At 41.7% G+C, this 57,671-nt stretch carries 53 protein-coding genes (2 of these 53 cut by a window edge); 31 read left to right on the top strand and 22 right to left on the bottom strand.

All coding sequences use genetic code 11. The annotated features are described in order from the left end of the window. On the bottom strand, window positions 1–1,107 hold the 5' portion of the coding sequence (locus tag FLL45_RS12155) for a helix-turn-helix domain-containing protein (protein ID WP_142942328.1). Its footprint begins 132 nt before the window's first position; only the first 1,107 of its 1,239 coding nucleotides appear in the window; the start codon lies at window positions 1,105–1,107; its stop codon lies beyond the left edge, outside the window. 342 nt (window positions 1,108–1,449) lie between these two features. On the opposite strand from FLL45_RS12155, the gene FLL45_RS12160 reads away from it, so the two are divergent. From FLL45_RS12160 to FLL45_RS12170, 3 genes are all read left to right on the top strand, one after another. Beyond that, window positions 1,450–2,631 carry a hypothetical protein gene (locus tag FLL45_RS12160; RefSeq protein ID WP_142942329.1) on the top strand — a complete coding sequence of 394 codons (1,182 nt, stop codon included), beginning with the start codon at window positions 1,450–1,452 and terminating at the stop codon, window positions 2,629–2,631. Between the two features lie 116 nt (window positions 2,632–2,747). Continuing rightward, window positions 2,748–3,362 (top strand): hypothetical protein, encoded by a 615-nt coding sequence (locus FLL45_RS12165; RefSeq protein WP_142942330.1) that lies wholly within the window; start codon window positions 2,748–2,750, stop codon window positions 3,360–3,362. A gap of 37 nt (window positions 3,363–3,399) precedes the next feature. After that, window positions 3,400–4,137, top strand: coding sequence for a trypsin-like peptidase domain-containing protein (locus FLL45_RS12170; RefSeq protein WP_185964435.1), 738 nt, complete (start codon window positions 3,400–3,402; stop codon window positions 4,135–4,137). Window positions 4,138–4,516: 379 nt separating this feature from the next. Here the strand turns inward: FLL45_RS12170 and FLL45_RS12175 are convergent, their stop codons facing one another. The 5 genes from FLL45_RS12175 to yihA form a co-directional block, all read right to left on the bottom strand. Further along, window positions 4,517–4,921, bottom strand: a complete 405-nt coding sequence (locus FLL45_RS12175) for an SMI1/KNR4 family protein (protein ID WP_142942332.1) — start codon at window positions 4,919–4,921, stop codon at window positions 4,517–4,519. A gap of 39 nt (window positions 4,922–4,960) precedes the next feature. Next, complete coding sequence (arsJ, locus tag FLL45_RS12180; RefSeq protein WP_142942333.1) at window positions 4,961–6,142, bottom strand: organoarsenical effux MFS transporter ArsJ; 1,182 nt, start codon at window positions 6,140–6,142, stop codon at window positions 4,961–4,963. 19 nt (window positions 6,143–6,161) lie between these two features. Next, entirely contained in the window at window positions 6,162–7,169 is a 1,008-nt protein-coding gene (locus FLL45_RS12185) for an ArsJ-associated glyceraldehyde-3-phosphate dehydrogenase (RefSeq protein ID WP_142942334.1), read from the bottom strand. Window positions 7,170–7,208: 39 nt separating this feature from the next. After that, window positions 7,209–7,553, bottom strand: coding sequence for a metalloregulator ArsR/SmtB family transcription factor (locus FLL45_RS12190; RefSeq protein WP_142942335.1), 345 nt, complete (start codon window positions 7,551–7,553; stop codon window positions 7,209–7,211). 190 nt (window positions 7,554–7,743) lie between these two features. Beyond that, the gene (gene yihA / locus FLL45_RS12195) at window positions 7,744–8,433 is read right to left on the bottom strand and encodes a ribosome biogenesis GTP-binding protein YihA/YsxC (RefSeq protein WP_142942336.1); all 690 of its coding nucleotides are present in this window, start codon (window positions 8,431–8,433) and stop codon (window positions 7,744–7,746) included. A 178-nt stretch (window positions 8,434–8,611) separates the two neighbouring features. Between yihA and FLL45_RS12200 the strand changes: the two genes are divergently transcribed. From FLL45_RS12200 to FLL45_RS12235, 8 genes are all read left to right on the top strand, one after another. Beyond that, window positions 8,612–9,208 carry a c-type cytochrome gene (locus tag FLL45_RS12200; RefSeq protein ID WP_142942337.1) on the top strand — a complete coding sequence of 199 codons (597 nt, stop codon included), beginning with the start codon at window positions 8,612–8,614 and terminating at the stop codon, window positions 9,206–9,208. 138 nt (window positions 9,209–9,346) lie between these two features. Further along, a complete protein-coding gene (locus FLL45_RS12205) occupies window positions 9,347–10,003 on the top strand; it encodes a thioredoxin domain-containing protein (RefSeq protein ID WP_142942338.1) in 657 nt (218 codons plus the stop codon). A 10-nt stretch (window positions 10,004–10,013) separates the two neighbouring features. After that, the gene (locus tag FLL45_RS12210) at window positions 10,014–10,850 is read left to right on the top strand and encodes an endonuclease/exonuclease/phosphatase family protein (RefSeq protein ID WP_142942339.1); all 837 of its coding nucleotides are present in this window, start codon (window positions 10,014–10,016) and stop codon (window positions 10,848–10,850) included. Between the two features lie 164 nt (window positions 10,851–11,014). Continuing rightward, window positions 11,015–12,625, top strand: a complete 1,611-nt coding sequence (locus FLL45_RS12215; protein ID WP_142942340.1) for a GGDEF domain-containing protein — start codon at window positions 11,015–11,017, stop codon at window positions 12,623–12,625. Further along, a complete protein-coding gene (locus tag FLL45_RS12220; RefSeq protein ID WP_142942341.1) occupies window positions 12,595–13,779 on the top strand; it encodes a hypothetical protein in 1,185 nt (394 codons plus the stop codon). Before FLL45_RS12215 ends, FLL45_RS12220 begins: the two co-directional genes overlap by 31 nt. A gap of 148 nt (window positions 13,780–13,927) precedes the next feature. Continuing rightward, window positions 13,928–15,481, top strand: a complete 1,554-nt coding sequence (locus FLL45_RS12225; RefSeq protein ID WP_142942342.1) for a class I adenylate-forming enzyme family protein — start codon at window positions 13,928–13,930, stop codon at window positions 15,479–15,481. Window positions 15,482–15,567: 86 nt separating this feature from the next. Continuing rightward, a complete protein-coding gene (locus FLL45_RS12230; RefSeq protein ID WP_142942343.1) occupies window positions 15,568–16,755 on the top strand; it encodes a thiolase C-terminal domain-containing protein in 1,188 nt (395 codons plus the stop codon). 137 nt (window positions 16,756–16,892) lie between these two features. Continuing rightward, a complete protein-coding gene (locus FLL45_RS12235) occupies window positions 16,893–17,558 on the top strand; it encodes a response regulator (RefSeq protein ID WP_142942344.1) in 666 nt (221 codons plus the stop codon). A 37-nt stretch (window positions 17,559–17,595) separates the two neighbouring features. Here FLL45_RS12235 and FLL45_RS12240 read toward each other — a convergent pair whose 3' ends face one another. Beyond that, the gene (locus FLL45_RS12240; protein WP_185964436.1) at window positions 17,596–19,722 is read right to left on the bottom strand and encodes an acetyl-CoA hydrolase/transferase C-terminal domain-containing protein; all 2,127 of its coding nucleotides are present in this window, start codon (window positions 19,720–19,722) and stop codon (window positions 17,596–17,598) included. Between the two features lie 375 nt (window positions 19,723–20,097). Between FLL45_RS12240 and FLL45_RS12245 the strand changes: the two genes are divergently transcribed. After that, complete coding sequence (locus tag FLL45_RS12245) at window positions 20,098–22,251, top strand: pre-peptidase C-terminal domain-containing protein (protein WP_142942346.1); 2,154 nt, start codon at window positions 20,098–20,100, stop codon at window positions 22,249–22,251. Window positions 22,252–22,425: 174 nt separating this feature from the next. Here FLL45_RS12245 and FLL45_RS12250 read toward each other — a convergent pair whose 3' ends face one another. Beyond that, window positions 22,426–24,651: an EAL domain-containing protein gene (locus FLL45_RS12250; protein ID WP_142942347.1), complete on the bottom strand. Its 2,226-nt coding sequence runs from the start codon at window positions 24,649–24,651 to the stop codon at window positions 22,426–22,428. Window positions 24,652–24,968: 317 nt separating this feature from the next. Between FLL45_RS12250 and FLL45_RS12255 the strand changes: the two genes are divergently transcribed. From FLL45_RS12255 to FLL45_RS12270, 4 genes are all read left to right on the top strand, one after another. Beyond that, window positions 24,969–25,856, top strand: coding sequence for a glycoside hydrolase family 17 protein (locus tag FLL45_RS12255; protein ID WP_142942348.1), 888 nt, complete (start codon window positions 24,969–24,971; stop codon window positions 25,854–25,856). 157 nt (window positions 25,857–26,013) lie between these two features. Continuing rightward, complete coding sequence (locus FLL45_RS12260) at window positions 26,014–26,643, top strand: putative glycoside hydrolase (protein WP_142942349.1); 630 nt, start codon at window positions 26,014–26,016, stop codon at window positions 26,641–26,643. Between the two features lie 147 nt (window positions 26,644–26,790). Next, complete coding sequence (locus FLL45_RS12265) at window positions 26,791–27,756, top strand: glycosyl hydrolase family 17 protein (protein ID WP_185964437.1); 966 nt, start codon at window positions 26,791–26,793, stop codon at window positions 27,754–27,756. A 32-nt stretch (window positions 27,757–27,788) separates the two neighbouring features. Beyond that, entirely contained in the window at window positions 27,789–28,208 is a 420-nt protein-coding gene (locus tag FLL45_RS12270; RefSeq protein ID WP_142942351.1) for a GFA family protein, read from the top strand. An 18-nt stretch (window positions 28,209–28,226) separates the two neighbouring features. Here FLL45_RS12270 and FLL45_RS12275 read toward each other — a convergent pair whose 3' ends face one another. The 3 genes from FLL45_RS12275 to FLL45_RS12285 are packed head-to-tail and all read right to left on the bottom strand — an operon-like array spanning window position 28,227 to window position 33,089. Further along, window positions 28,227–29,930 (bottom strand): hybrid sensor histidine kinase/response regulator, encoded by a 1,704-nt coding sequence (locus FLL45_RS12275; RefSeq protein ID WP_142942352.1) that lies wholly within the window; start codon window positions 29,928–29,930, stop codon window positions 28,227–28,229. A 3-nt stretch (window positions 29,931–29,933) separates the two neighbouring features. Further along, complete coding sequence (locus tag FLL45_RS12280) at window positions 29,934–31,730, bottom strand: sodium:solute symporter family protein (RefSeq protein WP_142942353.1); 1,797 nt, start codon at window positions 31,728–31,730, stop codon at window positions 29,934–29,936. A 51-nt stretch (window positions 31,731–31,781) separates the two neighbouring features. Next, the gene (locus FLL45_RS12285; protein WP_210247185.1) at window positions 31,782–33,089 is read right to left on the bottom strand and encodes a GntP family permease; all 1,308 of its coding nucleotides are present in this window, start codon (window positions 33,087–33,089) and stop codon (window positions 31,782–31,784) included. Between the two features lie 156 nt (window positions 33,090–33,245). On the opposite strand from FLL45_RS12285, the gene FLL45_RS12290 reads away from it, so the two are divergent. Further along, window positions 33,246–35,507: a TonB-dependent receptor gene (locus FLL45_RS12290; protein ID WP_142942354.1), complete on the top strand. Its 2,262-nt coding sequence runs from the start codon at window positions 33,246–33,248 to the stop codon at window positions 35,505–35,507. 90 nt (window positions 35,508–35,597) lie between these two features. Then, entirely contained in the window at window positions 35,598–36,581 is a 984-nt protein-coding gene (locus FLL45_RS12295; RefSeq protein ID WP_142942355.1) for an extracellular catalytic domain type 2 short-chain-length polyhydroxyalkanoate depolymerase, read from the top strand. A 60-nt stretch (window positions 36,582–36,641) separates the two neighbouring features. Here FLL45_RS12295 and FLL45_RS12300 read toward each other — a convergent pair whose 3' ends face one another. Further along, a complete protein-coding gene (locus tag FLL45_RS12300) occupies window positions 36,642–37,241 on the bottom strand; it encodes a hypothetical protein (protein WP_142942356.1) in 600 nt (199 codons plus the stop codon). A gap of 184 nt (window positions 37,242–37,425) precedes the next feature. Between FLL45_RS12300 and FLL45_RS12305 the strand changes: the two genes are divergently transcribed. After that, on the top strand, window positions 37,426–37,896 hold the full coding sequence (locus FLL45_RS12305) for an Lrp/AsnC family transcriptional regulator (RefSeq protein ID WP_142942357.1): 471 nt from the start codon (window positions 37,426–37,428) through the stop codon (window positions 37,894–37,896). A 35-nt stretch (window positions 37,897–37,931) separates the two neighbouring features. Here the strand turns inward: FLL45_RS12305 and FLL45_RS12310 are convergent, their stop codons facing one another. Continuing rightward, on the bottom strand, window positions 37,932–39,911 hold the full coding sequence (locus FLL45_RS12310) for a 3-hydroxybutyrate oligomer hydrolase family protein (RefSeq protein WP_185964438.1): 1,980 nt from the start codon (window positions 39,909–39,911) through the stop codon (window positions 37,932–37,934). Between the two features lie 158 nt (window positions 39,912–40,069). Between FLL45_RS12310 and FLL45_RS12315 the strand changes: the two genes are divergently transcribed. Beyond that, on the top strand, window positions 40,070–40,825 hold the full coding sequence (locus tag FLL45_RS12315; protein ID WP_185964439.1) for a 3-hydroxybutyrate dehydrogenase: 756 nt from the start codon (window positions 40,070–40,072) through the stop codon (window positions 40,823–40,825). Between the two features lie 54 nt (window positions 40,826–40,879). Here the strand turns inward: FLL45_RS12315 and FLL45_RS12320 are convergent, their stop codons facing one another. Then, complete coding sequence (locus FLL45_RS12320) at window positions 40,880–41,434, bottom strand: GNAT family N-acetyltransferase (RefSeq protein WP_142942360.1); 555 nt, start codon at window positions 41,432–41,434, stop codon at window positions 40,880–40,882. 102 nt (window positions 41,435–41,536) lie between these two features. On the opposite strand from FLL45_RS12320, the gene FLL45_RS12325 reads away from it, so the two are divergent. Together FLL45_RS12325 and FLL45_RS12330 are read left to right on the top strand one after the other, a co-directional pair. Further along, window positions 41,537–42,856, top strand: a complete 1,320-nt coding sequence (locus FLL45_RS12325; RefSeq protein WP_185964440.1) for an amidohydrolase — start codon at window positions 41,537–41,539, stop codon at window positions 42,854–42,856. 87 nt (window positions 42,857–42,943) lie between these two features. Continuing rightward, complete coding sequence (locus FLL45_RS12330; RefSeq protein ID WP_142942361.1) at window positions 42,944–43,486, top strand: TIGR02444 family protein; 543 nt, start codon at window positions 42,944–42,946, stop codon at window positions 43,484–43,486. On the opposite strand, the gene FLL45_RS12335 is transcribed toward FLL45_RS12330, so the two are convergent. After that, on the bottom strand, window positions 43,483–43,896 hold the full coding sequence (locus FLL45_RS12335) for an ACT domain-containing protein (protein ID WP_142942362.1): 414 nt from the start codon (window positions 43,894–43,896) through the stop codon (window positions 43,483–43,485). The genes FLL45_RS12330 and FLL45_RS12335 overlap by 4 nt on opposite strands. Window positions 43,897–44,046: 150 nt before the next feature. Here FLL45_RS12335 and zntR point away from each other — a divergent pair, with 150 nt between their 5' ends. The 5 genes from zntR (at window position 44,047) to accC (ending at window position 48,303) form a co-directional block, all read left to right on the top strand. Then, the gene (gene zntR / locus FLL45_RS12340) at window positions 44,047–44,496 is read left to right on the top strand and encodes a Zn(2+)-responsive transcriptional regulator (RefSeq protein ID WP_142942363.1); all 450 of its coding nucleotides are present in this window, start codon (window positions 44,047–44,049) and stop codon (window positions 44,494–44,496) included. Then, on the top strand, window positions 44,493–45,578 hold the full coding sequence (locus FLL45_RS12345) for an SO_0444 family Cu/Zn efflux transporter (protein WP_142942364.1): 1,086 nt from the start codon (window positions 44,493–44,495) through the stop codon (window positions 45,576–45,578). The genes zntR and FLL45_RS12345 overlap by 4 nt, the downstream gene beginning before the upstream one ends. Before the next feature lie 273 nt (window positions 45,579–45,851). Then, a complete protein-coding gene (gene aroQ / locus FLL45_RS12350; RefSeq protein WP_142942365.1) occupies window positions 45,852–46,289 on the top strand; it encodes a type II 3-dehydroquinate dehydratase in 438 nt (145 codons plus the stop codon). Window positions 46,290–46,404: 115 nt separating this feature from the next. Next, window positions 46,405–46,866 (top strand): acetyl-CoA carboxylase biotin carboxyl carrier protein, encoded by a 462-nt coding sequence (gene accB, locus FLL45_RS12355; protein WP_142942366.1) that lies wholly within the window; start codon window positions 46,405–46,407, stop codon window positions 46,864–46,866. A gap of 96 nt (window positions 46,867–46,962) precedes the next feature. Next, complete coding sequence (gene accC / locus FLL45_RS12360) at window positions 46,963–48,303, top strand: acetyl-CoA carboxylase biotin carboxylase subunit (protein ID WP_142942367.1); 1,341 nt, start codon at window positions 46,963–46,965, stop codon at window positions 48,301–48,303. A gap of 269 nt (window positions 48,304–48,572) precedes the next feature. Here accC and FLL45_RS12365 read toward each other — a convergent pair whose 3' ends face one another. After that, window positions 48,573–49,145, bottom strand: coding sequence for a DUF4124 domain-containing protein (locus FLL45_RS12365; RefSeq protein ID WP_142942368.1), 573 nt, complete (start codon window positions 49,143–49,145; stop codon window positions 48,573–48,575). A gap of 540 nt (window positions 49,146–49,685) precedes the next feature. On the opposite strand from FLL45_RS12365, the gene FLL45_RS12370 reads away from it, so the two are divergent. Continuing rightward, the gene (locus FLL45_RS12370) at window positions 49,686–50,180 is read left to right on the top strand and encodes a porin family protein (protein ID WP_142942369.1); all 495 of its coding nucleotides are present in this window, start codon (window positions 49,686–49,688) and stop codon (window positions 50,178–50,180) included. Between the two features lie 51 nt (window positions 50,181–50,231). Here the strand turns inward: FLL45_RS12370 and FLL45_RS12375 are convergent, their stop codons facing one another. From FLL45_RS12375 to glnA, 4 genes are all read right to left on the bottom strand, one after another. Continuing rightward, window positions 50,232–50,930, bottom strand: a complete 699-nt coding sequence (locus FLL45_RS12375) for a DNA alkylation repair protein (RefSeq protein ID WP_142942370.1) — start codon at window positions 50,928–50,930, stop codon at window positions 50,232–50,234. Window positions 50,931–50,984: 54 nt separating this feature from the next. Next, window positions 50,985–51,374 (bottom strand): hypothetical protein, encoded by a 390-nt coding sequence (locus tag FLL45_RS12380; RefSeq protein ID WP_142942371.1) that lies wholly within the window; start codon window positions 51,372–51,374, stop codon window positions 50,985–50,987. Window positions 51,375–51,458: 84 nt separating this feature from the next. Further along, complete coding sequence (locus FLL45_RS12385) at window positions 51,459–51,974, bottom strand: hypothetical protein (protein ID WP_142942372.1); 516 nt, start codon at window positions 51,972–51,974, stop codon at window positions 51,459–51,461. Between the two features lie 170 nt (window positions 51,975–52,144). Then, window positions 52,145–53,554, bottom strand: coding sequence for a glutamate--ammonia ligase (gene glnA / locus FLL45_RS12390; protein ID WP_142942373.1), 1,410 nt, complete (start codon window positions 53,552–53,554; stop codon window positions 52,145–52,147). 350 nt (window positions 53,555–53,904) lie between these two features. Between glnA and FLL45_RS12395 the strand changes: the two genes are divergently transcribed. Further along, window positions 53,905–54,912, top strand: coding sequence for a DMT family transporter (locus FLL45_RS12395; protein ID WP_142942374.1), 1,008 nt, complete (start codon window positions 53,905–53,907; stop codon window positions 54,910–54,912). Window positions 54,913–54,917: 5 nt separating this feature from the next. Here the strand turns inward: FLL45_RS12395 and FLL45_RS12400 are convergent, their stop codons facing one another. Both FLL45_RS12400 and FLL45_RS12405 read right to left on the bottom strand, forming a co-directional pair. Continuing rightward, the gene (locus FLL45_RS12400; protein ID WP_142942375.1) at window positions 54,918–55,247 is read right to left on the bottom strand and encodes an Mpo1-like protein; all 330 of its coding nucleotides are present in this window, start codon (window positions 55,245–55,247) and stop codon (window positions 54,918–54,920) included. Window positions 55,248–55,298: 51 nt separating this feature from the next. Further along, complete coding sequence (locus tag FLL45_RS12405; RefSeq protein WP_142942376.1) at window positions 55,299–56,078, bottom strand: FKBP-type peptidyl-prolyl cis-trans isomerase; 780 nt, start codon at window positions 56,076–56,078, stop codon at window positions 55,299–55,301. Between the two features lie 136 nt (window positions 56,079–56,214). Here FLL45_RS12405 and FLL45_RS12410 point away from each other — a divergent pair, with 136 nt between their 5' ends. Further along, window positions 56,215–57,210, top strand: coding sequence for a WD40 repeat domain-containing protein (locus FLL45_RS12410; RefSeq protein ID WP_142942377.1), 996 nt, complete (start codon window positions 56,215–56,217; stop codon window positions 57,208–57,210). Window positions 57,211–57,453: 243 nt separating this feature from the next. Beyond that, window positions 57,454–57,671: the 5' end (the start) of an RNA polymerase sigma factor gene (locus tag FLL45_RS12415; protein WP_246075823.1), read on the top strand. 385 nt of this gene lie beyond the right edge of the window; only the first 218 of its 603 coding nucleotides appear in the window; its start codon is at window positions 57,454–57,456; its stop codon lies beyond the right edge, outside the window.

The following is a 57,671-nucleotide window of genomic DNA, read 5'->3' on the forward strand; positions in this document are numbered from 1 at the left end:
CGAGGTATCTGAGAGTAGTTTGATGGCGTGATTAACGCGGTAGGTATTCACCAACTGATAGAAGTTGGTTTGCATATATTGGTTGATCACTTGGGACAACAAGTGTGGTTTAAGCGAGAGTTTGTCAGCTAACGAGGTTAGCGAGAGTTTATCATCAAGATAAAGGTGTTGTTCTTTGAGCGATTTTTCAATCAGGGATTTAACTTCTTCGGCTGTCGAATCAGGCACGATCGATTGTGCGTATTTTTTAGCATTATCCTCCTCAGCTGGATTCACTAAGTTTGAAGTCGTTACTGACTCTTCTGGGGGCGTGTCGCTTTCCGCTTTAACACTCGACTGTTGCTCAATGAGTGAACGCTCAATATCACTAAATATAATACTTGGCTGTTTGAGGCCATAGTAGCCCATAGAAAGCACGATAACCGCCATGAACAATAGCCAAACTTTGCTCACATAGTCGAGCGCAATAATTGGTGTCGTTTGTTGCAGTAAAAACAAGATAACCCAAACTGATTCTAAAGCAATAAAAGCTAAACAAAGTTGCTTGTGTCGAGTGAACAATTCATGACTGAAGTCCGCTCGCAAGCTATCGACTTGATCTTCATAGCGTTTCAGCATTTTCCAGGCATAACCTAAGTAAGTCGCCAAATGAACTTTCAAAATCACCAACAATATGATGATTCTCCAGGGTAATAAAACTGTGGCTTCATACGCGTTAAATTGAGCATAAGTGTTTACTTTGACTTCGCCAGAGACAAATACTTGTGGGCTATTGATTGCGATAAGTAAAATTGCGGGAGAAAGATGGAGTAACCAATCTTTCAGATGGAATTGACCTTTGCCGACGACTCGATGGATATAGGCATAAAAAACAGGTCCCATAACTAATACTGCACCTGGCAGCAGATCTAAGGTATGGGGGATGATTCGGTACAGATTGGAGTAAGTCACACCACCTTCAAACAGCTTATAGGCCATTACTAGTAAAAGTGCAGCCAGTATTCTGCCTGACTGGCCAGGTTCTGTTTGTCTCCACAAGGCTATTGCCATAATTAAGGCATGGCTGAAAGCGATCAAGTAAACAAGACTGACAAATGAGAGTTGCATAAATGAGGTTAAGTCCTTAAACCAGTTGTATTGTGACAATTGATAATTGGAGAAGTTTAGCAAATTGATTATCGGTTCGATTGTCCATCTGTAACCTCATATTAATAAAAACCCGTGAGCGGTGAGTTAACCGATTATAGCCGATTCAATTGCTTCGAGAATTTCTGTTGAGTATCTGATTGTTTGCCCAGTTTTCCCAATTGATTAAAGAGATGGCTTGGCAAACAGGTTTATTTAACCAATTTATCGCGCAATCGTTGTAAACCTCAATCGATCTTATCAACTCAAGGGGACGTTTTAAGCATTATCAATCGGTCATTTAAGTTTCGAGGGTAATGGAAAATGCAAATTATTGGATTAAGGCTTTTAACGCTGAGCGTTTTGATATTGGCTGAATTGATGTTCATCCAAAGGGGAGCTATCGCTGCCGAGTCTAGTGTCAATCAAAGTCAACACCACGCAAAGCAGGCGCATTTTAGACACATAATGTTCCGTGAAACGCCCTTTTCAAAATATAAAGGTATCCATCCAATTGAAAACGAACTAGCTGCGCAGGTTGCTCATTATCTATTCACCTACGATAAGCTGGGTCGCGTCACCAGTATTGAGCACAAAATTGGCGATCAAATTATTGGCAATAACGGTAATTGGGACTCATTCATATGGTTTGCTCCTAAGGTCACTATCAGTTATTCGGCGAGTGGGGAAGTCCACCGGTACTTTGACGAAGATAATCGGCAAATTTCCGCGCATGGAAAAGTCTACGAAGCGAGATATCAATATGACGAAGACGGCAAGCGCAAGGCACTTCACTTCTTTGACGACCAAGGTAAAGCAACCGAGAGTGAGTGGGCAATCACTCGTTATCAATGGGCAGAAGATGAAAAGGGGCGAGTTATCGAGAAGCGTTTTAATCTAGCGGGTGAATTGCAGGGGGTTAGACCTTGGTTCAGGTTTTATGAAACTCGGATGACTTTTGATAAAGATGGTGTGCTGGAATTTATGTATAACTATGGACATGAGGGTAAGCCAGCCAACAATGATTCGGGCGCTGGGATTGATCGAATTGTTTATGATAGAGATGGTAACTTCGTGCGTTGGCAGGTTTACGACAAAGATCACCAGCCTGTTGAAGGTAATCGACCAGGCGTCCATATCGGTGAGCACCTTTACGATAATTTTGGCAATAAGGTGGGGATTCGTGGTTTCGATCGGTATGGAAAGCAAGTCGATTTTGCTTGGGGAAACTATGAATCAGTGAATACTTACGATTCGTTTGGCAATCTTGTGACGGCCCAAAGTCTTGATGGACAAGGACAACAACTCAATCGTGTAGAGACGGTTTTTTCTGACGATGGGACTTTACGTTTATTGGTTAAATTTGTTGATACCAAAGGTAATCCATTGGTTAACCAACATTGGAATGGTGCTGCTGGATTTAAATTTGAATATGCGAAAGGTAGCCGTCGGGCATCTAATCGCATTGCTCTAGATACAAATCTCGAACCTAAAGACGCATCCTAAGAAGATTTCAGGCTCTGATGTTTTTAAGTAAAAGGCGCAGGAAATGACAGGTCGATAGGTTAAGTCATTTTCTGAGCCGGGTTAATGGTTTAGAAAGCGCTTAGGAAGCTTGTTGCATGAAGCAAAAATATTTTTTAATCCCGCTTGCTTTGGGGATAATTTTAGGACCTGTTTATATTCTAGTAGTTGGTCATTTTAGTGGTGAAAAAATCGTTGAGCAGCGTATCTGGGGAGATAGTCGCTTCGCAGTCGGCAATCACTCGCTCGCTGCCTCGCGCAAGCAATCCCAGAGTTCTAGTATGCGAATATTTTTATCACCCGAGATGAATCCGATTCGATTTTCATTCCCTGCGCAATACATCAGTCGTGCGGTTATCAAGCGAGAAAAGTATTCTCGATTTTTGGCTGAGTTGACATTTGATAGCCAAGTTATCTGGCAAAAGACTTTATCAATTAATGAAAAACCGAGAAAAAAAGAGAGTTCATCGAGTTTCGGTCAAGCCCGGAATAATCGAGCCGCGGCTGGCGATACTACTTTTCATGTCGAGAAAGCGGGCGACTATCAACTCGCCATAACGCCGTCTAGCTTGCAGCAAGTCAACATAAGTGATTTAAGCGTGTCAGTTCGAAGAAATGTCACTCATCCTAATATGTTTATTTGGCTGCCAGGGGTTTTATTGGTGCTTGTGGGTGTTGCTGGCTTTTACTATTTCGGTAGAAAACAAAGTTAATCATGGAAATCAATCTAGAATTCACAAAGAGATAAATATGAATTCATTTAAATTTTTAGTATTCTCATTCGTTTTTTTATCATCACTCGTTACTAAAGCAACCGTTTTTTCTGGCGTTAATCGAATTGAGTTTAATGATCCTCAATATAACAAAGCATTTGTCGGTAACGGCTTTTTAATTGAGTTTGAAAATAAAACATATGCAGTAACGGTTAAGCATACGCTTCTCGAAGCCAAAACACCCAAGTTGACGCATATTGACTTTTCTCATCTTATATCAGCTTGGTACATTCATCCACTTAGAGAACCTCAACGGTTTGTGAAATTAGGACGCTTAATTAATCGAGATCCTAAAGAACCCATAGATATGAAAATTCTTCAGAAGGACTGGTTAGTTTTTGAAGTTGAAGAAAATAATTCTGACTTAAGTATACTTAAATTAAGAACTTCACAGATACAGCCGGGAGAAACTTTAACTGCCTATGGTTGCTCTTATGCGAAACAGCGAGAATGTTATCTAGATGATTATCAATTTAATTTTATAGAAAATGATCAGCACAATCTCCGGCTTACTATGGGGGATCGAAAAATGGGAGCACTGAGGGGATTGAGTGGTAGTCCAGTTCTTGATAAAGATAACCAGGTCGTTGGAATCGTATCCAATATTCTCAAGAAAAAATCAGCAGAAGGATTCGATTTCGCACCCGCAAATTTGAACTATTTACTGAGTGTCTTGAAAGCAAACTCAAAAGCGATCAAACAAGGTCCAAAATAGTGCGTTATTGCACTATTTTGATTAGTTGGTTTCGAGTGGGCGTTAATTGGTGAATTTAACCAGCTGTTTTTCAATCACTTTATCATCATTGCATAACTGGCATACTTTTTTCATCATTAGTATCAACCTTTTTGTCGGAGATATGAGATGAAAAAGTTTTATTCGGTTATTGCCAGCTTTTATCAAAAATATCTATTTATGATGAACATTAGCTTTACCCAACATTTCGACTGTCAATCAATCAGTAATTAATTGATGAATTTTATGGTTGTTATAGTTAGATACGAGATGCTTGTTATTCTCGTATTTTTATCGAATGAGCCAGTAAGCGGTGTTTGCCCATAGTGAGTTTTTCCATTGGGAGTTGGCCCACATCAAATTAGCTGGTGAGCCATATATCTTTGGCCCATTGCCAAATATCTTCCCATTGCTCATCATCAATTATTTCACCACTTTGCCATAGCATGACCTCGCCTTCTGGGTTAATACAATAACACCCGGTTCCAATTGAACACACGGCAATTAAATCACGTGGCATTCCATCGGCCCAAGCCTGTGCGGTCACTTCTGGAAGATGTGTGTGTGCTTGTGGATCAGTGACTGTAACTGGCTCTAAAGAACCGATGACCAAGTTGGATACACTTGTAAGAAATTGCTTAAAATCACTCGGAATTGGTAGCAGAATTTCTTCTTCTATTTCAACTAAGTCATCTTCATCGGGCAAGTCAATTTGAAATGCTTGAGGAATTGCAGCAGATTGTAAAACTTCGATAAGCTCTTCCACAGTATTTTTCCTTGGTTCAATTAAGCATAAGAAGCGGATTTATTTTAAACGGGTAGAGATAATAGCACAAAGCCCGATCATTAATGCGGAGCCGATAATACAGGCAATAAAGCCAAACCATTGATAGACTAAGCCGGATAATAAAGTACCGATGAGTCGACCAGCAGCGTTTGACATGTAGTAAAAGCCAACGTCAAGCGTCACTGCATCTTTAGTTGAGTAGGCTAGTATGAGATAGGAATGGATGGCTGAATTTATTGCAAAAATAATGGCAAAACTTAGCAGACCGCCGATAACAATAACCATCGGGCTAATTGAGTAATAATGTGCGAAAATCATCAAAACTGGTGCAATGAAAAGTACACTGGCTGCCAGCGTTGCGGTGCGTCCGGATGGCGCATGATCGGGTCGCTTGAATCCAAAAATTCTTGGGGTCGAAGATTGGATAAACCCATACAAGATAATCCATGCTGCCATCAGTGTACCAACTTGGGTGTGTTGCCAACCTAGCGTTGATTGGAGAAAGACTGGTAGTGCAACAACAAACCAAATATCGCGCGCACCAAACAGGAAAAATCGAGCAGCAGATAAAAGATTGATTTGGCGACTTTTAGAAAATAATTGTTTGAATTTTACGGTGTATTTTTTGGCTTGTAAGTCAGCGGGAAGAAGCACGAAGCAGACAACGGTGATGATCAACAAACCGATCGCCAAAACGTAGAGCGCGTCTTGATAGCCAACGAGAGCCAGCAACAACCCACCTAAGAAAAAACCAATTCCTTTGAGCGTATTTTTTGAGCCCGTTAAAATCGATACCCATTTGAACAACTGCCCCCGGGATTCTTTAGGCACAAGTAGTTTAAGACTACTCTTTGCGCTCATTTTATTGAGATCTTTTGCAATACCGCTTATAGCCTGTACTGCCATAACAAAAGGCACAGAAAGTAGATTCTCCATGCTAAGTAAATAGAGTGCTAGAATTTGCAAGGCTAGCCCGGAGAAAAGTGTTTTATTGAGTCCGAACCTCGCTGCTAGCCAGCCGCCAAACAAGTTAGTAACTACACCGAAGAATTCATAAAATAAAAACAGGAAAGCAATATCGATCGCACTGTAGCCCAACTGATGGAAATACAGAACCACCAGCATCCTTAGTGCGCCGTCGGTTAGGGTAAACCCCCAGTAAGCGCCTGTCACGGTTGCGTAACTTTTTAAAGAAGTCATGTGTGATGCAGACAATTAATTAAAAGTTTTTAGCAATCATTAACGCAATATCTTTCATTCGTTCCGCATAGTTGATTTCATTGTCATACCAAACGATTAGCTTAACCATGTCGCCGTCGGTTACTTGGGTAGATAATGCGTCAACTATTCCCGATCGTTTATCGTCTTTGTAATCGATCGATACTAAGGGGCGAGTTTCATAGCCTAGGATACCCTTTAACTCCCCATTGGCGGCAATTTCAAAGGCATCATTGATCGTTTCAATATCGACTGCGCGGCTGGTTTTAACCACTAAGTCAACAATTGAAGCATTGACAACCGGTACCCTTACTGCCAATCCATTGAGTTTTCCTTCAAGTTCGGGGAAAATTTTCATGATTGCGGTGGTTGAACCAGAAGTCGTTGGAATCAAGGAGTCATAACAAGAGCGCGCGCGTCGCAAGTCTTTGTGGGCGCTATCGATGATGCGTTGCGTATTTGTCACATCATGGATAGTTGTCATGGCGCCTTTCTCGATGCCAAAATTATCCAGTAAGACTTTAATTACAGGCGCCAAACAATTAGTCGTGCAGGAGGCGGCTGTTACCAAGTGATTTTCTTTCGGATTATACAGATGATGGTTAACACCATAGGCAATATTCAATGTGTCGCTATCTTTTACAGGACAAGCAACTAAGACTTTTTTAACACCTTGTTCAAACACCGGCTCAAATAGTGCCGTTTTACGATAGCACCCGCTTGCTTCGATAAGTAAGTCTACCCCGCCCCAGTTCGTTTTCGCCATGTCGCTGTATTGCGTATGTTTGATGGGAGTGCCTTCGATAAGAATGGTGTTATCTTTGACCGCAATCTTATTGTGTTTGAATTTTCCGTGAACCGAATCGAATTCTAATAGGTGGGCACTACACTCGGCGTCTCCGCTTGGTTCATTAATATGGACAATATCAAACTCTGGATTATCCCATATGGCTCTCAAGAAAAGGCGGCCCATTCTTCCGAAACCATTGATTGCGACGGTTAAAGGCATAGTATTTCTCCTGTTGAAATAAAATAGAATCGATTACAGCTAGCAACAAGCGCGAACGCGTTCGGGCCTGTCACCCATCTTTTGTAACTTGGTTAGGTTGTTCGCCAAGAACGACTGGCTGCTATCCGCTGTCTCTTTAATCACTTGTTTAGCCCACTTGGGGAGGTTTGGATTGATTCGGTAAAAAACCCATTGTCCCTGGCGTCGGTCAACTAAAAGTCCATTTTTTTTTAGCTGTGCCAGATGTCGAGATATTTTGGGCTGAATTTCACCGAGTGCGTGGGTTAACTCGCACACACAAAGTTCAGCTTCGGTCTCAATTAATAAAAGACTGCGAAGCCTCGTATCATCAGCTAACGACTTATAGAATACGACTGGATTCATTAGAGCATCCAAGGCTGGTTGACTGATTAGGTTTAATGATTATATGCGAAATATTACATATACGAAACATCATATATACGAAATTGCATATATATAAAATTGCGTATATGGTAAGGACGATTCGTTTTAATGTAAATAAGTTTAGCCCGTCAACGATAACAAATTGGTGACAGGCGAATGAAAAAATTGACTACTCGGGCTGTTTTTCTATTTCAGTCTGCTTATTGGATTGGCTGTCCTCGTTGCCTTGTTCTTGGTCATTTTGCACCTCGTTTAGGCCATACCAAGTTTTTAACAGGTCAACCATTTGCTCGAGTCCTATTTTGTGAGTTGCAGAAAAAATTTGACTGGTAATTTCAGTGGATATTCGAGCTAAATGCTTGTTCACTGAGCTTAGCGCTGTTTTACGCGCCCCAGACTTTAATTTATCGGCTTTATTGAGAACAACATGAACGGGGATATCAGCGGACACAGCCCATGTGATCATCTGTTTATCGGTTTCTTTTAAAGGGTGTCGAATATCCATTATGACCACTAATCCTTGCAAACAGAGTCGTTCTTGCAGGTATTTGCTCAAGGTATGCTGCCACTGTTCTTTCACATCCTTAGAGACTCGGGCAAAACCATACCCAGGCAAATCGGTTAGGCGACTATGGTCATCTAAGCGGAAAAGATTAATCAATTGAGTTCGGCCCGGCGTTTTACTGGTTTTGGCCAGATTTTTTTGATCAGTAATTGCATTTAGCGCGGTCGACTTGCCAGCGTTGGAGCGACCGGCAAAGGCTACCTCAATCCCCTCGTCTGGTGGGAGCTGGGATAATTTGGCCGCACCCATTAAGTAGCGTGCGTTTCTAAACGGATTGTTCTGCTGATTAGTCATGAGCTGTGGCTTTTTTAATTGGCTTTGCCTATAATTCACGTCATTCTGACGCGGAAGCCCTTAAGTATATGTTTTGCGCCTGACAACTCGCAAGGCCTAGATTTAAGAAAGAGTTAATAAAATACAGTTGGCTGTCGCCGTTATTTCATAAAATCTCAATACGAGTGAAGGTATTACAATGAAAAGAACCATCGGTTTATTGCTATCACTTATGTTCGCTGCAACGGTATCAGCGGGTGATGCGACAAAGGGGAAAGAGAAGTCAGTTCAATGTGTTGCTTGTCACGCAGTTGACGGTAATAGTCCACTAGCAATGAATCCTAAACTAGCGGGTCAAAGTGCAAAGTACTTAGTGAAGCAGCTTCAAGAGTTCAAATCCGGTGTTCGTGAAAATGCGATTATGGCGCCTATGGCGGCGGCATTGAGTGACCAAGATATGGCCGACATCGCGGCGTTTTATGCGTCTCAAAAGATTCAATTTGCCGCAGTACCAGACGAGTATATCGAGTTAGGCCAGCGTTTATACCGAGCTGGTGATGCTGACAGAGACATACCAGCATGTATGGCCTGTCATGGCCCATCAGGAAAAGGCATGGCGGCTGCCGGTTTCCCGGCCCTTGGTGGACAACACCCCGAATATACCAAAGCGCAATTAATGGCTTTTAGAAGCGGTGAGCGAAACAATGACGAAAATAATGTAATGCGTGACATTGTGGCGAAAATGAGTGATGAGCAAATCGAAGCGTTGTCCTACTATATGGTTGGATTACACTAAACGCTTCACAGACGAGTTCATAAATTCTATAAAAAGCGACTTTTTAGTCGCTTTTTTGTTTTTTGTTCACTTTATTCATCCATGCTTACGCGTATAATCGAGCAAAAAACGGCTTGTAATATTTTTAGGGTAGTATCAATGGCTAAGCTTAAACTAACTGAGTTTGTGCTGCTTTTAGCGATTTTTAGTTGGGGGCTGTTGCCTTCCAAATCGTATGGGCAAGAGTCCAGCGCCACCTTTGTTGAAGGAATTGATTATTTCGCGGTGCAGTCGAGTCAGGCTGATGTCGAGGTTGATTTGACGGCGTTAGAAGCGGTTGCAGATATCGAAGTATTTTATTGGTATGGTTGTTATGCTTGCTGGCAAGTTGAGCGAAAGCTCTCCGATTACTTGGCCACGCGAACTCAACTGCGAGTTGTACGAACACCCTTGGTAGCGCATACCCATTGGCGAGAGCAAGCTTATCTGCAGCCACTAATGGAGCAACTCGCCGATACCGTTGAGTTGCCGACGACATTGGATATTTACCAAGCTTGTCTTGAGGATTGCAGTGTTTTTAACTCTTATGAGTCGGGCAGAGATTGGTTGTTTGCTCAAGCTAATGTGACAGAGCAGCCGTTAATTGACGAAGCCGCAATCTGGGCGGCTGAAAAAAGTTACCGAAATCGTGCAGAATCTTTTTCGATTTCCCAAGTTCCGACTATTATTATTAATGAAGCCTTTGTTGTCACTGCCAATTCGGCGAAAAGTGCCGACAGAATGTTACAAATCATTGATTATTTATTGACCAGGTGATGTTTGTTCTATGTTCAGTCACTACAGCGAGAAACAAGAGATGCATAACCATAAAGAATCTCCGAAAAATCGCTTAAGACTGCTTAGTTACAATGTTCAAGTCGGAATCGGCAGTCACAGTTATCGCGATTACGTCACCCAAAGCTGGCGTCACATTCTTCCAGATTCAAGTCGTCAATCGAACTTAATGGAAGTGGCGCATTGGTTGTCTGGCTACGATATCGTTGCCTTACAAGAAGTTGATGCAGGTAGTATACGCACTCAATTTGTAAATCAAGTAGCCTTTCTCGCCCAAAAAGGCGGCTTTCCTCATTGGCATCATCAACAAAATCGGTTTATTGGTAAGTTCGCAGCCCACTCCAATGGTCTTTTGGCTAAACATCCAGTCACTCATATTGTGCACCATCAACTACCAGGAAGAATCAAAGGTCGGGGAGCTTTGCAAGCAACGTTTGGACAAGGTGACCATCAGTTAATGGTCCTCTCGGTTCATCTCGCTTTAAGTCCGCAGGCGCGAAAAAAGCAGTTGCGCTATATTAGCGAGCTGTTAATTGATCACCCTTATTTCATCATCATGGGGGATATGAACTGCTCACAATCAACTGCAGCTGAAGAGTTTGCCAAGCATGGCCTGGATGTGAAAGTCGGCAATAGCCTACACCCAACGTTTCCTCGCTGGAAACCTAAACATCATTTTGATCAAATTTGGGTCAGTGATAAGCTCAATATTGTGAAATGCCAAGTGATGGATTTAGGGGTCTCGGATCACCTGCCTATCGCGATTGAGATTGAAATTCCCGAGGATCTTCATGGCATAAAATCGATACCGCCTCGATTCATCAATTAATATAACGTGTAAAAACAGCGCTTGAAATATTTTGCTTTGCCGATTATTTTAAACGCTATAATTAAGAAAATGCGTAGTTAAATTAAGTCATTTGCTTTTCATCAATTGCCATTGCCGTAAGATACTGAATGAAAAGCCAATCTGTATAGGTAACTCTGAATTTTATGGCCGACCCCAATGTACAAGAAATCGAGAATATGCAAGCGGAGCTTAAACGCTGTATTTCTCGTGTTAGTTTTGTGGGGATGGGGCTATCCGATGAATTAGATTCAGCGCTTTCAGCGCTGAGGGTCGCGATTAAAAAAGATGAGGACACTGAGGTAATCAAAAGCCAAATTGACACCATCAGTAATGTGTTGGTTTCCATGGAGGATAAGCAAGAAGCTTCAAAAGTTGAAGTTGCCGGTATTACACAAGATATTAATGCGCTGATAGAAAATCGAAAATTACCGTTACCACTGAAGTCGGCTTTGCGAAAAAACGACCAGCCAAGTAGTGCTGATCAGGCGATAACTATTGCTCGCTCAATGATTGAAGTCATTTTTGATTATCTTGAGAAGCAGAGCGAGCGTAGCCAAAAAGATCAGGGTAATCAGGCTGAAGAAAATGCATCGTCAGAAGATAAACCGGGGCTATTGTCTCGTTTGTTTGGTCGTAAAAAAGAATCATCGGAGGTTACTGAGCCGCCAGTAGAGAAGTTAACATCTGCTCAGAATTTTCAGTTACCAGATGAACTTCGCGAGTCGCTGCAACTGTTAGTCGATCAGCTTTCAGCTTTGGAAATTTATACCGAAGTTGCTTCCAAACTTACTGACCAAATCGGCGCGTTGTACTCCGTAGAACAACTGATAGAAATGCTTGAGCTTATTACTAATGCGTTTGTTGAAATTTCGACACGAGAGCATCAACAGCTCGAAAATTTTCTTAAATCGTTGAATAAGCGACTCGATCGCATGAGTGGCTTTGTCAGTCGCACCATTGAATTTGGTAAACAAGTTTCCAGTGAAACTAAAGCATTAGACGAAAAACTTCAGGGAAATGTGTCAGAAATTAAGCAAAGCGTTGAGGCGTCTAATTCGCTAGGTAATGCAAAAGACGTATTAATCCAGAAAATTGATCAAATTGTCGAAACTGTAGGTCATTTCAGAGCAAACCAAGAGGCGAATCAAGAAAAGCTCACTAAAGATATCGAAACGCTTCAAGAACAATTAATCGCAACGCAAGACGAATCAACTCGTTTACGAGATGAGCTAGCTGAGCAAAAAGCGAGAGCACAAACTGACCCACTAACAAATTTACCGAACCGATATTATTATAATGAGCGGTTGACGCAAGAGTACAATCGTTGGCGGCGATATCGCGGGGCACTCACCATGGTCATTGGTGATATTGATTATTTTAAAAAGATCAATGATGAATTTGGTCATGATGCTGGCGATCAAGTTTTAAAATCGGTTGCCCAGTATTTCATGTCAACACTGAGAGAATCAGATTTTGTCGCAAGATTTGGTGGCGAAGAGTTTATTATTTTACTTCCGGAAACCTCCCTGGTTGATGCGACTAAAGCGATGAATAAGATTCGTTTAGGGATAAAAGGTCTTGCGATTGAATATCGGGGAGATAAGATTCCTGTCGCTATGTCATTCGGTATCGCCGAATTTGAAAATCATGATACCGCTAAATCAGTATTTGACCGAGCAGACACAGCGCTGTATCGTGCGAAAGAAAAAGGACGAGATCAAGTTTGTTGTCAACGAGCCAAGACAAACAATTAATAGCACTTCCTCAAGATTCACATGACCAACAGTTATGGATCGAAATTAATCGCCTCGAGTCAAGACTTCGTCAAATTGCTCGCCAACCGATCACCGAGAACATTCAGTCAAGCGATGAATTAAAAGCGCTAGCTTTCGAATTCGTGTATCAACAGTGGTTTGATGGTATTCACGGTGGTTTCTATCATTTGATACATGAAGTCTGTCAGTTTAGCTGTTATCAAAATGCATTGATAGCGAGAGCTTTACTCAATGTCGATCGAGTTGTGTTAGATGGTCAACTTCGATTTGTCGGACTTAATATCCTTAACAACTTAGTTATTCATCATTTTGATCCGAGTCGAGGACTATTTTTTGGTGATAGCATCTGTGGACTAAAAGATTCTCCCATATGCTATGCGGAAGAAGAAATTATAAAGATACTTGACGCAAATGAAATTAGGCTTTTTGGTGAGCTAACGGGAAATTTTTCTACTTTAATTGACGAAGAACGCTATTATATTTCTCGCTTTACACAACCACTTAAAGTTGCAGCCAGTCGTGCGCAAATTGAGTATAAGCATGCGCAAATTCTAGAGTCAGTAATACGTAATAAACTCAACAACTATTCAATTACGCAACAGAAATTTTCTGAGTTACCAGTGAGTTTAATTGAACAAGCAGAGATATTGGTTGTTCTCACGCAAGCAATTATTTTTAGCGATCTTGCACAGTTTCAAGAAACAGTCGATAAGTTAACTCATTATATTCAAGCGAAGGTTAAAACAAATAATGAGATAGAAACTAAAATTGCTTCGCTTTATTCACTGACTTACACCAACCAAATAAAGATAGACTATGCGCTTCTAAATAAAATCGCGAACGATCTAATGATCCTATTGGACAGCGTTGAATTACAAAATAATATTCTCACCTTGAGCGAGCAATCAAAATATTACCTGCGCTGCTTGCGAGTAATATTCGCTACAATTTTTAATAAAAAAGACGATTACCAATTGCTTGTTGAAAAGCTTATCGAGCTGCAATTACCGCTCCATTCTTATCGATTAATGGAGCCTAAAATTATTATCATTGATGACAACCTTGCAGGTCACAGTACAAAACAATCGATATCCTCGCGTTATGACTCAAGATTGATGGTTTTTCATATTTAGTATTCTCAAGTAGGGACTCTCTAATCACCGAAACGTTTTAATTCGCTGAAAAACTAGTACTAAAGTTGAGTTGCTTAATGATGATAAATTATCCAGTATGATTGAGATTCTCTCGAATCATTAGCGTTTAATTTTGAGAAGCTATTTCATGTCATTCTTTATTGATAACCACATAACCATCAGTCGCCTCATATCATGGCATGCAAGTTGGAGAGAGGCGGAACCGGCGATTATTTTTAATCATAAACAGACCTCATGGTTGGAGTTACATTTACGTACCAATCAGTTGGCTAATGTCTTATTGGATAAGGGGCTCAATAAAGGACAGCGCGTTGTTATATTAATGGAAAATTCGGCGTCGATGTTGATTGCAATGTTTGCTACCCTCAAAGCCGGTTTGAGCGTGGTACCAATTAATCTGAATATTTCCGACGAAACCTTGTTTGCCCAAGTCAATGACGCTAAAGCATCGGCAATTATCGCTTCGGAACAACAGGCACAACGGATAAACTCACAGCTCAATGCTTTTTCAACGTTACAAACTTTCTTAAAATTTAGCTCATCTGATGAACAAGATAATTGGCAATCCCTAAATAGTCTTCTGGTTAATGCGAGTATGGAGTCACCAAGTGTAACTATTAATAGGGATGACGAATGTATTGTTATATATAGTTCAGGGACTACCGGTATTCCAAAAGGAATTGTTCATAATCATGGAGCAAGACTGGATTGGGCGTATGATTTGTCTATTGCACTCAAATTTCATTCGGGTGCTACTACCATTTGTTCGCTTGGGCTTTATTCAAACATTAGCTGGGTTTCCATGCTCACGAGTTTGTTAACTGGCGGAAAGTTGATTATTCAAGAAAAGTTTTCTGCCGAGGAGTTCATTCAATTAGTTGACCGATACCAAGTAACGCACTGCGCTGGTGTACCGATTCAATATCAGCGTGTTTTTGATAATAAGCATTTTTCGCCGAAAAAGGTACGCTCTTTAACAATGCTAATGTGCTGCGGATCAGCGATGAGTGATAGTCTCAAGCGGCTAATTGGTGAGCACTTGGAGTGCGATCTGATTGAGCTTTATGGTCTAACAGAGGGGGTCATCACGACCTTGGCGCCGGAATATCGCAAGAGAAAGCCAAACTCGGTCGGTAAGCCATTACCGGGTCTCGAATTAGCAATCTTAAGCGATGAAGACAAGATGCTCGATAATCATGAACCCGGAGAAATTATTTCTCGTGGACGAACGATGATGGTTGGTTACCTTAATCGTGCCGACGCTGATAAAAGCGCAAGTTGGCAGGATATTCAAGGTAAGGTGTGGTTTAGGACAGGTGATATTGGAAAGATAGACAAAGATGGTTTTTTATATTTAGTTGATCGAAAGAAAGACATGATCATCTCCGGTGGACAAAACATTTATCCACAAGATCTCGAGAAAATTCTTTTACAACATAATGCGATCGATGAAGCGGCTGTAATCGGGGTAACCAGTGAAAAATGGGGAGAAACACCTTTGGCTTTAGTGGTGAGCAAAGTCAGTTTAGACCTCAGTCTTTTGTGTGATTGGGCGAACAAACAATTGGGTAGACAACAGAAAATCGCTAAAGTTGAGCAGGTAACTAGCCTTCCTCGTAATCCAAATGGCAAACTAGAGAAGAAAAAAATACGAGATTCTTATGCGCATTATCAACTTTAGTAAAAGCAAGATTCAATGCCTTTTCGAGTCAAAGCTATGTTAAGTCAAAGTTATATCGAGTCAAAAAAAACAGCTGAGAAACCGTCATGAATCATTCTGTCTATATTCGGAATAGTTACCACACCCCCTTCAAGATGCTTCCAGAAGAAACGCTGTATAGTTTGTATGCTAAAGCCTTGATTGAAGTCATTGAAACTAGTGAGTTTAGTATCGATGATGTTGATGCCGTTTTCGTTGCAAACTATAGTGGTGGGAGTTTTAATCAGCAGGAACATATAGCGCCTTATGCTGTGAACATAGGCCCTCGATTACGCGGTAAGCCGATGTATCGAGTTGAAGCGGCTTGTGCGTCCGGTGCAAGCGCAGTCGACTTAGCCAATATGGCCATTTATTCTGGAAAGATCGACACTGCGGTTGTGATTGGAATCGAGAAAATGACCCAGCTAGACACGTCAGGCGTCACTTCAGCTCTAGCAAAAGCTTCTTATTTTCCGAGTGAGGGAGGCATGGGTTTTTCTTTCCCCGCCTTGTTCTCAGAATATGCGAAAGGGTGGCTAAAACACTATCAGTTTTCAAACGAACAGCTTCAATATTGGTTAGCATTAATCAGCAGCAAAGCTTATTCTCTTGGCGCGCAGAATCCACTCGCCCAACTTCGTACTGAAAGGACTGTTGAAGAGTTACTTGCTTTACCGGATAACAAAAATCCTGAAATTGCCTCGCCATTGAGACTCCATGATTGCTCACCCATTAGTGATGGTGCTGCGGCAATCATCCTTAGCCGTCACCAACCTATTGAAAAAAGGGTTAGGTTAGCCGATATTGAGACTTGTTGTGATTATTTAAATATTATTGAAAGCAAAAAGCCTAATCACCAGCTAGAGGTCGCTACTCAGGCAATAGACACTATTTTGTCGAGAAACAAACTCTCTATCAACAACATCCAATTTGCTGAAATTCATGATTGTTTCACCATTTCTGAATTATTGATGTACAGCGCGCTGGGAATTGCTAAACCCGGCAGAGAATTCCAAGCCCTAGAAAGTGGTGATGTATTGCCCGGTGGAAAGTGTGTCGTGAATCCGTCAGGCGGGCTAAAATCAAAAGGACACCCCGTGGGGGCGACAGGCGTTTCGATGCATGTACTGGCTTATCGCCAACTGATCAACGAAGCCAGCGGCTATCAAGTCGAAAATGCGGAAAACGCAATAATTGTCAATTTGGGCGGTAGTGCAGCGACCAATGTCGTATCATTAATATCGCGAGAAGAATAATTATTTCAGACACTTAGCGTAAACAAACAATGAATAAGTAAAACATTAGTACTAAGGTCCTATAGCGAATCAATGACAATTTGCGGTAAATAGGATTAAATAGTGATTAAACCCTAGCTGTTGGGCTAAGAGATATTATGCAAACAAAAGTTATTGTCGCTGATGATCATCCCCTTTTTAGAGAAGCGATGAAACAGGTCCTTCCACAATTGATTGAGGATTGTCAGGTCATCGAGGCGGAAAGTTTTTATCAATTAGAACAATGCCTTGCCGATAACCCCGATACTGACTTAGTTTTGATGGATTTACACATGCCTGGAAACAAAGGGTTTGTTGGACTTAATTTGATTAAATCTGAGTATCCAGCTGTCGCGGTGGTAATGGTTTCTGCAACCGAAACGGCACAGATTGTTCATCGAGCTTTTACATTTGGGGCTTCCGGGTACATTCCCAAATCATCGCCTTTTGATGTCATAAAGACCGCTATCAGTAGCGTGATGTTGGGCGAAACCTGGATGCCTGAGGCGCTCGCAAGGGAAGTACAGATTGCCCAATCAGAACAAGATGATTTTGCTGAAAAAATCACTTCATTGACGCCGCAACAATTTAAAGTACTTACGATGATTGCGGATGGTCAGTTAAACAAACAAATCGCTTATGATCTCAATATTCAAGAAACCACCGTCAAACATCATGTTTCCTCGATCTTGAGAAAGTTGAATGTCATCAATCGAACCCAAGCTGGGGTGCTATTTAATCAACTTGAAGTTGAAGATAGTGCTCAGCAGATTGCTGAAGGCTGAGTACTTGAACACCACGCACTGATTATCTTTAGAAACGCTACCCAAGGGCTTTAAGTAGCAATTTTTGATAGACTTTTTCTTTGCTGTTTTGCGGGTTGTCTAGGTTCATTCGTTTTAAATGTGATTGGTATTTAGATTTTTTTCCTGTTGAGAAAATGGCAGACAGCAAAAATTGATAGAACTTTATTTTATTCGATTGCAGCGCTTTCAGCTTTTTAAGACCTTTACCAATTTCTAGTTCTTCCTGAGTAAAATCATGACCTAATGGAAAAGGCTTAAACAGCCCTTGCGATTTAAAGGCTTTTAGAACTGGTAGATACCGTTGGGGATAGTTGTTTGTAAAACGTTTATCAAGTTGAAAGTTGTTAGGCAACTTATTGGCTTTTTTAGCTTGCGAAATAAGCATTGCTTGAAATCGAGAGTCCGCGATTTGGATCAAGGCTGACGCTACTTCCTCATCCGTTTTGCTGCGTAAATCAGCGATCCCATACTCTGTTATAACAATGTCGCGCAAGTGACGAGGAATGGTACAGTTAGCATAATTGAATACGATATTTGATTCTAATTTACCCTCGGCATTAGTGCGAAAACTGCGTAATTGTAATACTGAACGGGCGTCAGGAAGTTCATGCGCCATGGCGACAAAATTATATTGTCCACCAACGCCACTAATTTGATTGTAGTCTTCGAGTGCGTCAGAGCAAGCTTGCCCATTGAGTGAGACTTTCATGCAAGTATTGATAAAACGCCCATTAACTCGTTGTAGTCTATCAATTTCTTCGTGACCGTAGAGTTGATTAATTTGGGATATCTTTCTCATGCGGAATAGTTTGCGTTCTTCTACAGGTAAGTCTTTCAAAAAGTCGTAAAAAGACCGTGGTCCTAAGAAAAAACCGCCATGAGCAACCGCGCCATTTCTCAATCGTTCGCCAATCACTAAATTGCGATCAAGTTCATGAATATCATTACTCAGAATTTGATTATCTTGAGTAATGAGACGACCTTCTTGAAAGTTAATGCCTGAGCGAATGATGCCGTATTCTTTTAAAAATTCGACGTCTTCGATAGATAGTTTCTGTGAAATGGCTTTATGCTGTTGAAGTACATCGAAAATTGACTCATCAAATTCTTCGGATATTTCTCCCTCGTTGAGAAGTCGTTGCAGGATAACTGAGTCGTAAACTTTTTTCTTAAGAATACCTTTTTGATACAAAGAGGCAAAGCTATCGACTAGCATTTCAGTCGACGCGAAAAGGCCAATATTAAATTCCTCGGTTTCACCACATTGCTCAATAACAGGAAATGAAAGTCGATCGATTTCAAGTTCTTTTAATACCTTTCGATAAAGGTCATTATTTTCCTGTCTTAATCCTAGCCCATATACGAGCGCATCGCCCAATGACCCGATACCAATTTGGATTTCTCCATTGTCCTTAATGAGCGAAGAAGCATGCAGTCCGATCATATAATCAACGTCGGGTATTGCCATTTTCGGTGGTGCGAAAACTGCGTAATCGAGTTCTCTGTTATCGACGAGTATGTCAAAGAAATTGAGTGGCACGATACTCTCGCCGTACATAAAGGGCAAGTCTTGATTAGTTTGTCCGATGGTGACAAATTCTCTACCGTTTGCCTTTAACAAATTAACAAGATCGATAGATATATCTGGATTGCAACTTAAGCTTAAAACTGCTTCATCATCGATACTACCGTGACAAACTTGCTGACAAATAACATTGACACCCCGGTTAAACACATCTCTTGCAACATGGGTATAGTTAGATGAGAGGTAATTTTGTTGGCCATAAGCATTATCTTTAAATTGTCCGGCTTTGTAGTAAAACTCAATTATCTTGACGTTATCCGGTAAACTTTGGTTTAAACGATCGTTTTCGAATGTCAAATTCGGATAATTTTTAAATACTCTTTGTAGAAATGGGCCCATAAACTGTTTTTCAATAAAGGACTTTGCCTTGGGAACTTGCAACGTAAGAGCGGTTAACAATGTAAAATTGATACTCGGGTCGTTTTTTGCTCTAAGGTATATCTCATTTAAAATATGATTAGCTTTACCCGCCCCCAAAGGGGCTGCCATGATAATATTTTTTCCTACTGTCTGGATCAGTTTGTCAACGGCCGCTTTGGGGGAATCAAATTTATTCATTATTATTCTCTGAGTCGATGTTAATTTTTGTTTCGCTGAAATCGATGTCATGACACCAAGCAAGACAGATTATTGATGATTATATAAATCTATCAAAGTTATTTTAATTTTTACTTAGGTTGTTATTGATTCAAGTCAAAATAAGTCACTAACTAGCGCTATTTGGTTATTAAAACAAGTTAGCAAAATCATTTTTACTTGCAAACTCAACGATAATACTAGCAGTAAAAAAACTCGACACTCTGAGCCGAAATCGCGTTAATAAAAATGTAATTTTTCACACTGCGATAATTTGATATTGATCAAATATACTCGTCATAAAACAGCTTTATGATCGCGCCGTAAATTAACCAACCCAATTCAAATAGGATAATTATGCGACCGCTAAAAAATCTATTGCTGCTTTTGATTACATTTTCGACAGTTGCAATAAATGCCTCGAGTTTAAAAAACAATCAAATCGAGAATTCAACAATATCATCAACGCTAATCAATTATGAGGGGAAAAGTTATCAGGTAATTGATGATATGTGGGTCCCCGATGGGCCGCAGGCCTATAATTTTGATATGAATAAAGATAAGTGGAAGGATGGTAAGGTTTATTATGAGTTCGCCGAAGATGTCACTGCTGAAAACCGCGAGCGTTTTATTGATGCTTATCGAGTTTGGGAGTCTGTTGCTGAGTTAGAATTTATTGAGCGAACCGTCCAAGAGAATTACATTTATGTTCAAAACGATAATCGTAATTATGCAATCGTTGGCATGGTTGGTGGTAAGCAAATACTATCAATGGTTAGTTGGCATTCTAAATACATTATTGTTCATGAGATTGGTCATAGTTTAGGAATGTGGCATGAACATATGCGAAGCGATCGTGATGAGTATGTCACTATTCTAGAAGATAATATTAATCCAAATCAGCGTTACAATTTCACCAAGCGCCAAACACTTAACTATAGTAGCTACGACTTTTTATCAATTATGCATTATGGACTTGGTGCTTATAGTACTAATGGTTCTCGAACTATCGAGCCACATCCGCAGTACTTTCCAATTGCCGAGTTCGCTGGTCAAAGAAATTTTATTAGCGGTGGTGATCAAATCGCTATGGCGAGACGTTATGGCGCTAAAAAACTTAGCTTTTCAGACCAAAATTTTGAGTCATATCTATTAAATAACTTTGATGTAAATGGGGACGGGGCGATTGACTCGATAGAGGCTGCTTCGGTTACAAATATTACTACGCCGGGTAATGGCACAATAACATCTATTGAGGGAATTCAACATTTTCGATATTTAAATTACCTCAATGTGTCCAACGAAAATTTAGAAAGCTTACCTGAATTACCCTCTCGACTAGATACTTTAATTGCCAAAAATAATTACTTCACTATTGCCGACTTCAATTGGCACACACCGCCGTTGATAAGCTACATCGACGTATCAGAAAACTGGTTAGACATCTATCAATGTGAGAATTTAATCGACTTAAAGAATGCGTTAGGAGATGGGCATTTAGTTTACTCCCCCGCCGCGGATGGAAGCATTATAATTTGTGACGAAACCACACAAAACCAATTACTCAATGGTCGAGTAAAAGAGGATTTGAGAAGCAAAGGAGTGAAAACGTTTTACATCGATGTACCTGCTAATCAAACGCAGTTGATAATACAGACAATTCGTTATCAAGGATTAGGTGGTGGCTTGATGGATCTCTATGTCGCATTTGATCAAATACCCAATGAAACTAGCTTTGATTATGCCTCGGAAAATTCCGGAAATACTGAGTTTGTGGAAATTTCGAATCCAAGTGAAGGACGTTGGTATATTACTTTAGTACCTAATGATCGTTCGTTTGAAAATGTCTCTCTAACAGCAACTTATACTGAACAATCGATAGACTCCGGAAAACTCCAAAATGGTATTGCTAAATCGCAATTATCGGCCAATGAAAATGAAGTGCTGAATTACTATATTGACATACCACAAAATGCTCAAGCATTAAGCTTTCAAATTCAGGGCGGAGTCGGAGATGCCGATCTTTACGTTAAAGCGGGTAGTGAGCCCACCTTAACTAGTTTTGACTGTCGACCCTATAAAAATGGTAATCAAGAATCTTGCTCCTTTAATGAACCAGAAACAACGCGATATTACGTCGCTATTATTGGCTATAAAGATTTTAGTGGGCTGAGTTTAGTCGCTAATTATCAGGTCAATGAGCCGCCTCAAGGCGGATTTGCCTCAGTGGATAATCTACAGGGGATCGCGCAATCTTGGCAGTACTTCAATATTTCTATTCCGGCGGATATGTCCCTGTTGACGATTAATATTTCCGGTGGTTCAGGCGATGCCGACCTTTATGTAGACACTGAGACTCAGCCAAGCTTATACCAATATTCTTGTCGACCCTATAAAAATGGGAATGCGGAAACGTGTTCCTTTGAGAATCCTAGAATGGGTAATTGGTACATCGGAATTCGCGGTTACACTGATTACAATGGAGTCACACTGAGTGTTGAATGGCAATGATACACTTGATTGACTTGCGACCTTCGAGTCAATATTTATAATTATTTGTCGGCAGTCTCTCATCATTTGGTGTTATTAGATACTTAGCTATCGTATAACAAAACTAAGAATTGCGGCTGCTGACAAATGCCTTAATTGTGAAGTTTAAATCCTTCATCTCATTATTTAAAGAGACTAGACGGTTACTTTATATCTTTCTTCTAAATACTTATCGAAAGCAGCTTTAGGTAATGGTTTAGATAAATGATATCCTTGTCCATAATCACACTCGATTGATTTTAAGAGTGATTTTTGTTGTTCGGTTTCTATTCCTTCCGCAACGACGTCCAAGCCAAGCCGATGGGCCATAATGATTATGGCTTCGCAGAGCACCTTATCATCCGAATCTTCAGCGATTTGGTTGACGAAAGACTTATCAATTTTTAAATAATCAATATCAAACTTCTTGAGATAAGCGAGGGATGAGTAGCCAGTTCCAAAGTCATCCAGTGCGACCTGAAATCCCTGATCTCGTAATTCAATGAGGTGTTCAGAGATGTTTTCTTGGCCTTCCATCAACATACTCTCAGTGATCTCAATGCCTATCGCCCCTGGTGAAATATTGAGGTCTTGAAGGCGCTGATACCAATATTTTGTTTTCTTACTTTGAAACTGTAACGGAGACGTATTGACATTAACTTGAAAGTCATCGTGAAACTTATCTCGCCAAATTTGTGCTTGTTTGGCAGCTTGGGTAAATATCCAGTCACCCAAATCAATGATCATTCGAGTTTCTTCAAGTAGGGGAATAAAAGAAATCGGACTAACCAATCCATTCTCTGGATGATTCCATCGAATGAGTGCTTCCGCCTTGTAAACTTCGCCGGTGCGCAGATCTTCAATGGGTTGATAGTAAATCTCGAATTGCTCGTCTTGTAAGGCGATACGAAGGTCGCGGATTAAGTTTGCTCTTTCTTGAGCATTATGTTGCATTGATGAGGTGAAGTAGTGAAACTTGTTGCGACCATCAGCTTTTGCTGCATACATTGCTTGGTCGGCATTTCTCAGCAATCCTCCAATGTCATTTGAGTCATCAGGGCAGATGGTTATTCCAATACTCGCAGATATAAAAGATTCTTCCTTCAGTTCAAAAGGTCTCTGTAATTTATCCAGTATCTTATTCGCAACCTTTTCAACATTGCTTAAATCATTAATGCTTTTTAATATAACGACAAATTCGTCGCCACCAAGTCTCGCGATAGTATCGGTTTTTCTTAAACAGGAGGACACACGTTTTGCGGCTTCTACGAGTAAGTTGTCGCCTTGTTCATGACCCTGAGTATCATTAATGTCTTTAAATTCATCGAGATCAATCAATAGCAACGCAAATTTTTCATTCGTTCTTTTAGCGCGATTAATTTCTTGTTCCAAGCGATCATTAAACAATCTTCTATTGGGAAGCTCAGTGAGGAAATCGTAGTTTGCCTGTTTCCATATTTGTTGTTCCCTATCGGCCAGCTGTTTATTCAGTTTACGCAAATGATACTGACGATAAAAAACAAAGATTAGAATTGTTGCCGTAACTATGAAGAATTGAATAATCCTTTGGTAGTCCTCGGTAATTTCATAACGAACGGTCAACCATGAGTTATCAATTCGCTGTTTGGTTTCTTTGGGAATTGCAGCGATCGTTTTATTTAAGATAGGAATGAGGGGATTTAAGTCCTTTCTAACGCCAAGCCCCAATTTTATTATCGACAGTTCATCAAATTGTCCATTAATTTTTAAGTTAGTAAATTGTCCCTCTTGGATAGCAAACCCGGCTAGGTTAAGGCCACTAAAATAACCAAACAACTCACCTGAACTAACCATTTGCAAACCTTTCATTCTCGAGTCAACCTCGACTAGCTCGATATTAGGATAGCGGTTTTTTAATAAGTCTACGTAAGCGTAGCCTTTTAGCACGCCGAGCTTTTCGCTGACTAATTGCGAAAGTCTTGAAACAAAAAACTTTTCCTGAGTGGTCACTAAAACAAAAGGAATTTCAACATAAGTATCTGTGAAATTGAGATAGGTACTGCGCTGAGGGGTAAAAGCGATTAGGCCGATGATATCGCAATTGTTTTGTTGGATGCTCGCGAGGGATTCCTCCCAGCTTTCGGTCTCGACTAATGAGATATCGATGGCCAGTTCGCGCGCGAATAAATTGATATATTCTGCACCGATACCAATATGCTTGCCATTAACAATGTCGTCCAGAGGCATTGCGTCTGGAGATGTGCAGAGTCTCAAATTATCAAATGTTGCTAAATAGCTTCGTTCACTCGCCGTAATCGTCAGGGCGGAGGTGTCAGGGCTTTCAGACGCATTGAGAGTTAAGCAACATAAACAGGTTATTAACCCAACTACAATTCTATGCATAGTCAATAAATATCGAAAAAGCTCTTGAATAGTTTAGTCTATAAATTTGAATATGTTTGAAAGTTCGTTAGGTGTAGCAAGACTGTCTAATAGTTTGGTCTGCTAATTTGTTCGCAAGAGGTCACACTGAGATATCAAATTATTGTTATTGAACCGTCAATAGTGAGAAGAATTGGATAAAATTGACAGCGCTGTCATTTTTGTTGTGTAATATGGCCTGTCGGTTGTTAATCAAGCGGTTAACGGAATCATCAGTCGCCCCAAAAAACGTGGGCGTCGTTTGGAATGATAAAGGCTTTAGGGGTGAGAAAATCTATATGTCGAGTAAAGGTTATCAATATTTATCATTAGCAGGGATCGATATTGCGCAGCAGTCAGAGACTGAATTGCGTTCACTGGTTAGCTCTATTTTAGATAGGAGAATCCACGGAATTTCTTTTAGTCCTTACATTGCAGGACAGGCTCCCGGTACTGAGATCAGCGCTGCGCAAATAGAGACCCGACTCGATATCATCGCCGATAAAGTCAGCTGGATCCGCTCTTTTTCCTGCACAGAAGGGAATGAGTTGATCCCGCAAATAGCTAAATCAAGAGGTTTAAAAACGTTAGTTGGCGCATGGCTAGATGATGATTTAAACAACAATGAAAAAGAAATTGCTAACTTAATTAAAGTCGCAAAAGATGGCTATGTGGATATCGTGGCTGTCGGTAATGAGGTGCTATTGAGGGAAGATTTAAGCGAATCGCAGTTAATCGATTACCTTGAGCGGGTAAAAGCGGCGCTTCCAGAGCTAGAAGTTGGGTATGTCGACGCCTATTACGAATTTGAAGTTCATCCCAAGATTGCGCAAGCCTGTGACGTGATTCTTGCCAATTGCTACCCGTTTTGGGAAGGCTGCGCGTTAGATTATTCGATTTTGTATATGAAAGACATGTATCGCCGGGCCATCAAAGCTGGCGGAGGCAAAAAAGTCATCATTACTGAAACCGGCTGGCCCAATCAAGGCCCTTCTGAGTTGGCTGCAGAGCCATCATTGGTCAATGCAATGAAGTATTTTGTGGGTACTTACCAATGGGCTGATGAAGAGGAAATTGAGGTGTTTTATTTCTCATCGTTCGATGAAGCGTGGAAAGTCGATAAGGAAGGTGGAGTTGGTGCTCATTGGGGATTATGGGACCATCTGGGTAATCCTAAATTTGAATAAGTAAAAGTGTTTTTAAGCGCCCACAACCAAGCGGGCAATCGGATTATTTTCAACATTGACAGCGTTGTCATTGTTGGTGTGTAATGGGCTAGCTTGATGGCGCATGCAACCAAATCTAACTAATCGTGGGGCAAAGGCAATGAGAGAAGGTTTTGTCATGAAAAAAATAAACTCGAGTTTTCAATCATTCTTAACGGTTTTGACTTTGCTATTGGTTTGCAGTAACTCGAGAGCGGCAGAGGCTCAAGCAACCAAATTGACCTTGATGTCAGGCGATGCAGTATCGCCTTACATGCTTATGGTCGGTGACAAGGGAAATTGGAATCTCGCTGTCCAAGGTAATCAGTTTCAGTCGCAAAATGGTGTAGTAGCCGTTGCCAGCGACCCAGAAACACAAATTAAGACTTTCGACTTTAAAGGGAAAGGTGAGGGGCAAGCTTATTTGCAAACGAATCAACCTTATGACTTGTCAAGTTTTGGGGAGCAGAATGCGGCTTTGGTTTTATTAATGAAAGTGAATAAGAAACCGAGCAAGGCAGTGCTACTAAGGATGGCTTGTGGATATCCTTGCCAAGGAGAAGTTGATATCAGCAAGCTCCTTAAAAAGATCCCTGAAGACACCTGGGGAAAACTATCTTTTTCAATGAGCTGTTTTACTGAACGAGGATTGAATATCAAAAATGTGATGAGTCCTATGGCATTATCAACTTCGGGTAAATTCTCAATCACAATCGCCGAAGCTTCACTGGTAGCGGGTATTGGAGATAAGGCGACTTTCAAGTGTTAAGCGCTGTCGGTTTTTTATTATCTCGTTGTAACTGAAATTCAACTGAGCAATCCAATGCCCTGTTTCGAGGCGATACACTTAATCAGTTAACTTGTTAACGCTAAAATCATGAAAATTCTTTTTAAAATATTGTTTATAGGAACCTTAATGACAGCAAATGCAGTAATCGCTGATCCTGTTTTTCAACAAAGTCCTTCGGCCTTAATGGAAGGTGAGTACATGGCAATCGCCTATTCTGGATTTAGAGAAGGACAGCATCCAGATCGTGGAGAAGGCGCCAATAATCCGACGCCAGCACAAATACTGGAAGACTTGAAAATTTTAGTGAAACATAATTTTAATCTGATCAGAATGTATGACTCGGGTGAAAACACTGAGACAACATTAGCATTGATCAAAAAGCATAATTTACCGATAAAGGTTTTGCTTGGAATGTGGCTGAAAGCAGAGATCAGTAATCATGAGGGATGTCCTTGGCTCCACGAACCGATCCCACAAGCTGAGCTCGATTTAAATAAACTGGCTAATCAAGCCGAAGTTCAGCGTGGCATTAAGTTAGCCAACCAATACAAAGAGACTGTTGTTGCGATTAATGTTGGAAATGAAGCGTTGGTTGAGTGGAACGACCACATGGTGACATTAGATGCGATGATTCGCTATGTTCGTGAAGTAAAAGCAATGACTTCGCACCCGGTGAGTACAGCGGACAATTATGATTGGTGGCGTAAACACGGTGCACCTTTAGCTAAGGAAGTCGATTTTTTGGGTGTCCATAGTTATCCGGTATGGGAAAACAAACCAATAGAATCCGGTTTATCTTACACAGTTGATAATCTTTTAAGCGTCCAGCAAGCGCTTCCCAACAAACCCATTGTAGTTCTCGAAGCCGGGTGGGCTACAACGGCGACTGAATTCCCAGAGCAAGCAAACACTCAAAATCAAGTTCGTTATTATCAAGATATGATGGCATTAGCTAAGCAGTCGAATACGACCATTTTCTTTTTTGAAGCGTTTGATGAACCTTGGAAGGGTGATGAAAACAATCCGAACGGGGCAGAAAAACACTGGGGGTTGTTTTATGTTGATCGAAAGCCCAAACCTGTGATGGAATAGCAGTACCTATTCTTCGTTTTCAATAGCGTTTAATGAGCCAATCTATCTTGTTGGAGGGTGGCTGCTTATGTGGTTATATTCGTTACCGAGCCACCGCACTCCCCTTCGCTACCGAATATTGTCACTGTCGAATGTGTCAAAAAACTTCTGGTGCACCTGCGACAACCTGGATGGACTTTAAAGTCGATCAGCTTAAGTGGCTGTCACAAAGACCTACCGAATTTGAATCGTCAAAGTTTGTCAGGCGAGGATTTTGTCCTCAATGCGGTTCATCAATAAGCTTTCGAGATGTACGTCACGCTGATTACTTAACCGTAACGATTAATTCTCTAGATTCTCCTCAGTTAATTGAACCAACTCGCCATATTTATACTGAAGATCAAATGAGTTGGCTGACAATTAGTGATGGGCACCCAAGGTTTAAAAAAGGCCCTCATCAAAACGAGGAATGAAGGTTGCAAAAATTACTTTTAGGCTTTGAGTAGACGGTTGAGTAAAGTTCTCAATGACAAAGGCTTAATAGGTTTGTGCAAAATGTAGAGACCATTTTCTTGAGTTTCTTGTTTGACACTATCAGTTTGATCGGCGGTAATAATCACGGCTGGGATCTCTCGTTTAGCGTTAGCTCTTAGGTGTTTTATTACTTCGACACCAGTTGAGTTTTCGAGGTGATAGTCTGCAAGAATAAGGGCGATATTATCGACGGTAAAGTCAGGATCTGAATCGAAGTTACCATCAGTACTCGTTTTGATATTGGTATATCCCCAGTTAGATAAAAGTGATTCCATCCCCTCGATTATCGTTTGTTCGTTATCAATACAAATAATGAGCCGATTACTATTTGATTCTGTGCTTGTTGTTTGCGGAAGCAATACGGTTTGAGGTAACTCACAGACTTCAAGGCTGTCGGCTATAGGTACACTAATCGAAAAGTTTGCACCTTGATTGAGCGAAGATTTTAACGTAAGCGGAAGTTTTAATATATTAAGAATCCGGGTCACAATTGCCAGTCCCAAACCATGCCCTTCTACAACTTGTTTGTCTGAGTCAACTTGTACAAACTCTTTGAATATTTCATCTTGTTGATCTTTTGCAATTCCTTTACCTGTATCGATGACATGAATATTTAGGCGTGGACCATTGCGCCGTACGCCGAATAAAATCGCTCGAGATTGTGAATGATTGATCGCATTACTCAATAGATTTTGTAATACACGTCTAAGCATAGTTCGATCGGTTTTTATAAATTTACTGCAGTAGACAGTTTTTAGTTTGATCGCCTTATCATTTGCAAGTACAGAAAACTCCTGCGAAAGTTGCTGCATCAGCTCATTCACCGAAAAAGTTGTCACAGAGGGCGCGATATTGCCAGAATCGAGTTTTGAAATATCAATCAAATCTTTGAGTAGTTGTTCGGCAGAGTGTAATGCTTGTTGAATTTTTAAGGTGAGTTGCTTATTTGATTCATCAGCGACCTTTTCAAACAGAGTTGCGCTAAAAAGACTCGCTGCGTTGAGCGGTTGAAGAACGTCGTGACTGGCAGCCGCTAAAAAGCGAGTTTTACTTTGGTTGGCTGACTCAGCCATAGACTTTGCCTCAAGCAACCTTTTATTAAGCGCTTCAAGCTCCTCTGTTCTCAGGCTCACTCGTTCTTCAAGTTCTAGATTAATTTTTTCAAGCTCTCTTTGTTGCTCTCTAAATTGTGTGATATCAATAAATGAAGTAACGAATCCGCCGCCGGGAATGGGGTTTCCGCGCATCTCGAGGACAATCCCGTCTGCTAACTGTCTTTCATAGACATGAGGACTGCCTTTACGCATAAAGTCTAACCGTTTTGTAATCGCGTTATTAATGTCAGAAAATTTAACTTTGCCTTGCTCGGCATTAAACCGGATTAAATCTTCAATAGGCCGACCTACTCTTAACAGTCCCTCCGGATAATTAAAGAGTTTTCTATATTGACTATTCCAGGCGACAAGCTTTTGTTCTTTATCAACAACACTAATTCCATGACTAACATTTTCAATGGCTGATTGAAGCAGTTCACGATTAAATAGCAAAACATCCGCTGCTTCATCAATCATATTAGCCACATCCTCAAATGAAACCGGCTTATTACTTTCAAGTGATTCAAAAACAAGTCTGGTTGAAGTTGCACCGATAATTGCCTGCAAAAGCTACTCGGTATATGCGGACAGCTGTTGAATATCCGCTTTTCTGATATCAGTAAGATTATATCGATGTCTGAACTTCTCGAATGCTTTAAACGCTGGCTCTTTCCCCATAAATCTCTCTGCCAGCAAAATGAGATCATCGATATTAAGGTTGGCATCTTGCGCTGATAGCGATTGACGATTTTCCGGGTTAGTTGAGAAAAACTGACTCGTATGCATCCGTTGTTTAATAGTCGCAGAGCCTCGCATCGAAAACAAAACCAAGAATCCTAGATTAACGGTTAAGCTCCAAATAACGCCATGGGTCAAAGTGTCGAAACCGTATAACCAAAATAATTCGGTGGGTCGCAGAAAACTTAAATGGAATAAACCTTTTTCGAGTAGCGAACTTCCAATTAGTCCAGCCGAAGCAAGGGCTGGAATTAACAATGTGAAACACCAAACGGTGAAACCACCAATAATTCCTGCTAGTACTGAGGTCGGCGTGCATCTTTTCCAATAAGCCGTTGCAATGAGTGCGGGAGCAAGTTGCGCCACAAGTGCCATGGAGAGAAGTCCTGTTGCAGACAACTGTTCCGTAATGGCGATTGAGCGATAGTAAAAATACGCGAGCATTAAAATCACGACTATCAAGAGTCGACGAACCCATAAAAGGCGTTTCCCGAGATCGTTTTTGTCGCTCAATTTAACTGAAAAATATTTCACGATAAACGGCACAATAATCTCGTTACCAATCATCGTACTCGAAACTATAGCGGCGACAATAATCATACTAGTGGCGGCGGATATTCCGCCAATGAAGACAAAGCCTGCAACTAACGCGTTGTTTTCAGAGAGCGGAAGCAATAGAGAGTAGTTTTCTGCGGCAATGTCTTGCTCTCCAAAGTAAATTTTTCCGGCCAGAAAAATCGGTAAAATAAAAAAATTAATGAGCAACAAATAGCTAGGAAAGATCCAGCGGCTTTTGATCAATTCTTTGGGTGAACGATTTTCAACTACTAAAACATGGAACTGTCTGGGTAAACACAATATTGCAAAAACGCCAAGTAACGCTTGAGTAAGATAAATAAATGCGGGTTGTCGTTGTTGAAGTAATTCTTGTGTTGCTGGTACTGATTGAGCTTGAGCAAATAAATCATTCAGGCCATCGAAGATGAAGTAAACCGAAAAAAAGCCAACCACTAAAAAAGCCGTCAGTTTTACTATTGATTCGAATGCTACTGCAAGCATAATTCCATTATTATGTTCTGTTGCATCGATCTTGCGAGTACCAAATAGAATGGTAAAAGCTGCCACAAACAACGCGACATATAGCGCGGTATCTTGCCAAACATTGAGTGATGGTTCGATTGTGGGATTGTGAGTACCAGTGACTACTAGGTAGCTATTGACGATAGACTGAAGTTGCAGCGCAATATACGGAATAACCGCGATAGTACAGATGGTAACAACAATACCGCCGATTAAATGAGAACCGCCAAAGCGACCCGCGATAAAGTCGGCGATAGAGGTGACTTGATTTTGTTTGGCAATGCGAACAATTCGGGTGACGATTGGCCATGCAAAAATAAATAACAAAATGCTGCCGAAGTAAGTGGGCGCAATCACCCAGCCAGTGGACTCGGTTTGGGCAACGGTCCCATACATAGCCCAAGACGTACAGTATATCGCTAAAGATAAGCTAAAAATCCAAGGTCTAGCTTTATTCGTATTTAAATAACGTTCACCAAATTCAGCAATAACGAACAGTAGCAGTAAGTAACCAAGTGTAATCGAAATGATCAACCAGTTTTCTATCAACTGCTACTCCTAGAGAAATCAATTTATTTTTATATGTGTTGATATAAATGACTAAAGCAAAAATAGTCCAATAGCGATTATAACACCCACTAAAGGAACAACAACCGTGAGCGCAGCTAGCGGATTGTAAGCCGCTTGATGAGTTTCTCCGCAAATTGCTCTGATGGTTGTCACCACATAGCCGTTGTGTGGCAAAGAGTCTAGCGCTCCGGAAGAAATTGCGACGATGCGGTGGAGTTCTTCGGGATCGACTCCGGCATCAATGTAGTGAGGCGCAAGAACCGGTAATGCAATGGCTTGCCCACCTGATGCCGATCCCGTTAAGCCTGCGATAACAGAAACCGCAATAGCGGCACTGATTAACTCATTCCCAGGAATGCTTGTCATTAAGGTGACTGCATCAGAGAATGCAGGCGTTACTTTTGCTACTGCGCCAAATCCGACTACGGCGGCAGTATTACCGATCGCAATTAGTGCTCCCGTTGTTCCAAGGTTGATTGCGTTACCGAGGTTGCGAATATAGCGATGATTAATTAGCCAGCAAGTTATTACGCCACCCAGCAAAGCCACGACCAACGCATATTGTCTCAACGATTCGTGGAGAAAAAAACTGGTTAGTAGGACAACGGCGAGCGGAATCAGCGACAAGGCTGGAGAAGGCATAGCACTGGTTCGCTGTTGTGGATCGCCTTCACGTACTTCAAAGCTTTCACCGTTTGCAACTGCCTTATTAATCATTTTACGTAGCCACCAAAAGCCGAAAGTGGCCATAAAAACCGCAACTACTAGCGAAACTTCCCAGCCGGCATAAGGGGTTGTATTTAAGTATTTAATCGGGATCCAATTCTGAATTTCAGGCGATCCTGCAGAAGTCATTGTGAAAGTCACAGAGCCAAACGCAAGGGTTGCCGGAATAAACCTTCTTGGCAGGTTCGCTTGCTTGAATAGACTAATTGCCATAGGGTAAACGCCAAAAGCGACGACGAAAACACTGACGCCGCCGTAGGTTAAAATTGCGCAAGCGGCGACGATCGCCAAAACGGCATGTTTCATGCCGAGTTTGTTTACAACCCATGCCGAAATACTATCTGCACTGCCACTGTCCTCCATTAGTTTGCCAAACAACGAACCTAATAAGAACATCAGAAACCATGCTTGAACAAATCCAGCAAACCCCGACATATAACTATTAACCAGATCTGCTTGTGCCGTTCCTTCACTAACAAACAAAGGTATTTGACTCGTCAACGCGACAATTAAGGCACAAAGCGGGCCGGCAATCATTAAATTCATTCCACGTATGGTGAGAAAAATTAATAAGCTTAAGCCACCAATTAGCCCTAACATGCTCAAGGTCATACAACTGTCCTTATTTTATTTCTGATGGAACAGCATGATGGCGTAAGTTGTCTTAATCTCCCATAGTACTATCGTACAGCATACGACCAATAAGTTTTGTTGTAAGGTAATTTGAAAACCCATATTATCAAACGCGAAATGAGAGGGAGAGGTTGAATGAACGCAACGACTAATAATAGATTTAAAAAGAAAAGTCTTGCACTGTTAATAAGCGTGGCACTTGGTTTAAGCGGGCAACTAGCCGCTGCTGAAGAAGTTAATGCTGAAGATCAAGAGAATGCAGAAGAAGGTGTCCCTACCTTGATTATCACTGCGCGAAAAACTGAAGAGAATATCCAACGAGTTCCAGTCTCTGTTTCCGCTATAACCTCTGAACAAATATTTGAGACTGGCATTGATGATGTAACTGACGTTCAATTCCACACCCCTAATAGTACCTTGCAGGTTAGCCGAGCAACAAACTCAACCTTAACGGCATACATTCGTGGGGTTGGTCAGCAAGACCCCCTATGGGGATTCGAGCCGGGTGTTGGTATCTATATTGATGATGTTTACATTGCTAGACCCCAGGGTGCGGTAATGGATATCCTCGACATTGACCGTTTAGAAGTTTTAAGAGGTCCTCAAGGAACGCTCTATGGTAAAAACACCATTGGTGGTGCAGTGAAATATGTCACTAGAGAAATGTCTGGTGATGGCGAATTTTCGATTGATGCCACGATCGGTTCGTTTAATCAGCGTGATGCGAAAATCGCGGCACAAATTCCGATTGTGGAAGATCAATTTTATTTTGGTTTAGCTTATGCTTCGTTGCAGCGTGATGGATTTGGTAATTTCATTAATACCGGCGATGAAAATTACAACAAAGATTTAACCGCAATGAGAGCTTCATTTGAATATAGGCCGAGCGATAGTTTATTTTTTCGCTTGGCCCATGACAATACGCAAGATGACAGCAATGCCCGGGGTGGTTATCGATTAACGCCGAGCTTGGTTACTGCTCAGCAGCCTTACGCAGATATCTATGACTCTGACACAAGTTTACCGGTATTTAATGACGTTGAAACCGGTGGTACTTCATTTACGATAGATTATGAAATTAACGATCAAACAAGTATTAAATACGTTTGGGCGGAAAGAGAGGGTGACACATACACCAACATCGATTTTGATGCCACCGCGGTTAATACTTTTGATGTGCCAGCAGTTTACGATGATGAGCAAACCACCCATGAAATTCAGGTGAATTACAGTGCCGAAAATTGGCGTGCGGTTTTTGGTTATTATGATTATCAAGGAGAAGCATGCGGAGCGTTTGATGTCATACTTGGGCTTGCCGGGATTACCTTAGAAAATGGTGGTTGTGTTGATACCGAAAGTAGCTCGTTTTATGGCCAAGCAAACATTGAATTAGCTGATAAATGGTCGATGACTATTGGCGGTCGTTACACAAAAGATGAAAAAACAGCCGATGTCTACCGCTTTGTCTTTTTGGGTTCAGTTTTTCCAGAAGATAATGAGACGCCGATTGCTGTTCAGTCGGACTTTAATGGGAGCGAAGACTGGAGTGAATTTACGCCACGTATTGGCTTTGAATATCAAGCTGAAGACGACTTAATGTACTATTTTTCGTATGCGGAAGGATTTAAATCCGGTGGCTTTGATATGCGAGCGAACGAATCAGTAAATCCTTTGGCTAACGAGCCCTTCGATCCGGAGTTGGTCAGCACTTATGAATTTGGTTTTAAAAGCGATTGGTTCGACAATAATTTTAGACTTAACGGCGCGCTTTTTTACACCGATTACGAAGATATGCAAGTAACCGTTCAGCGAGCGGTGGGTCAAAATGATTTCGCCACACAAGTTGTCAATGCGGGCGAGTCTGAAATTAAAGGTATGGAATTAGAAGGACTTGCATACATCAACGATAATTTTAACTTAAATTTCGCCATCGGTTATATCGATGCAGAGTTTGTAAGAGTAGACTTCTTTGATCCTAACCTAGGACAAACGGTCGATGTCTCGGACCAATGGGTGATTTCAAATACGCCAGAATTGAGTGCCAATGTTGGAGCAAATTATACGATTGAGTCTTCGATGGGTGATTTTAGTATTAATGCCAATTGGGCCTATCGTTCGAAAACGAATATTTTTGAGATTCCTTCGACTCTCGATATGGGAAGCTACAGTTTGTTCAATATTGGTGTCAATTGGTACCATCCAGAAGGCCAATGGAAAGCCGGACTTCATGTCAAAAATGCCTTTGATGAGGAATATCGTGTCGCTGGCTATAACTTCCCTGCGGTGTTTGACAATCAAGGAAATTTAGTAGCCCCGGGCCTAGGCGGTGAAGATACCGTGACAGGTTTTTATGGCGACCCACAAACAATCGCACTCACTATCGGATACGAGTTATAAAGAGATACCTCGATAGGATAAAGTTGTTAGCTGCTAGTTATTGCCGTGATCGATAGGTTGCGGCTTTTTTAATTTTAGAAGGAAGTGTCAATGTTTTATTGGCTTAGGTTTATATTAATCGTATTTTTACTAAGTAATTGTTCAAAAAGTACTGATCAATTTCCGTCGCTCAATCTTGATCGTTCTTCTGTGACTGTATCGGGTATTTCTTCTGGCGGTTATATGGCTCACCAATATCATTTGGCCTACGGGAGTCAAGTCAGTGGAGCCGCTTTATTCGCCTCAGGTCCTTTTGGTTGCGCGCAAGGCGACTTAAATATTGCTTTGGCAGATTGTGTAGATAGTCAGCAGCCACCTTTTGTTGATGATTTATTCGCGCACCTTAATCGTCTAGTCGAAGCTGAGCAGATCGACGCTTTAGACAATTTAAGTGAGGATAAAGTTTGGATCTTTCACGGTCAGGCTGATCAACGAGTCAGCCGCCAGGTAACTGAAACGCAAGCCGCACTATATCGAAAGCTGCAGGTGCAAGTCGCTACCGAATTTACCGTTAATGCAGGTCACGGTATTCCAACAACCGATTACGGTGTTCCTTGTAATAATAGTGAGTCTCCTCATATCAACCATTGCCAGTACGATGGTGCTGGTGAAGCGCTACAAGTGCTTTATGGAGAATTGGCCGCTAAGACAAAAGCTACGGGTAAAATTATCCCGTTTTCTCAAGCTAAGTTTTTAACGAATCAATCGAATACTTTGGCTGAGACCGGTTACGCTTACGTGCCCTCCATCTGTTTATCCGGTGAACAATGCCGAATTCATATTAGTTTTCACGGTTGTTCGCAAAATGAAGAATCGGTAGGCAGAGAGTATATTGAGCATAGTGGATTCAATAGTTGGGCTGAGAGTAATCGTTTGGTTATTATTTACCCACAAACTAAGTCAAGTTTTGTGCCATTGAACCCAAAGGCTTGTTGGGACTGGTGGGGATACACCGGACCGGACTATCAAACTAAAAATGGCCAACAGATAACGCATATTCACGCCATTATTAAAGGATTGGGTCACTCGTTTTAAGTTACCCTCTCTTATTTGTCGGTGGTTGTAGGCAATCTTTAACGAGCAAGTCCTTCTGGGTTATTCTACTCGGGTTCCTTGTATTTTATAAATCGTTTGCCAGATTTTTTTATCCTTGGTGTTTGCATGAGTCTCTCTTTCCATCATCCATGAGAAACTATTTTGGTTAATATCAAAGAATGTGATTCTAGTATTAGCGCCTTGGTAATGACCTAACATAATGATTTTTCCATCCTGTTCTATTGCCTTGAAGGATTCGACTTTTTGACCTGTATTAGCAATCCAAGCCATATGCCACCGTTTTTCTTTTTGATTGTAAATCCGGATATTAGTACCAAACTGTCGACCTTGAGCTGGAGCTGGTTTGCTCATAGAAGGGGAAATCCAATCATCTTGGATTGCTGTTCCATTCAGGATGGGGTAAAAATGCCAATCAGCGCCACCCGCGGGTTGCCATTCGCCTTTGGCGTTTAAAGAATAGTCGTCAATGCTCCACTGACCGATTAAGCCGCTAAATAATCCGAGTGCTTGAGTGTTTTTTGCGTAGATAACACCTGATATTAATCCGTTGAAGAGCAGACAAAACAATAAAAGCAGTTTGGTATTTGGCTGAGTTATCTTTGAGTTTCTTCGTGGGCTAAACGTAAGGAAGTTAATCATAGTCATGTCCATGGTATTGATTTGGTGTGTGAAGGAATAAATTGAATGCGTCGTTTCGGCACTATTGAAGCTGATCAAGTATTCATAATAAGATGCTAAGTCGTCGAAGAACCAGATTATTTTGACACTAATTTGAAGAAATAAACGACAGTTTGATGTGAAAAATACGGAGTAATGCGAGAAAATGTCAAAATCAGTATTAACCGGTTTAGATTGGCAGATCTTGGAGTTCATACAACATGACGGACGTATCTCAATTTCTGAAATAGCCGCTCAACTTAATCGATCCCGCAGTAATATCTCTGAGCATATCGACAAGCTCCAATCAGAAGGGATTATTCAAGGTTTTCATGCCAAGATTAACGCTGAGAAGCTCGGCTTTGGTATCAAAGCATTTGTTCGTTTGAGTGCGGGCTCCCTTAAACATCGAGAAATTGTTAATTCGATCATCAAACTGCCCGAAGTTTTAGAATGCCATGTTTTAACTGGTTCGGAGTTAGTTATCATTCAGCTAGTAGCGAAAGATATGAGTCACTTAAGAAGTGTTGTCGATGGTTTTACTCAATATGGTTCGACTCAAACTGATATAGTTTTTGCTACTGTCAAAGATGGCATTCAGATAAATAAAAACCTAAGAAGTCTACTACAAGATTAGCTGACGATTGCACGAAAATCTCCTTACAGAAAAGCTCAGGGAATGATCAAGATATTCTTATCTAGCTTGATTGGCAAGCGAGGATTCATAGAAATGCCGGGTAAGTGTCTCAAGGTTAGCTTTTCCGGTGTGTTATTAGTTACTGATCTAATTGATGTCGCGACAACCTGGCTTGGCGGCAGTGTCTTACCTTTTTGTAAATGAGCTAGCATCAATTCGAGTGATTGCTCGAAGTAATGGTGAAGCGGTACGTAATGTTTTGCAAACGCAGGAAATGATAGAAACGAGTCAAAGTGCTGCGCGTTAGTAATCTCATAATATTTCAGTTTATCAGTATCATGTTTTCCTGATAGCAAAAGGTTTGCATAGTAGGGACGTGATGAATGATTTGGTGCAATCAAATTATCGTTCTGTCCATGAATGATAATGGTTGGAACATTGTGCAAGTTTTGAGTGGCGATAACTTCCTTAATGCCATTTTGAACTCTGTCTGTTTTGACTATATCGTAAAAGCACTTTGCACGCTCATAGTTATCCAGCTGATTCGTGTGGCCAATTTCTATCGATGCTGTTCGTGGAATGCCGCTACTTTTAGCGAATAATAATTGTCGTTCTTGTAAGGAAAGAAAACGGGGTTTAACTAGCTTGTCAAAAGCTGTAAAGTAATTGCCGCAGATCTTGTCTTCAATCTTAAACCGACCTAATTGATTAACATAAGTCGTTGCGAGTGACGGTCCAATTTGAATCGTATACATTAAGCTGGATAGAACTTGATTATTGTGGTTGATACCATTCCGCTTAAGATACTCAAGCGAAGAATGAGCCAGCTTTTGATAGCTATCTCCGACGATAAAGCCGTCAGCTTTTAGTTTGTCGCACCAATCCTGTAAAATTTTTGTGCGTGATTCATCGTCTTGCTGTGAACCCGAACTATTGAGTTTTTCTGACAGCAAGCTGCAGGGTTCGAGCAAATATTGAGTCATGAAATACTCGATCCCGGGTAAGCTGTGGTTTTCGATAAGTTCAGATTGCTGGAGGATGGCTAAGCGAGAATTTTTTTGTGGATAAATATTGGGTTCTGAAACGACCAATCCATCAAACAGTTCAGTCTCATCGTATTCAACCCCGCGGATTGAAGCCACTCCACCATTTGAAATACTCGCGGCAATAATAGTGGTGTTCTGTCGCGTAAACGAAATACGTTTTTGTTTAAAATGTTGGTTAAGTTGATAAAGCGCAAACTCTCCTGCCTTGTAAACGAATTCACCAAATTTTCTTTCGATATTATCGCCCGAGTATGCTTGTTTAGTCGCGATGGCGGTTGGGAATTGTTTTAGGAAGGATTTTGTATTTTGATTTTTTTTGGGTAGATAGCTTAATAAGCCCTGGTTTTTGTGCCGATAATTACCTTGGATATCATACCCTGATTGTTGGTCATAAAAATAGAACCCCGTTCCTGTGCCCTTATCGGTATAGGCAACGGCACAACGATTAGTTAGGGCCCAAGTGCCAACGGTACCAACCGCACCATAAATTCCTCGAGACCCTGACGTAGCGGCAACAATAATACAGTTTTTATTAAGATCAAAATTATCAGGAATTTGTAAAGCTAGTGTGGCTTCGGGAGTTCCACTGGGTGTTATGGCATAGGTTAGGTATTCATGCCCCGGTATCGATGGTTGAGTTTTATTGGGCCCAAAAAATTTACCGTATCCTCCTGACTCTGTGGTATCAAGCAATGCAATAAAATTATTGAAGTAAGCGATCTTCCTTAAAGTTTTCGGATCGGACTGGTTACTCGTAGTGGGTAGTTTTCGTTGGGTTAATTGTGTATGACTCCAACCAGCTGTGAGTAAATCGTCGTCTTTACCATCGTAATAGTGATGAATAATTTTGGGCCCGATATAATCGAGTGGCAAGCTATCATTTTCTAGCGTACTCGATTCAATTGAAAAAGATCCCATTAAAAACATTAACAGCAGTAGAGTCTTCGATAGGTTTGCACTAGCAACCATATAACTATCCTTCAACTGAAACCACATTGATTAACGCTAAGCATATCAGTGCGCGCTAAAAAATCCTATGTCTCGGTATAGCACTATAGTACTAGGTTCTTGATTCGAGTATTTTGCTAGAGTGATAACCTCGTACAATCAAAAATATTAAACTAATCATGAGAGTTTTAGTCACCGGTGCTGCAAGTGGTATAGGTCGAGGAGTCGCTGAGTTTCTTGCGAGCAGGGGGCATCACATTATTGTTACGGATATCAATTTCACACATGCAGAAGTGGTGGCAAAAGTAATTGGCGATAAAGGCCAGTCTGCAGAAGCGTTTGCGTTAAATGTAACTTCTCAAGCGGAAGTGAACCGTGTTGCTGAACGTCTCAATGGTCGTATTGATGTTTTGATAAATAACGCTGGCGTGCAGCATGTTGAGTCACTCGAAAACTTTCCAATGGATAAATGGGAATTTTTGACTCAAGTGATGTTGGTTGGGGTTGCGAGGTTGACTCAGGCTTTTTTGCAAGGCATGAAAGACAACGATTATGGACGCATAATCAATATCGGATCGATTCATGCACTAGTCGCCTCTCCCTACAAAACCGCCTATATTGCCGCGAAACATGGTTTGCTGGGATTTTCCAAATCATTAGCATTAGAAATTGCCGACAGCAACATAACGGTTAACACGCTCTGTCCAGCATATGTAAAAACACCATTGGTTGAACAGCAAATTGCTTCTCAAGCGAAAGAGCACGGCATAACTGAAGAGGAAGTTATTAATAACATTATGCTTGAGCCCATGCCCAAGAAGTCGTTTATTGAAATCGAAGAGCTAGCGGGCACTTGTGAGTTTCTGCTTAGTGACTATGCGAAAAACATTACTGCCCAAGCGATAGCGCTCGATGGCGGATGGACCGCGAGATAAGCTGCCTGGTTCCCGGCTGTTAATTCTTAAGGTATTATTCTCAGCCTTGAGTGTCTACTTTTGTTGTTGCCACTCTTCTCTGAGTATTGCCAAAATAAGATCGTCGCACCATTGTCCTTTAAACCAAACGGCTTTTTTCAAGTGTCCTTCAAAACGAAATCCACACCGTTCAATTAATTTTCTTGAGGCATGATTTTGCGGATCGATAGAAACATGAATTCGGTGCAAATTGTGCGTCGTAAACAGATAGTCGACTAATCCTCTGGTGGCTTCCTGAGCGAAGCCGAGCTTTTGATATTGTGTGTCAATCGCAATGCCGAGTTCCGCTTGCTGTTCATGTTCAGTTTCAATACAAAAGGCGACGTCCCCGACAATAATTCCCTGATAGTCGAGCACGACTTGATACCAGTGACCGGCTGCAGCAATCGCTCGTTCATTCATTGACTCCGCATATGCTTTTACTTCATCGGCTGATTGTGGCGTCCAGCCTTGAAAAATCATGACATCGGGCTGGTTTCTGTAGCGGTAAACCTCAGGCGCATCTTTTACTTCCATGGCTCGCATTGTGAGACGTTCTGTCTTTGCGATAATAACGGGGTAGTCAGGCATTTTCGTTCTAGGTGCTTATTGTTTTGCTTAGTTTACCCTTGAGAGGGCTTTTTTAAAACAGTATCCTTGAAAGCTAAGTGGTGCAATCGGATCGAAAATAATATGAAAGCTAATCCTTTACTCTCTTTGTTGGTTTATTTTTTTATTGTAATTAACGGTAGCCTTGCGCTGCCGCTGATGGCTGGCGATTATCAAAAAGAATTAAATCAAATGATCGATGATGTCGAGAGCAAAGTAATTAAGTGGCGTCGCCACATTCATCAAAACCCTGAACTATCGAACCGAGAATTTAAAACTGCGAAGTATATTGAACAACATTTACGCCGTTTAGGACTCGAGGTACAAACTGGGGTTGCTCATACCGGTGTGGTTGCTCTTCTTAAGGGGAGCCGGCCAGGTAAGGTCGTTGCTTTGAGAGCGGATATGGACGCCTTACCGGTTACCGAAAGAGTCGATTTGCCCTTTGCTTCAAAAGTAAAATCTAATTACGCGGGACAAGAAGTTGGTGTAATGCATGCGTGTGGTCATGATACTCACGTTGCGATTTTGATGGGCGTTGCTGAAGTTTTATCGAAACAAAAAGACAACATTAGAGGTACCGTCAAATTTATCTTTCAGCCTGCCGAAGAAGGACCACCAGAAGGTGAAGAAGGAGGGGCTGAGTTGATGGTGAAAGAAGGTGTATTACAGTCTCCGGATGTTGACGCTATCTTCGGGCTCCACATTGCCTCTCAAATGCCGGTCGGGGTGATTGGTTACCGGCCGGGTGGAATTATGGCCAGTGTTGATGACTTTCGTATCAAGGTAAAAGGTCAGCAAACCCACGGCTCTGCGCCATGGAATGGTGTTGATCCCATCGTTGTATCAAGTCAAATCATCAATAGTTTGCAAACGATAGTTTCCCGACAACTAAAATTGACCAAACAGGCCGCTGTAGTCACCGTAGGAAGCATTCATGGCGGGGTGCGCTCTAATATTATTCCGGAAGAAGTTGAAATGATCGGAACCATTCGGGCGCTTGATAATGAAATGCGTCAGCAGATCCATACTAAGATTCGTAAGATAGCTAACGGTGTTGCGGAAAGCATGGGGGCGAGTGTTGAGGTTGAAATTCCGATGTCGGTACATTATCCGGTGACTTACAATACGCCAAAATTAGTCGAACAAATGCTGCCAACTTTAAAAGCACAAGCGGGTGAAAGCCGGGTCATTTTGATTGATGCAATTACCGGCGCTGAGGACTTTTCCTATTTTGCTCAAGAGGTTCCTGGCTTCTATTTTTTCTTAGGAGGCAAACCCCTCAATGTTCCTGAAAACGAAGCACCCGCGCACCACACGCCAGACTTCTATATTGACGAAACCGGAATGAAACTTGGTGTTTCAACACTGACTAATATGGCAATTGACTATTTGAACAACTAATCTTAGAGCAGAACGTGACATCACGGCCATCGATTTTAATGATTCGGCTAACTTAAATGTGATTGAGCCAATTAAGGATTGTGTTAGATGATAGATAAGGGCGGTTTTAATCTAGAACAGGCGATAGAAGCGTTCTGGCAAAGTTCAGTCGCTTTTTATAGTTTACCTGAAGTGAGCGAGTACTTGCTAAATCTGCAAGACACTCAAGATAAGAATGTTAACGAATTATTGTTCGCTCTCTGGGTCACGCATAGGTTTGGCATTGAGTTGTCTGCCAATATTGTTGAAGCCGCACAGAGTCGAACACGTCGAACCAAAAAGTGGGTTGATAATATTCGCAATACTCGATTTGAATTGGAAGCTCAGTGGGATAAACCTTATCCTGAAAAGATCCATAGCACGCGAGAAGCATTAAAAGAAACTGAGTTAAAAATAGAAAAATTACACCAACAAAAGTTGGCAGAAGAAGTACTTACTCACGCCGAATTCTCGTTACTAAATACCAGTTCACTGTCACCCGAAAAACTTTTCCTATCCAATTTAGTTCAGCTATGTGGCGCACCTCAGTCGGATTCCGATTACTTACAACTCGTTATGTTGTGGGTAAGCGCTTCAGGAGACACGGCTTAAGCGTCGCGACATTCGTCGACTAGCTCCTCGAGTAACAACAGTGCTTTTTCAGCATCATTGGCTGGTACGAATATGTGATCATGGTAGAAAGCGGCAACAACATTTGCACTAATCATATTGTCTGCCAAGCGAGTGGAGACCGCTGCAGTTAATCCGACCGCTTCGAGACTCGAGTGCACTTGGAGTGTGATTCTGCGGTAGTCAGCATCAAAGTTGATATTCAGCTGTTCAGCTGACCCTTTAGCGAGTATTACTGTCGTTCCCTCATGCTCTTGAAATGTTGCGAGTGGCTTGTGAGGGAAAACCTGTGCAATTTGATCGGTGGCGACACAAGCAAAAATATAGATCTCAGGATCGAGGCTGGGGGACATATTCTTCAACAATTTCGCTAAGTCGAGTTCTCCTGTCATCCTAGCAAGTCTCTATTAGTTGATTGATGGCCTTCGATATTAACAACACTTCGCTTATCACGAAATTATTTTCTCGCCTCTTATTGACCCTAAAGTAAGCTATAGGGTTTATACTCAACTTAATCTCAATCAATCGCTGAACAAGTTGATATGTCTGAAAATTCCGCCGTTTTTAAAATTGGAGAGCTAGCCAAAAAAGTTGGCTCGACTGTCGAAACCTTGCGTTTCTATGAGACTAAAGGTTTACTCCAATCACATTCACGCTCTGCCGCGGGATACCGATTGTATAATGATAGCCATCTCACCCAATTGAGTTTTATTCTCCAAGCCAAAAAAGTCGGTTTTTCACTGAAAGAGATTAAGTATTTGCTGGGCTTAAATTTAGCGAAAGAGGCCCATACCTGTGAAGAGGTTAAGACTTATACGGGAGAAAAAATCGCCGAAATCGACGCCAAGATTCGCGATCTTCAATCTATTCGAGGCAGTTTGCATCAGATGTATGAAGCGTGTTGCGGAGGCACTGAAAAAGCCACCCATTGCAGTATTTTACATACTTTAGCGGCTTCTGATCTTTCGACTGAACTTGGAGCGAGACAATGACCACCTTGTTGACTAATTTCGTCGCGCTTTTTATCGAGTCTGCGCCATGGTTACTCCTCGGTTTAATGATTGCAGGTTTGATGAAATGGTTGGTTCCAATGGCGTTACTCAACAAACAGTTAGGCCAAAGTAATTTAACATCGGTAGTTAAAGCTGCATTTATCGGCGCACCGCTACCCTTATGCTCTTGTGGGGTTATTCCTGCTGCTATTGGCTTGCGTCGATCAGGTGCCTCGAAATCAGCCAGTGTCTCATTTCTGGTGGCCACACCGGAAACCGGTGTCGATTCAGTTTCGGTTTCTTATGCGCTACTCGGTCCGTTCATGGCGATCATTCGTCCGGTGGCTGCGATAATGAGTGCTATATACGCGGGGTTACTGGTCATGTTTGTTACTCGAAATGAAAAACAACAGCCAGGTCCGTCATCACACGCTACTTCATGTTGTCAATCAGAGCGAAGCTGCAGTAGCGACAAGTCAGAGACGCCGAGCCTAACGCAAAGAATTGTTAACTCACTGTCGTTCGCATCGGGTAAGTTGCTAATGGATATAACACGCTGGTTGTTGATTGGTCTGGTTTTGGCAGCGGCTATTCGCACTTGGGTGCCAATGGACTTTTTGGTTAACTGGGGAGACGGCTTGTTAGCGATGATAGTCATGGCCTTAATCGGAATTCCCATGTACATCTGTGCGACAGCATCGACACCAATAGCCGCTGGTTTTCTTGCTGCAGGCGTTAGTCCCGGTGCAATCTTGGTTTTTATGTTGGCGGGACCTGCAACTAACTTATCCACTATGGGGATGATTCGCCAAGAAATGGGAAACTCGGTGCTTACTGCTTATTTAATCAGTATATTGAGCGCGAGTATTGGGTTTGGATATCTGGTGAATTGGGCGATCGCTCACTTTGGTTTTGAAGTTTACAGCGCGGTTGCACATAGTCACGCGATGAATGAGTCAATCTTGCATCAAATGTCGGCGATCTTGCTGGCTTGTTTGATGCTTAGAAATATATTTAAGCATCATTGGTCAAATATCCGAGAATTTTTACGGAAAAGCGATAATTCTCCCAAAGCTTCGTGAAATTACGTACCAATTGATTACGAATATTCATCAATCATGCAATAACAATAACTCAATTGTAAATCTTGAATAATAAAAATTGCCGCCAAATATCGCGATAATGCGATTAAAATCGGCTAAATTCTTATAAACAGGCCTAATTGAGCAAATGTCCCCAACGTTATGCTTAAAAACGTCGTCCAATGGTCAAACCTTTCATTTCTTGCTAGTTTGACGAAATTAGCGTATTTTGGCGTCATTAATTACAAATACAGATTGGAAACTATTATTCCTATGGCTGTTCTAGTGCTCAACGGTCCTAATTTGAACCTGTTAGGGACAAGAGAACCGGAAATCTACGGCGCTGATACTTTGGCAGACATCGCTGATCGGGTGACTGAGCAATTTGAGAAAGCTGCGGTAGCGGTGGATTTTTTTCAATCCAATGCGGAGCATGAGCTGGTTGATAAAATTCAGGCGGCGGCGAAAGATGGCGTCGAGTTTATCATCATCAACCCGGCAGCGTTTACCCACACCAGTGTCGCCATTCGTGACGCGCTTGCTGCAGTAGGGATACCGTTTATTGAAATCCATCTTTCCAATCCGCACAGCCGAGAACCTTTCCGTCAACACTCTTATTTTTCGGATTTGGCTGTTGGCGTAATTTGTGGGTTTGGCTCAGATAGTTATTCAATTGCAGCAGATCAGGTTATCAAGCGGCTCAAAAAATGACTTGATGAGACGTGATTATTAGGAAGGCATATTAATCAGTGTTAGCAGAACATGTGCGCTGACTAAACAGTTTTAAGTTTTAGCATATTTTAACAATCTTCAAGGTGTATTCATTATGGATATTCGAAAAGTAAAAAAATTAATCGAATTACTCGAAGAATCTGGTGTAGCGGAAATAGAAATTAAAGAAGGTGAAGAGTCAGTGCGAATCAGTCGTGCGACTGCACCTGTTGCTTCTACGCCAGTGCATTACGCTGCGGCTCCAGCGCCAACTCCTGCCGCGGCTCCAGCGGCAGCGGAAGCGGGAAGCGAAGTTACTGCGCCAGCTGCTGCTGAGGTTTCCGGTCATCAAGTTAAATCACCGATGGTAGGCACCTTCTACCGTTCGCCATCTCCTGGTGCAAAATCATTTGCTGAAGTAGGCGATCAAGTGAAAGTTGGTGACACATTGTGCATCGTTGAAGCGATGAAAATGATGAATCAAATCGAGGCCGATGCGGCAGGAACAATTAAAGCGATATTAATTGAAGATGGCGAACCTGTAGAGTTTGATGAGCCACTATTTATTATTGAATAACACTGCTCGCCAATGAGAAATATCAGAGTAATGCGCTGATATTGTCGCGAGTTGAACAGCGAAAAGCTGAATAGATCAAATTTTCTGGAAAGTAAAATGCTTGATAAAGTTGTGATTGCCAATCGTGGAGAAATAGCCCTGAGAATTCTCAGAGCATGCCGCGAGTTGGGTATTAAGACCGTGGCGGTTCACTCCACGGCAGACGAAAATCTGATGCATGTAAAGCTAGCTGATGAGTCAGTTTGTATCGGGCCAGCTTCACCCTTGGAAAGTTACCTTAACATCCCAGCAATTATTGCTGCGGCAGAAGTGACTGATGCAGTAGCTATCCATCCGGGCTATGGTTTTCTTGCAGAGAACGCGGATTTTGCCGAGCAAGTAGAGCGCAGTGGCTTTACTTTTATTGGCCCGGTCGCAGATAGTATTCGTCTAATGGGCGATAAAGTTTCGGCAATAACTGCGATGAAACGAGCGGGGGTTCCTTGTGTTCCTGGTTCAGATGGTCCACTAGGCGATGATGAGAAAGAAAATTTAGCCATTGCTAAGCGCATTGCCTATCCAGTTATTATTAAAGCGTCTGGCGGTGGCGGTGGTCGCGGTATGCGTGTAGTCCGAAGCGAAGATGAGTTAATTGAATCGATCGCGATGACTAAGGCTGAAGCGAAAGCCGCGTTTAACAACGATATGGTTTATATGGAGAAGTTCCTTGAAACTCCTCGCCATGTCGAAATCCAAGTGATGGCGGATAATCATGGCAATGCGATTTACCTCGGGGAGCGCGATTGCTCAATGCAAAGACGTCATCAGAAAGTCGTCGAAGAAGCGCCTGCGCCAGGTATTACCGAAGAAAAGCGCCGATTCATAGGCGAGCGTTGTGTCCAGGCCTGTAAAGAAATCGGCTATCGTGGCGCTGGTACCTTTGAGTTTCTTTACGAAAAAGGTGAGTTTTATTTTATCGAGATGAACACGCGAGTCCAGGTAGAACACCCCGTCTCGGAAATGGTCTCTGGGGTCGACATCATAAAAGAGCAGTTGCGTGTTGCGGAAGGACAGCCTCTTTCCTTTAAGCAGGAAGATATTAAATTGCGTGGGCATTCGATTGAGTGCCGAATCAATGCTGAAGATCCTGAAAGCTTTATTCCCTCTCCAGGTACAATAACCCGCTACCATGCGCCGGGAGGCCCGGGGGTTCGCTGGGATTCACACATCTATTCAGGTTACAAAGTACCGCCTTACTACGATTCAATGATTGGCAAATTGATTACCTACGGAGAGACTCGTGAAGTCGCTATGGCGAGAATGCAAATGGCATTAGACGAAGTTATCATCGACGGAATCAAGACCAATATCGCGCTCCAGCGAAAAATTATGGCTGACGAAAACTTCCAAAAAGGTGGAACAAACATCCACTATCTTGAGAAAAAGCTCGGCCTATAGACCTGTCTATCAGACCCAAAAAAATGCCCGCTAATTTTCGGCGGGCAAATCAGGGGTTGAAAAAATAGAGCAACTTAATGCCTAACAAGTGAAAGCAGAAGCCGCGTGCTTCTGTCTAACTTGTATCTATCATAGTGTATAGCTTGAAAAAGTTCTGAGAACGAATTAACAGAACTGAAGAGAAACAGCAAAAAACTTCTTATTTATCAACTCGTTATGAGATTAATTTAGGCCGGAGAGCAGTTTCTCACAAGCCATAAACGACGGGATTAATTTCCACCTTTGCGGTTTTTGCGAATATTGGGATTAATCATGTTGAGTAAGTTGAAGTTACTCGTCTCGCTTTTGTGGAGCTGTTTACCTTTAGTATTTAGAATGACAAAGTAAGCCGAATGCTCACCGTAGGCCTGCTCATCGACCGTCACGGTGAGTGCTTTGGGATCTCGACTAACTGGTCGACCGTCCAGAAAAAAGCGGATTGTATGGTTTTCTGACAATGGCGGAGACAGTTGTGCACTCAATGTTATTGCGCCAGCATTGTTTCTCACAACGCTATTGTTAAGTGGTTCGCTTAACCTTGCCACCGAATAGCCGCCTTGAAAGTCGTCTGGATCGGCTGAAATATCAAGAGACTCTAATCCGGTTATTTGGACTGGAGGTGTGTCCATTTTTATGGTGGGGACTTCTTTGATTTCGAGTTCTTCCGCACCTTTGTGAGGTTCATCCGAGTAGTGAACATTACCGTTCTCATCTACCCATTTGTAAAGTTTCTTTTTCTCGCCTGCTGATATAGATAACGAAGCAGCGAGTAGTGCAACAATGGTCAAAATTCGTTTCGACATGATTTATTCCCAAGTCAGCGGTTTAAATAACTTATCAAAATCTAAACCACTTGCCAATTTTCATCGCCAAGTATAGTGGTAGTTACTCTTGATAAAACATCAATTTCAATTTCGTGCAAAGTCGCTGATATATCCAATCTTTAACTCAACGGTCCTTTTAATGGATGCTTTTTAGCCAGACCGACTCATTAATCGAGCCTGTATCGGGTTAACATACCGCGATAACATATAGACATGCAGATGAATTGAAAAGTTTCAACTGTTCGGTCTTACAGAGTTAATAGTAAATATCTTAGTGCTTTTTGAGACATTCGACATTGTTAATCGGGTTTGAGTCACTCAAAATGTCGCCCATCGGAATATCTGCTAAACGCAATCGTATAGTAGCTGGCGTAAAAATTATTTTTGCCAGTAATCTATCAGATTAATACACATATTGTTGCATATTCACGATATTTATTAACTGATAGCGATATATAATCCGAGCGCGTTTGTAAAAACGAACGCGGCACTAAAATAAATTTTTAAGGGAGTTACACAATGAAATTAAAATTAGCCGCTTTGGTTGTTGCTGCAACCATGTCTTCATCAGTTCTTGCTGATAGCTACTTTGGTGTTAACTATGTTGACGCAAAAGTTGACTTTGGATTTGCTGATGCTTCTCCAAGTGCTGTGATGATGAAATACGGTAGCTACATGGGCGAAAACTTCTCTCTAGAAGGTCGTTTAGCTTTCGGTTTGTCAGATGACACTACTTTCGGCGTAGACATTGAAGTTGATCAAATGTTAGGTTTGTATGGTGTGTATAATTTTCAACCGGATGGTGACTTTAACCCATACGTAATGATCGGATACACTGACGGTGAAATTTCTGCTGATGGCGTTTCAGGTTCTGAGAGCGACTTCAGTTTCGGACTTGGTGCGGACATTGCGGTAGGCGAAACGTCAGCAATCAACTTGGAATATGCAACGTTCTTAGATAAAGACGGTGTAGAAATTTCAGGAATCAGCGCTGGTTTTACTTGGAATTTCTAAGTTTTACTTAATATTCCAGTGTAAAAAAAAGCAGCGTAACCGCTGCTTTTTTTATGAAAATTTCTTTTTCAATTGCTCACTCGTCAGATGTTTTAAAACATCTAAAGGCTCGCACTTTCGTTCGCCATCGCTATACTTAATCGGCCCCACTCGACGAGAAATTTCAATCGCTTCTTTATTCAGTACTTTGCTGCGTTTACCGATGCCAATCAAAGCGCCGCCTTGACTTAATCTAACCCAGTTCTCTTCATTATCAATGGTTTTATTGATGTGTGATAACCACTTTAGAAAAAAGTCATCGTTAAGAGATTTATTTTTTTTGTTTTTACTCAATTCATACAGCAAGCCATAGCCACAGCGGCGTCTCGTTTCATCATTGCTTTTCAACCAGTCTTCTGCAACTTCTTTCACCATTGGAGATTTGGCTAGCGTCGCATCGCAGGAGCTAAACACATGACATAGCATACCGGCGTTTAGATTCTCTACTTGGTCTTCAATTTGTTCTCTTGTTAAGCTTTTTGGCTCATCGATTAATAACGAAATAACTTTTGCATCATAGTAATTTGATTGCCATAGCGATTTTGCTAGCGCGTGATCTCTGCCAATTTGTTTCGCGATTTTGCGTAGTTGGGTGAGTCCAATTCCATAACTCAATAAACCGCCATTGGACGACCCCATTGATTGCCAGCGCTTTAAACCGCGTTCATTTTGATTGGCCTGTAGCAAAGCCATGACTTCTATTTTATTCATTGTTGATTGCCCTTTGATTGGATTTATCTCAATAAACTAATCCGTTTAAGAAAATTAGGGTTTTTTATTATGTTTTTCTTTTATGTTCTGCCAGCTAGTGCTCCAAGGTGAAAGTAACCAAGCTTTCAGTAATCCCCAAAAAGAGAGTTGGTTGTCGTCTCTTGATAATTTACGGTCTTTTATTTTTGTTTCAATTGGGGAGGTGTTCTCAACCTGCGGGACCTGGTCCGGCTTTTCCGCTACTGGTTGCCTGTCGGTGTTATCGTCATTAGTCGATGATGCAGGCTTTGAGCTATTGGATTCGAGATTCAAATAGTCTGGTTCATTTGTCTCTACTGTAATGACTTCAAAACAGTGAGGAATTTCAGTGATCAGTCCACCGTCATCTAGATGACTCAAGTTAGCTCTCATGGCCTGTTTAACGGATACTAATTCATTTTTCATCGAATCCGGTAGCGCTTCAGAATTTAACAAAGCATTGGTTTCACTGATAATGTCATTGATCTCTTGCTTGACTTGCTGGACACATTAACTTTCTTTTTGCTTTAATTTTTCAATTTGTTCAGAAATCGACTCTTGGGAAACAGGAAGTTTAAATGGATGAATTGCTACACCTCGTTTTTGTAGCAATATTCGAAAAGCTAAAGCGGTTTGAGTTCTGCGTTTAAAATTGATGATCGCATCGGAGAACTTTGCAACATCGATATCTTCTATTTGATTATCTCGCAGTTGATTGACATCTAGCGATGTTAATTTGATGATGTGATTAAATGTCTTTTGAGTAATTGATTCTACAGCTTCGAGTTTCTGAAGAACTTCAGAAACTGATACCGTTTGCATTCGCTGCTCAATTTGATCAAAAAAAGCATTAACTTTGGCAGAGAAGATTTGTGAGGGTTTTGCTGCCAGCGCTAAGTCGTTGAGCGCTGATTGTTGGTGATGAATCCCCGCCGCGATTTCGATCAAACTCTCCAACGCTTGCCGTTTACTGGCGATATTTTGAAATTTCGCGGCAGCGCTAGAGGAGGTGTCGATCGTTGGCATGTCGGCTCACACTTTTTTAGTCTCTCATAAGTTTAGCTGAATTTATTCGCTTGTACCGCCTCTGACAGCAGTTTATTGCGCAGCGCATAGCGAAATGCTCATTTTATTGGTGCGTCATCAATAAAAAACCCGGCAATAGCCGGGTTTCTTGAGTTTATAACAATCTGATTTTATAGACTGTAATACATATCAAACTCAGCAGGATGAGTTGTCATGTTCAAGTAAGTGACTTCTTCACGTTTCAACTCGAGGAACGAATCAATATAGTCATCGCTGAAAACACCACCAGCAGTCAAGAAAGCTCTGTCAGCATCGAGTGCGTTTAGTGCTTCTTCTAATGAACTAGCGACTTGTGGGATTTCGGCAGCTTCTTCAGCAGGGAGATCATACAAGTCTTTGTCCATTGCATCACCTGGATGAATTTTATTTTGGATACCGTCGATACCAGCCATCAACATTGCAGTGAAAGCTAAGTATGGATTTGCCATAGGATCTGGGAAACGAACTTCAATGCGGCGCGCTTTTTCGCTTGGTACATGTGGAATTCGGATAGAAGCAGAGCGGTTTTTAGCTGAGTAAGCCAGCATAACCGGCGCTTCAAACCCTGGAACCAAACGCTTGTATGAGTTGGTTGACGGGTTAGCTAATGCATTGATGGCTTTAGCATGCTTGATAATTCCACCGATGTAGTAAATCGCTTCTTCTGAAAGGCCACCGTATTTGTTACCCGCAAAGATGTTAACGCCATCTTTTGCTAAAGATTGGTGACAGTGCATACCAGAACCATTGTCGCCAACTACGGGTTTTGGCATAAAGGTCGCTGTTTTCCCGTAAGCGTGTGCAACATTGTGAACCACGTACTTAAGAATTTGTACTTCGTCAGCTTTATTAACTAATGTGTTGAACTTAGTTGCGATTTCGTTTTGATTCGCGGTAGCCACTTCATGGTGATGAGCTTCAGTTTTAATGCCCATTTCCTCAAGAACTAAACACATTTGTGAGCGGATATCTTGTGAAGAATCAACAGGTGGTACTGGGAAGTATCCGCCTTTAACGCGAGGTCTGTGACCCATGTTACCATCATCATAGTTTTTCTCAGAGTTCCACGCCGCTTCGTTAGAGTCAATTTGGTAAGAAGCACCGCGCATGTCAACGCTGTATTTTACATCGTCAAATAGGAAGAACTCAGGCTCAGGACCAAAGAAACAGGTATCGGCGATTCCAGTTGATTTTAAGTAGGCTTCCGCGCGCTTAGCGACAGAGCGAGGATCACGATCGTAACCTTGCATGGTTGCTGGCTCTAAAATATCACAACGCAAGTTTAAAGTGGCATCTTCACAAAACGGGTCAAGGACTGCTGTTTCTGCGTCTGGCATTAACACCATGTCAGACTCATTTATGCCTTTCCAACCAGAGATTGAAGAGCCATCGAACATTTTACCTTCTTCCATGAAATCTTCATCGATACAGTGAGAAGGTAAGGTTACGTGTTGCTCTTTACCTTTTGTGTCGGTAAATCTTAGGTCGACAAAAGCAATGTCGTTTTCTTCAATCATCTTGAAGACGTCTTTTTTAGCCATGGTGTGTTCCTCAAAAATTGTTATTACAAAAAGCAATAAGTGGATAATAGATATTGTTTGGCGTGCTTACTGCAATCGGGATGCCAACTTTCAAAATCCCCAAAATCGTGCAACCAAAGGAAATTATAGCCTTAATTCATGAAAAAACAGCTACAAATTGGTGCATGTTAAAGATTGATTGCACCAAAAGCGTGCATTAATTATTTGTCGCTATTTTGCATTAAAAAAACTAATGTGAAAGGTCAATTTATTTCGATTGTCCTTAAAGCCTATCCCTGTAGACTCGCCGGCCCTATACGTGGTTTAGCAAAGAAATCACGGGGGTTAAATTAGTTTGCTGGGAGAACGCTATGGGTATTAAAAATAATAGTTTTGCTATTAGCCAAGTTATTGCTGCTGTAGTGATTTGGGCCGCCTCATTTATTGCCATGAAAATTGCAGTCGCCGAGTTGGGTGCATTTCCAACGGTTTTTTTAAGAATGCTATTAGCAGTTGCAGTGCTGATGTTTTTTTTACCAAAGGTTAAACGAGAAACCCAAAATTATCAGAAAGGCGATGGTTGGTTGTTGCTCGGGTTGGTGTTAGCTGAGCCTTGCCTCTATTTTGTGTTTGAAGGATTGGCATTGACATACACCAGTGCATCGGAAGCTGGAATGATTACCGCCTTACACCCGTTTATGGTGACCGTGTGTGCATTCTATTTTTTAAAAGAATCGATTAATCGACGCATGGTGGTTGGCGGCCTTATGGCAGTTGCAGGTGCGATATTATTGTCGTTGACCGGAGAGTCTGGAGAATCTGGCAGCAATCATATGCTCGGTAATGGCTTAGAGTTTATCGCTATTTGCTTTGCTACCGCATACAGTCTGCTCGCAAGAAAGCTTGCGAGCCGATATTCCCCGGTGTTTTTGACGACATTACAAGCCGTATTTGGCTGTTTATTTTTCTTACCGTTGGCGTTTATGTTTAACCCAGGTATGCCGGAGTCAATATCGACAGAAGTAATTTTTTCAATTCTATTTCTGGCTTGGGGCGTCAATGTGATTGCTTTTATTTTGTATAACGCATCACTCAAATCAATGCCGGCCAGCCAAGTCGGGATGTGGATGAATTTATTGCCTTTGGCGACCTTATTTTTTGGTTGGTTGTTGCTGGGAGAGACGCTCACCGATTGGCAGTATGTTGCCGTGGTATTGGTTATAAGTGGTGTCATTTACAGTCAATTAAAACCAAAGCCAAAAACGGTATTTATCGAACAATCGGTGATTGAGCCGTCCATGGTCGACGACTGGCTGGTGGCGCAAAAGTCTGAGCAAGCGATCGCTCAAACCGAGGACTCAAAGCTTAAAGCCGGTTAAGCCATTCAGTCTAACTTGGCGAGTTCGGCCTTAAGTTTACCAGTGGCTGCGAGGTAAAGCATTTTATAGTCGCCAATAAATGACCACCAAGGATGTTTGAAGGTTGCTGGACGGTTGTTTTCGATAAAGAAATGGCCAATCCAAGCGGGACCATAGCCAAATACAAGTGCGAGAGGGATCCAGGCCCACATTTGTTGCCAAATAAAATAAATGAGAAGGGCATTAGCACCAACCGTACCGACATAATGGAGGACTCTGCAAGATTTTTCGCGGTGTTCACCGAGGTAAAATGGCCAAAAATCATTAAATGAACTAAATTGGTGCGTTCGAGTCATTTTTTGAAACCTTGGAAAATTAAAAGCCCCTTTAAAAGGGGCTTGATTGAACTATTCTTTAGCTGAGGGAGTGGCTTCCTTCGGTTGTACAATCTCTAGCAACTCAACGTCGAAAACTAAAATTGAATTACCTGGAATACGGGAATTACCGCGAGGGCCATATCCAAGCTCTGGTGGAATAACAAACTGATATTTACTGCCGACAGGCATTAGTTTGACACCCTCGAGCCAGCCTTGAATGACACCACCGGTCAGAGAAAATTCGAATGGTTGGTCTCTCTCAACTGAACTATCAAAGACACTGTCATCAATTAAGCGGCCAGTGTAATGAACTTTGACTTTATCCGTTGCAGCGGGTACCGCTGCACCTTCAGCAGCTTCAGTGAGAACTTTGTAGCGCAAACCAGATTCTGTTTTGGTGTAACCTTCAGCATCTTTCTTTGCCATAAATGCAGTGTTTTCTTCATCGCGCTTTGCTGCTTCTTCTTGCATTTTCTGCTGTTGTGCGAATTGAAGTTTTTGCTGGAAAATCATGACTTGCTGGCGAATTTCCTCTTCCTGCAATGCACTTTGCCCTTTAAGTGCCTCGCTAAAACCTCTTAGTAAAGCTTCGTCACTCATGGTTACGGCTTTATATTCACCGCTAATACGCTTAACCGTGTTTGCCATATCGGCGCCAAGAGCGTATGCCATTTTGTCAACGTCAGACACTAAGGCTGTTTTTTCTTGTGTTTGCTCGGCTTCTGCTTTTTTTTCCGTCTGAGCAGCGTCTTGCTGCTGACAGCCTGCTAGCAAAAGTCCTACTGCTAGTGCTGCAATTTTATATTTCACGTGAATTCCTCTTGTTTAATTATTAGTGGTGTCGATTGAAGATGTTACGTCGACGGTTCCCCAAAGTGAAAAACGCAGTCTATACTCTTAGGGACTAAATGAGAAGCCCGTGACAGGGGACATATAAGGTTATTGCATGGTAAAAAACCATATTTTTAAGATATTGTGGATTAGTGTCAGTTTTTTTATCTTGAGTGGCTGTTTTGAGGGTGAGAAGTCAGTCGCAGAATGGCCGCATGCTGCGGTAGCTGTGCTAGATGCAGATATCTCAAGAGATGGAAAATTAGCTTTAATTTCATCAGTAAATTTTGGTGCTGCACTGTGGGATCTGGAAAACAATCAGCTAAAGTTTCAGTGGAAACACAGTGATGACCCGCAAAGAGGCATTACTGCACTTCGCTTGTCTCCCGACGGTAAAAGAGCCATTACCGCAGATGAAGACACTTTCATCATTTGGAATACCAACACTGGCAAGGCTTATGGATATTGGCAGGCACCTGCTGAAATCAGAGCTGTTGCGATTTCCGATCTCGGGCGGTATGTATTGCTTGGCCTTGCTGATGGAAGAGCAATACATATGGATATGAATACTGGTCGGCGTCTGGAGTTTACCGGTCACCGCGATGAAGCGGTAGCGAGTGTCGATATGTCGGCAAATGGTGTGTGGGCATTTACGGGTGGAAATGACTATCGGGCGATTCTTTGGAACTCAAAAACCGGCCAGCCACGTCATCTTTTTGAGCACGCAACCCGAGTAGTGAAGTTAAAACTTGACCCGAGCGGTACTCAGGCTTTCACCGCGGGAACTGTTGGTAATGCATTCGTTTGGGACCTGACGACCGGTGAGCAAAAAGTTAAGCTGAACCTTAAGAAAAAAGAGTATGTACTCAGTGCTGCGAACTTTTCGAGTGATGGTACCCAAGTCGTGACTGGTGCACCGGGTAGAGATATTAGTTTGTGGAATGTTTCCGACGGTAAAAGAGTCAAGCAATGGCGAGTGCGAACCAGAGACAGAGGAAGACCCTCTGGGGCGATTGTTTATGCAGTTGCATTTACCGAAAATGACCAGTTTATCCTCAGCGAAAGTTCGGCGGGATTTGGTGAAAAGTGGCAAGTGAATACGACTCGTTAAGTCGATGAAATACTTGAACCTTGATTTGAGTCTGGTATGCTTGCGCATAAGGTCTTAAGACCTGATCTGTCCTAGTAAATTGTTTTTTCTTTTATTCAGAGTAAAATCAATTTGCGCATAAAAAGTGTGCGGCTTGCCGCACCTTTTTTATTTCACCGAATAACGCTTGTTGTTCTGGATGCGCCATCCAACGAATAATTAGTTAATCAATCAGTTATCAATAAATAAATTTGGAGTGACGGTTTGCCTGAATCTGAACAGATAATAATTGAGCGATTGTTAGCCGGCGATGAAACGACATTTGAGTCAATTTTTTCGCAACATTATGCTTTGATGTTTTCGGTTGCGCAATCAATCGCTGGTACTGCGATTGCTGATGAGATCATTCAGGAGGCTTGGATTTCTGCATTGAGAGCATTGCCCAAGTTCGAAGGTCGCTCATCGCTAAAAAGCTGGTTAAT

It is taken from the genome of Aliikangiella marina (assembly GCF_007004765.1).
Lineage (GTDB): Bacteria > Pseudomonadota > Gammaproteobacteria > Enterobacterales > Kangiellaceae > Aliikangiella > Aliikangiella marina.

Coding starts and splice junctions, on each gene's coding strand:
- FLL45_RS12160 (WP_142942329.1), top strand. CDS start 1,450: ATGCAAATTATTGGATTAAGGCTTTTAACGCTGAGCGTTTTGATATTG.
- FLL45_RS12165 (WP_142942330.1), top strand. CDS start 2,748: ATGAAGCAAAAATATTTTTTAATCCCGCTTGCTTTGGGGATAATTTTA.
- FLL45_RS12170 (WP_185964435.1), top strand. CDS start 3,400: ATGAATTCATTTAAATTTTTAGTATTCTCATTCGTTTTTTTATCATCA.
- arsJ (WP_142942333.1), bottom strand. CDS start 6,142: ATGACTTCTTTAAAAAGTTACGCAACCGTGACAGGCGCTTACTGGGGG.
- FLL45_RS12185 (WP_142942334.1), bottom strand. CDS start 7,169: ATGCCTTTAACCGTCGCAATCAATGGTTTCGGAAGAATGGGCCGCCTT.
- FLL45_RS12190 (WP_142942335.1), bottom strand. CDS start 7,553: ATGAATCCAGTCGTATTCTATAAGTCGTTAGCTGATGATACGAGGCTT.
- yihA (WP_142942336.1), bottom strand. CDS start 8,433: ATGACTAATCAGCAGAACAATCCGTTTAGAAACGCACGCTACTTAATG.
- FLL45_RS12200 (WP_142942337.1), top strand. CDS start 8,612: ATGAAAAGAACCATCGGTTTATTGCTATCACTTATGTTCGCTGCAACG.
- FLL45_RS12205 (WP_142942338.1), top strand. CDS start 9,347: ATGGCTAAGCTTAAACTAACTGAGTTTGTGCTGCTTTTAGCGATTTTT.
- FLL45_RS12210 (WP_142942339.1), top strand. CDS start 10,014: ATGTTCAGTCACTACAGCGAGAAACAAGAGATGCATAACCATAAAGAA.
- FLL45_RS12215 (WP_142942340.1), top strand. CDS start 11,015: ATGGCCGACCCCAATGTACAAGAAATCGAGAATATGCAAGCGGAGCTT.
- FLL45_RS12225 (WP_142942342.1), top strand. CDS start 13,928: ATGTCATTCTTTATTGATAACCACATAACCATCAGTCGCCTCATATCA.
- FLL45_RS12230 (WP_142942343.1), top strand. CDS start 15,568: ATGAATCATTCTGTCTATATTCGGAATAGTTACCACACCCCCTTCAAG.
- FLL45_RS12235 (WP_142942344.1), top strand. CDS start 16,893: ATGCAAACAAAAGTTATTGTCGCTGATGATCATCCCCTTTTTAGAGAA.
- FLL45_RS12240 (WP_185964436.1), bottom strand. CDS start 19,722: ATGAATAAATTTGATTCCCCCAAAGCGGCCGTTGACAAACTGATCCAG.
- FLL45_RS12245 (WP_142942346.1), top strand. CDS start 20,098: ATGCGACCGCTAAAAAATCTATTGCTGCTTTTGATTACATTTTCGACA.
- FLL45_RS12250 (WP_142942347.1), bottom strand. CDS start 24,651: ATGCATAGAATTGTAGTTGGGTTAATAACCTGTTTATGTTGCTTAACT.
- FLL45_RS12255 (WP_142942348.1), top strand. CDS start 24,969: ATGTCGAGTAAAGGTTATCAATATTTATCATTAGCAGGGATCGATATT.
- FLL45_RS12260 (WP_142942349.1), top strand. CDS start 26,014: ATGAAAAAAATAAACTCGAGTTTTCAATCATTCTTAACGGTTTTGACT.
- FLL45_RS12265 (WP_185964437.1), top strand. CDS start 26,791: ATGACAGCAAATGCAGTAATCGCTGATCCTGTTTTTCAACAAAGTCCT.
- FLL45_RS12270 (WP_142942351.1), top strand. CDS start 27,789: ATGAGCCAATCTATCTTGTTGGAGGGTGGCTGCTTATGTGGTTATATT.
- FLL45_RS12285 (WP_210247185.1), bottom strand. CDS start 33,089: ATGACCTTGAGCATGTTAGGGCTAATTGGTGGCTTAAGCTTATTAATT.
- FLL45_RS12290 (WP_142942354.1), top strand. CDS start 33,246: ATGAACGCAACGACTAATAATAGATTTAAAAAGAAAAGTCTTGCACTG.
- FLL45_RS12295 (WP_142942355.1), top strand. CDS start 35,598: ATGTTTTATTGGCTTAGGTTTATATTAATCGTATTTTTACTAAGTAAT.
- FLL45_RS12300 (WP_142942356.1), bottom strand. CDS start 37,241: ATGATTAACTTCCTTACGTTTAGCCCACGAAGAAACTCAAAGATAACT.
- FLL45_RS12305 (WP_142942357.1), top strand. CDS start 37,426: ATGTCAAAATCAGTATTAACCGGTTTAGATTGGCAGATCTTGGAGTTC.
- FLL45_RS12310 (WP_185964438.1), bottom strand. CDS start 39,911: ATGGTTGCTAGTGCAAACCTATCGAAGACTCTACTGCTGTTAATGTTT.
- FLL45_RS12315 (WP_185964439.1), top strand. CDS start 40,070: ATGAGAGTTTTAGTCACCGGTGCTGCAAGTGGTATAGGTCGAGGAGTC.
- FLL45_RS12320 (WP_142942360.1), bottom strand. CDS start 41,434: ATGCCTGACTACCCCGTTATTATCGCAAAGACAGAACGTCTCACAATG.
- FLL45_RS12325 (WP_185964440.1), top strand. CDS start 41,537: ATGAAAGCTAATCCTTTACTCTCTTTGTTGGTTTATTTTTTTATTGTA.
- FLL45_RS12330 (WP_142942361.1), top strand. CDS start 42,944: ATGATAGATAAGGGCGGTTTTAATCTAGAACAGGCGATAGAAGCGTTC.
- FLL45_RS12335 (WP_142942362.1), bottom strand. CDS start 43,896: ATGACAGGAGAACTCGACTTAGCGAAATTGTTGAAGAATATGTCCCCC.
- zntR (WP_142942363.1), top strand. CDS start 44,047: ATGTCTGAAAATTCCGCCGTTTTTAAAATTGGAGAGCTAGCCAAAAAA.
- FLL45_RS12345 (WP_142942364.1), top strand. CDS start 44,493: ATGACCACCTTGTTGACTAATTTCGTCGCGCTTTTTATCGAGTCTGCG.
- aroQ (WP_142942365.1), top strand. CDS start 45,852: ATGGCTGTTCTAGTGCTCAACGGTCCTAATTTGAACCTGTTAGGGACA.
- accB (WP_142942366.1), top strand. CDS start 46,405: ATGGATATTCGAAAAGTAAAAAAATTAATCGAATTACTCGAAGAATCT.
- accC (WP_142942367.1), top strand. CDS start 46,963: ATGCTTGATAAAGTTGTGATTGCCAATCGTGGAGAAATAGCCCTGAGA.
- FLL45_RS12365 (WP_142942368.1), bottom strand. CDS start 49,145: ATGTCGAAACGAATTTTGACCATTGTTGCACTACTCGCTGCTTCGTTA.
- FLL45_RS12370 (WP_142942369.1), top strand. CDS start 49,686: ATGAAATTAAAATTAGCCGCTTTGGTTGTTGCTGCAACCATGTCTTCA.
- FLL45_RS12375 (WP_142942370.1), bottom strand. CDS start 50,930: ATGAATAAAATAGAAGTCATGGCTTTGCTACAGGCCAATCAAAATGAA.
- FLL45_RS12380 (WP_142942371.1), bottom strand. CDS start 51,374: ATGAAAAATGAATTAGTATCCGTTAAACAGGCCATGAGAGCTAACTTG.
- FLL45_RS12385 (WP_142942372.1), bottom strand. CDS start 51,974: ATGCCAACGATCGACACCTCCTCTAGCGCTGCCGCGAAATTTCAAAAT.
- glnA (WP_142942373.1), bottom strand. CDS start 53,554: ATGGCTAAAAAAGACGTCTTCAAGATGATTGAAGAAAACGACATTGCT.
- FLL45_RS12395 (WP_142942374.1), top strand. CDS start 53,905: ATGGGTATTAAAAATAATAGTTTTGCTATTAGCCAAGTTATTGCTGCT.
- FLL45_RS12400 (WP_142942375.1), bottom strand. CDS start 55,247: ATGACTCGAACGCACCAATTTAGTTCATTTAATGATTTTTGGCCATTT.
- FLL45_RS12410 (WP_142942377.1), top strand. CDS start 56,215: ATGGTAAAAAACCATATTTTTAAGATATTGTGGATTAGTGTCAGTTTT.